The following is a 57,671-nucleotide window of genomic DNA, read 5'->3' as shown; positions in this document are numbered from 1 at the left end:
TAACTTAAGTAGATTCAAAATGAGTACATGAAACCAAGTATTACAATCATTCTCTCCTCCCCTTATATAACATTCGAATCAACTAATCCTTTTGTGGGGGTAGTTTTTTAAAGTTCATTCAATAAATTCGGAAAAACTTTGAAATATATCACAAAAATATCTATATAATACATTCCTTATGTATCTCTTCGCTTCTTTCTATCCTGTTGTACTCACGTTAAATAGAGTAGAAAATAAATTTGACTACCTCTATAAACATTTTCATTATTTTATTACTTGAATAACAAAAATAATTAGATTATAATCTAATTAGATAAAAATCAAAGTAGGTGATTTCTAAATGCAATTAAACAAAATTGTTGAATTTCATAAAGCGTTAGGTGATCTTACACGTGTTCGCATTATTGCCTTGCTCCAGCAAGGTCATTTGAGCGGACAAGAGATTGCTGGAAAGTTAGGACTTAAACCCCCAACAATTACCCACCATATGACAAAACTCCGAGAGGTTGGACTTATAAAAGAACGCCGTGATAAAAATACGATTTATTTTTCTCTTAATACAAAAATATTAGAGACGAGCGCTAAAGCTATTTTTACTGTAGGTACAGGAGGCGATTCAAATATGGAAATGTCGGTTACTGAAAAAGAACGGTCAGCTATTATCAATAATTTCTTCACAAAAGATGGAAAACTAAAAACCTATCCTGCACAGCGAAAGAAAAAGCTTGTCATACTTGCACATATGGTTAAAGGATTAGAATTCGGAAAAGTTTACCCGGAAAAGGAAATCAATGAATATTTAAAGCAATTTTATGAAGATTACGCAACATTAAGACGCGAACTCATTATGTGCCAATATATGTACCGAGAAAATAATCAATATGAATTAAACCCCATTGAGTTATGGTGGTTAAAATAAAGTGAAACTTCCCTCATCGGAAGCTTACTGCCTGTTAATACGGGATAAAGGGCGTTACTTGGCGCCCTTATTTTTTTAACCAACTAATTAGATGATTATAAAATTAGATACTTATAAAACGAGGAGAATATCTATGAATATTTCATTTGTAAATGAAGAAAAACAATATCGGAAGTTATTTCTAGCTGGCGTTGTGAATGGTATTGGGGATCGTTTTAGTTCCGTAGCTGTGCTAGCGATGCTACTACATGTAACCGGTTCAGGGTTTGGCTTAATATTAAGCTTTTCTGTTGCAAATCGACTACGAAAAAATTTACTTGTTACAGGTTTAGTATGTTTATTGCTCGAGGGGATATTTCAACTGTTATTAAGTCAAACACATTTAGTAGTTTTTGCATTGCTTATGTTTTGCGGGGTCGCATTTATGTCCGGGATTGGTAACGCTTGCTTTGATACCATTCTTATGAAGGAAATTCCTGAAAAACACCAAGGAACTATGTTTGGAATATCGGCAATGATTACAAATACTGTATTAGGAATATCTATGTTTATTTCTGGAGCGGTGCTACACTACCTTACACCACGTGCTTTAGGTGTAATTGGGGGAATTGCCTATATTCTTATTGCCATTTCTCTAATTGTAATTATTTCAACGAAAACATGTCGAAAAAGAGGTACCAATTAAGAGGTACCTCTTTTCTTATGAAGACTTTCTCCTATGTCTTCAATTAACTAAAACTATTACAAGTTATAACTAGGTTCCTCCTTTTCTGTACTTACCTTAGTCATGCTTATGCTTATGTTTATCTTTTTTACCTTTATCTTTTTTATCTTTATCTCCACTATGATCTGTGTCTTCATTTCTATTGGCTTTACTGTTGTCCTGTTCCAGATTTTGAGCTTCTGGTAAAACAGCTGCGGATGGAGCCGCCACTGGTGGAACACTGTCAGGACTAATCCCATTAATGTACAGTTCATTATTCATTTGGTATACGCTGCTCGGCTGTTGGAACCTAGATGTGTCTGTTCCAAACTCTTGAAACATTGCTTTAAAAATAAGGTGTGAGATTTTTGTTGTATCTCCAAGCATATAATTGCCTGGACCATTCTTCGCATAGCCAGTCCAAACAACCATCATGTATTGTGGTGTATAACCGGCAAACCAACTATCATTGGTCGCTTTAGATGGATAGTCGAACTCACTGAGTGTCTTTTCGTCAAAGTTTGTTGTTCCCGTTTTTCCTGCAATATCAAGACCTTGTGCATTAGCTGCTGTACCTGTTCCGTTAGAGGCATTCACTACACCACGAAGCATATCGGTAATCATATAAGCCGTATAGTCATGCATAACACGTTTACCCTTCGACTTAAAGCTTGTTTCTTTGCCGTCTGGGAAAACAACTTTTGTAACAAAATGCGGTTTTGTATACACACCATCGTTTGCAAAGGTACCATATGCTCCTGCCATCTCAATAGGAGACACAAGGTTACTTCCAATTGCGTAAGACTCATAAACCTGATTATTGGGAAACGGAATCCCAAGTGATTGCGCAAACTCTTTTGCTTTATTCAAACCAACTTTTTGTAATGTTTTCAAAGCTGGAATATTACGTGACTCTACTAGAGCATTTCGCATAGACATAGGACCTTTATAATCCGTATATGCGTTTCGAATAGGTTTTCCATTTGAGTAATGATACGGTTCGTCCACAAGTTGGTGGTACGTTGACCATTTTAAATTTTCAATCGCCGGGCCATAATCAAAGATTGGTTTAAATGTCGAACCTGGCTGGCGGTTTATATCAATAGCAAAATTATTTCCTCGGAATGTTGCTTTGTATTCATTACGGCCACTTCCAATCGCACGTACTTCACCCGTTTTCGAATCCATAAATGTGAAAGCTGCTTGGAAACGGTCATTCGGGTAACTCACAATATCTTGCGTATTCATAATTTTATCGGCATACTGCTGCGCTTTCGGGTCGAGTGTCATATAAATTTGAAGACCATCCGTACCGATATTGACATCTTTTAACTCGTCTTCAACTTCTTTTGTTGCAGCATCTAAAAACGCTTCATAAGGCATACCTTCTTGATTGGTTTTTGGAACAATTCCTTTCGTTACCGGAACTTTCATCGCATCCTGCATTTGCTGCTTCGTGATATAACCTTGTCTCTGCATAGAAGTTAAGACAAGGTTACGGCGCTTTGTCGCTGCTTCTTCGTTTTCAGGTTTGGACGGATCGTAGTTATTTGGACTTTGCGGTAGTCCTGCCAACATAGCAGCCTGCGGAAGTGTCAATTTTTTCAAATCATTCGCTTCGATACCGTAATAATTTTTGACTGCAGTAGCAACGCCATAAGAGCGGTTTCCAAGGTTAATTTTATTCAAATATATTGTCAAAATATCGTGTTTAGAGTATTTTCCTTCCAATTTATATGCCAAGTACCACTCCTGTATTTTTCTTTCTACTGTTTTTTTAGGAGACAAAAATGAGTTTTTAATAACTTGTTGTGTAATGGTACTTCCGCCCTGAGAACCGAAGTTCCCAGTCAAATTTTCGAGAATTGCTTTGCCGGTTCGTTTTATGTCTATACCATGGTGTTCATAAAAATGAGAGTCTTCTGTTGCAATAAATGCCTCTTCCAACACTTTTGGAACTTGATCATATGTGATTTTTGTTCGTTTTTCCTTTCCATATTCATAAATGAACTTTCCGTCTTTATCATAAAATTTCGTGGATAGCGGATCCACCAATTTTGAGGCCTCTATTTTGGGAGCATCTTTAATAATGTAAAAGAAAATAGCAACTCCTACTACTACTAAACTGAGGCCAATCAGCAAACAAGCAAGTAAGATTTTTTTCAACATTGATCCTTTTTCAGAGGACTTTCCACTTCCGTTTTGTTTTTTCTTTGTTTGTTTTCGTTCTTCACGAGAACGATACATTTCTGACATTTTGTTCTCCCCTACGTTTGTTTAGTTTACTTACTACCTACTAAATTATGAATATTATATTTGGCCTAGCACTTTCTCCTCTATAACACGTACATAACGTACTAAACAGGAATGTATAATTGAATCTCCCTCATCACTTTTTGCAACAAAGAACTTGTCACTTTCCACCTTTTTTAAGACTTCTTGTACAACCTCTTCCTTTTTAACACCTAATCCTTTTATTATTTTTTCTTTTTTAATATCATTATCCAAAGTGTAGCAAACAGTAAATTCCTTCAAATTGAATCTCCCTTTCTAGTACATTTTCCATTGTTTTTAATAAAAGTGAGCTTCTATTTTTACAGACCCGTATAGGTGTAAAGTTTATATACTATATGAATCCATTTTGATTTTCCGACATATAGATTGCGGCTATGCAGAAAAAAAGGAGCTTCCACTTGCTTTCTCTCTTTGTTTAAACTTCGCATGTGGTAGGAAAAGGCCCTGACCGCTTTATGCATGGCCAGATGCTCTCGCCCACCTAAAAAAGATGGTTTTATGTCGTTTTTTAATTTGGATTTATATACATACGCACTTAATTATCGCTCCATTTAGCTTTTCATAGACCTCACATAAGAAATAAACTCTCTTATCGCTTCTTTCCATCTATACTTATTTCGTAAGGAGCCTTATTTTTTAGGGGGTCATAAGAGTTTTTTCAGAAAAAACTCTTATAAAACCCCAAATAATATAGTTTATCTCCTAGATAAAAAGACGCTGGATATATATTGAGGCTGCCAAAAAAAGCACCTACTTTTAGTGAATAACCAAGATTTTATCTGTATATAGAAAATGAAAAGCAGATAATCACCTAATATAGTAGGCAGTTATCTGCTTTTTTCTTTTAATAGACTTTTTCAGTGTCCTCTATATATGAAAAAACTTTACAAACAAATGGGAAGGGAGCATGTTCTTCAATAAAACAAGCTCTTTGTTCCATACTTAGACATAACATGTAAAAAGCAAATCCCACTACTATGAAGGAGCAAGATGAATGATTATGATAAACCCTCACTTTAACAATACCAGGCAGTTCGGTGCTGCTATCACATATAGTGCTGGCCAACAAACACTTCATGCCATTCACCACGTGATGGCAACAGACCCTTTCTTTTTCCATATCGTACATCATTACGTTGTACCTCATCATATGATACCTCATGTCACTTATCCAACTGACATTTCAACAATTCCATTTGGTTCCACATACTATTTCTAAGATTAGCCTTTTACTTTCCTTTTCTTTATATAAATGAAACATCGCATACAATACTCCATTAGCGGAGCTTCATCCTAACTTAAAATTATATTTTTTATGCTCAATACTTTGCTATTAATGATGGTTTTACATCTACAAAGGTCTCTCATAGAAAAATCATTTCGTTTAGCTAACCACTTTACAAAAATACCCGTAAAGGTTAACCTTTACGGGTATTTTAATTATAGTTCTATACTTAAATATATGCTGTGTATAGTACTTATATTGAAAGTCTTTTTATATTACTTATCGATATGACAAGGCGGTGTTGATGTTGATTTTGTCTCCTTTGTTTTATTGTGGTCTATATACAGATATACACCAAGCATTAATAAAACACTCGCTACTGTGTATGTAAAGGTTTTCTTTTTCATACCATTCTCCTTACTTTATCAATCATGTAACCTACATTAACCAAACCACTTTTTCAAAGTTGGCACTCTCTTTATTACCAACCAATCAAAAGTCAAAGCCACAAGCAACGAAATGCCTACTAGCGGGAACAAAATCCCCAGCATGATAATAAGTATTACTGCTCCTTTCATTAATTTAAAGTTCTTTGGTAAAGAAGGTGCACCTAACGTACCAGATGGCTTACGTTTCCACCACATCATACAGCCTGTTACAGCAGTTCCGATTAATACAAGACAAATTACAAGATCTAATAGCTGATTAACTAACCCGAAATAACGCCCTTCATGCAGCGCAATCCCAATAGAAATTGCTTTAGCCAATATCCCATAATCTTCAAATCGCAAATTCGCTAATACCTTTCCGCTGTACTGATCAATATGCAGCGTTGCTTCCCCTTTTGGATTGTTAGGTTTAACGGATAATGTGTACACACCTTTTTCTCCTTTAGGGAATGTAATTGTGTATCCATCTTCTAATTGATTTTTTTCTGCTATTTTCATAATGTCTGCCACCATAAGAGGAGCTGTTTTATTTTCCTCAGATTCTGGAACTGGTAACTTTTCTGCTGCCCAAGGAACATCTGCTACCGCTTTAGATGGAACAGTAGACTGTGGCAAATTACCATCCCATAGTCCTGTTGGGTATCCTATTTTTGTAGCCGTTGCGATTTTATTAATATAATCTCCCCATAATCCAGACCAAGGAAGTCCTGTCAGTATAAATAGAGAAATGAACAGTGAAAACCAAAATGCTGGAACAGAGTGTAAATCTCTTAGCATTGTCCTCTTTCCTTTAGAAAACCTTGGAATCAATGTACCAAATATTGATTTTTTATTGCGCGGCCACCATAAATATAAGCCGGTAATCAGCAAAATCATGGCCCAGCAAGCAGCCATCTCGACAATCCGATCTCCCGCCTTGCCAATCATAAGCTCACCATGCATCCTTTCTACCTGGCTCATGAATTTCTCTTCTTTCTTTAAATCTCCTAAAATCTTGCCATCATGTGGGTTTACAAATACCGTCATTGGAACGTCCTTATCTACAATTCCTACTTCTGCTGAACGATCTGATACAAAGGATGGCTTGTACTTTGTAATAGAAGCATCCGGATACACTTTTTTCACTGCTTCTATTTGTTCTTCAGCAGTTAAGTTTTCTTTTGCAACTTGCACATAGAAATAATCTTTATATATAATATTTTCAATTTGCGGTTTAAATAAATAGATTATACCTGTGATTGCTAATAAGATTACAAAAGGTGCAAAAATAATACCGGCATAAAAATGCCAGCGCCATACAGCTCGATATAAAAATTGTACTTTTGAACTGTCTACCTGAGCTTCATGTCCTTCAGTAGAATGATTTACTGTTTGTTGTTTTGCAAACATATTTCATTTTCCTCCTAAATGATACTTATCCTTCCTATCTTTATAGAAACTTATAAGACTATAATTTCGATTATTAATATATCGGATATATGTGAACATTTTGTGAGAATTTTTCAAACTTATTTGTAATTCTTTTATGAAACTTCCATTTTATATATTTTATTATTTGCAAAAAACGATTGCTCTTTTCAAGCAATCGCCTTTCCTTTTACTATCTTTTTGGCAATACCAGACCTTTATACAAAAGTACTGTTGTCCAGTAATATGCAGAATAAATAAGAACAAATAAACCAATCGGCATCCAAATTTTCACATACGGATCAAGCAAAATGAATGAAAATAGATTCATGCCAACTAATACATGAGCAATTCCAACAATCCCAGGAAATAAGAAGATGAAGAATACTTCTTTATATATGCTGCGAGAAAGCACTCCTTTTCGAACACCAATTTTCCGAAGCATGGCATAGCGGCGTTTATCTCTAGATGCTCCCGTTAAAATTTTAAACATAAGTGAACTAGCCATCATCGCAAGAAAAGAAGCGCCTAGGAAAAATCCCATAAACATTGTGCCGCTCATAAAAGTATACATATACTGATACGTCGTCATTTTCGTTTGCATTGGTACTTCTTCCCCGATATTTTTTTGTGCAACTTCTTTTTGTCGTTGATCTATTTTTGTAAGAATCGGTTTATATTTTTGCAGATCATCAACACGAACTAAAAGGAGTAAATGCGTTTTCCCTTGTACTTTTTCATAATTTTCTCTGTCAGCAATACGGAGCGGCTTTCCTCCAAATTGATTGTAGCTAATTTGAAATTCATGAATGAGTGCATCTTCCCATTGCTGAGGCATGCTTGGATATTTCCTTGTTGCTGGGTTCTCGAGAGAGGTGTATATAGATTCAGAAAGTGTCTCACTTACGCGAACACGAATTGGCTCTTTACTTTTCTTCGCACTTCTGTGATCCGAGATAAGCGGTGGATGATCAAGTAAATCGTCACGCAAAAAGTAAACCGCTTCCTCATTTTCTTTATATGAATACTTCTTTTCTTCTAAAATGTTCATTTGCTTTAATTCTTTAATTTCTTCGGCATTTGGATCATGAATCGTTGCATCATACACTCGTGAAAATTCCGTTGTCATTCCAACATTTTTTTGAAACGCCATCCCAGCTGTCATCGCACCAGCACCTAGTGCAATTAACATAGAAACTGTTCCTAACACTCTCGATAAACTATTAATTCGAAAACGTAGCTGTGCAAGTGTAAAACTATTAAGTCCGGCTTCATTTCTTTTTCTATTTCTTTTTAACATCGTAACAAATAAAGGCAATAATGAACCAAATATAAAATAAGTTCCAATTGTCGTACAAATCGTTGCAACTATAAGTCCCATTTCCTTTAATTCATTCACATGAATGATCGAGTAATATCCAGTGCCTAGCATCAAAATTCCAAGCACTGTAAAAACCGTAATACGCAATTTACTTTTTTCTACCTCATCTTGCGTTTCACCTTCTCGTATAAGCTCCAATTCTGTTTTGCGCAAAAGACGAATGCTATTAATCAGCCCTGTCACTACAAAAAGAACAAAGAAGAAAAGTAACGTTGCAATTAAAGCGGGAAAATAAAACACCTCGTATCCCTTCGCTGATACACCCATACCTTTTATAAGAATCTTCCCTATTGCACTTGCTAATCCAATTCCTACTGCATTTCCAATTATTAAAGCAATCATTCCAAGCCCTAATGTTTCAATAAAAAGCAGCTGTGCAACCTTTTTCTTTTTCGCACCAAGCATCATATACATTCCTAATTCTTTTCGGCGCAGTGTAAGCAAAAAGGAATTTGCATAAAGAATGTAAAATAAGGTTATAAACGAAAGTAATACAGAACCAATCCCGAAGACAATCCGAATGCTGCTAATGATACTATTTTCTTTCGTAAATTCAGTATTTAAAGCCATCGTTTGAAACATATAAAAAATACTTATACTAACGATAAGACCAATTAACAAAACAAGATAATCTTTCATCATCTTTTGTATACTATGTATCGATAATTTCAGTAACATGTCCTCATCTCCTTATATCGCTTCCTTAGAAGAACTCATTTTTCCAAGCACATTTAAAATATCTTGATAAAATGCTGCTCTACTTCCATTGCGGTTAATTTCCTTATAAAGCAATCCGTCTTGGATAAATAAAATGCGTTCACAATAACTTGCACTAAACACATCATGCGTTACCATCATAATGCTAACTTGATGATTTTCATGTAAATCATGCATCGCTTCTAATAAACTTTTCGCATTTTTACTATCAAGTGCTCCTGTTGGTTCATCCGCAAGAATAATTGCTGGATTATGTACGAGTGCACGAGCTGCTGCTGTACGTTGCTTTTGACCACCAGAAACTGCAGTTGGATATTTCTCTAAAATTGCTTCTATCTCAAGTTTTCTCGCTACCTCTTGTACTTTTCCTTCAATATCTTTTAAAGGCACTCCTTGCAGTGACAACGGCAACGCAATATTTTCATAAATTGAAAGATTTTCAAGAAGATTAAAATCTTGAAAAATAAATCCTAACTTTTGCGCTCTGAAATCAGATAATGCATTTCCTTTCATATTTGCAATGTCTGTTCCTGCAATTTTCACCGTACCACTAGTCGCTTGATCAAGTGTCGAAATCACATTCAACAACGTCGTTTTCCCCGATCCCGATGGACCCATTATCCCAACAAACTCGCCTTCTTTTACCGATAACGTTATTCCTTTTAATACCCTTGAGTGATTTTCCTTTTTCTTTCCATATACTTTTTCTAATTGATTTACTTCTACTACAGTACTTTTCATAACTTCATCCCCTATCTCTCAGTATTTATTAGTATCTTCTCAGAAATTTTTAAGTTTCTTGTAGGTAAATTCTTAAGAATTCTTAAGATTCACGTTATAAATACAAATAAAAAATGAGCTTGGCATTATACCAAACTCATTTTTTATTATGCAATATTCTCTTTTTGTTCTATCTCATAATCAATCTCGAGAAACTTCACACCAAACAGCCACATTTGATGATGTGCTATTAACGTTGCTGTAGCCTTCTCTCTTATCGTAAATGTTTCTTCGAGCGGCAAGCGCATTGTAAAGAAACGGTTATGTAAATATATCCCCTCATCCCCTCTTGCATTATTCCTTAATCGACTCGTAATGATAAGATTATTTTTATCATTACGCAATTTTAATATCCCCGTCATATTTGCATACGGTAATGGCAATGCAATATTCATGTATATTTCATCGTTATATTCATGCTGAGAGTAGAGCGCGACAAAGATTGTTTCATTCAGTTCATTTTTCCGAACCCACGCTCTAACGTCATTTCTACCATCTTTTTCATCTTTTATAGCAAGAATCGTTCCTTCCATCCTCTCTAAGCGATTTCCCATCCCTAAATGAATTTGTTGTACACGTCGGCTTATTTTTTCATATAGAAAAGCAAATGGCCAAAACCAACGTGACCAGTGAATAGTTGCTTTTAATTCATATTTTTTCGTGTTCTCATAAAAATCAATAATACATGGCGATACATTCTCTGTATTAAACTGTTTACTATCAAAATCTATCACTTTATTTATAAGACCTTTATATTCCTTCTCCTCTATTAAGCTATTTTCTAATAAAACATTTTCTCCTATTTTCATCTTACCTTTTATACGACTCATCGGTTTTCCATAACGAATATATGTCGGTGCAGCTTTTTCAATCATCCAGCCAATACAACCAGGTAATGCTACGCCCACTCCATTCACAACTCCATGAATCCACACCATTTGGGCAATCGTAATCGTCATGACTTGCTTAAAGTTTCCATATGAATAGAAAAGTGAGAAAAGAATAGTTACCATAAGTGTACTAGACGAGATGATAAGAAGAACCTTCGCACTCTTAGAAGTGAACTTTGTTTTCCATACAAAAATCCCGTAAATATACAGGGAAATAAGATAGAGTAACACTGCAAAAAATTCAAACGTTCTTGAATACGTAATCCCAATTGCAACTGTCATTGGTGAAATAATTATAATGAACAAAGCGGTTGTATATAACTTACTTTTCTTTTGTTGTTTTCTTCCTAATAAACCTGCAAACAAAGGAAGTAGAAAAGCAGAGTAATGAAAATGAGCCGCTGTGAGTAAAACAATATCTGAACTAAACTGCATAATTGGTATATTTGCTACAGAGGCAAGGAACCAAAATCCACCTAAAAATAAATATATAAATCCACTATCAATCGCAGTTTCTTCTAATGGTTTCCATCCTCTTTCTAATAGTCGGCATACTCCAAACAGCGCGACAATACCAGTATATATAAACCAAATTATCGCAAATAGAAAATAGTCTGTTACAAAAGCAAGCATTGCACTTATTGCTGCAACCGGATAAAAAAATACTGCAAGCTTATAACAAAATAGTTCGTCTCCATTTCTTTTTTTCTTATCTACAATAGAAAACGCCATTGGGATAAATATAAGAATAGACAATAATATAATCGATTCAACAGGGTGTAATTTGGGCCATTCTAATATAAGAAAAATGACATAGCACATGAAGCCAATCATTATATTTCGCATAGATTTGTATCCCTTTCTGTAAACGTCCCCTTATAGGAGAAAAGTGGTCCTAATAATGGATTTTGTACTTGTACATGTATCCGATAACACTCTAATTCATCATCATAACTTTCTATAATCTTTGCCTGTCCATATAAAAACTTTGGCAATGGAATCTTCACCCCACATAAGTAGAACCATTGTTTTTTAGATAAAATATGCATCGCTCCTTTTGGATCAACATGAAACGCAAGCGTCGATACAAGCAAATGTGGCTCACCAAAATAATCGACAATTTCATTTTGTTTATCATTTAAATACATAACAGCATGAAAATAACGCTTTTTTTCACCGAACAAAAACATTCGATTCCATCTTACAAATATCTCTCCTTTCCTGTCTTTCTCTGCTTTATTTTGGATAATAAATGGTACTTCTGTCCCTCTTTCTGAAAAGAACATCCGGAATTTCGCTGCTACTTTTAAAAACATTCTTACAGCAGCAGAACCTTCTGTAATTTCATCCATTTTCCCTTCTCCTGTAAAACCAAGTTCTTCTGTAATCGCATACCGTTTTTGTAATTTTGGATGTAACCGATGATAGGATTCTCCTAATAATGTTTCGTAAATGGAAGGCATTTTTCTACTCCTTTCTACTTCTCTTACAATTCCTCGCTTGCGGTAAGTCATTACTATTCATATAACCAATTATTGAGAATCCAATTAATATGATGTTTAACGTAATCGGATTAAAAGGTTGTATAAAACTAGCGATATTTGTAAATCCCGCCGCAACTGTCAATATTATTATTATGAAAGCATGAAGAAAAAATAATTTCTGTTTTTGGAAAGGTAACAACCAGATCACCCCAAACACAATTTCCAAAAATCCAACCATTTTAATCATTGCAGTAGCATAATTCTCTGAGCCAATAAGTTTAGAAAGCATCTGCACCTCCTCTGGATGAGTATATATAATTTTCGGAATAAGACCTTGATAGATCCACACAAAAGATAGCAAAAAGCAAATGAGGTAATATGTAATAGCTCTTTTTAATAATAAACGCGGATGAAATCCTTTTTCTAACCACAATTTCAAGGCATCAAAACTCCAAGCTGTTGCCCACCCTAATAACGGTCGAAATATATATGAATCTATAAATCTTCCTATACCTCCAAACCTCGTTTCATAATCATACTGCGTTTCAAAGCGAATCTTATTCTCATTCGGTGTATACTTCCAATAGCCTCTCCCTACTGAAATTAACGAAAGCTTACTATCTGTCCAAAATTTCAGTGACGAAATGCGTTCCCCGCCTTCTTTTTGTAATTCTCCTATTGATTCTCCTTCTCCAGCAATTTCAAGTCCGAAACCAATTTTTGTTTTATATAAAAAACGCTGTGGTTCTCCTTCGTTCTTCTCTAAATACGATATTTCTGTAAACCGTGTATCCCATTCGGTATGTATCTTTGGATCTTGTGTATATTTCCAAAGTTCATCCATTGTAGTTTCTATTGCTGTTTTTACATAAATAGGATTTTGTTTTTTCATTCTCACCCCTCCACTCCAATTACGTGTAAAATATTGTTAGAACTACTTCTTTTAACCACATTTTATACCATTTTTATTTTTTTCTATATTAGTTTAAATTTTCGAAATAATTATAACCTACTTGATTTCTCCCAACATTTTGATTACTATGAAACAAATGTTACAAACAACTTCATACAACCAATTACTCTCGCCTAACGACGTGAGATAGAGGTCGCAACTTTTATGAGTATTCTATAGGAGACACAGAGATTGTCAGTGAATATAGATGAAAGGAAAAGTTGCCGAAATGTACATGTGTCTCTGAACATATACATTGGGGCTGATTTCGAATAGAAACAGAACTGTCATATATACAGCGGTGTATATATGAAGAGCTATCTACAAAAAAGAGAGATCATGTTTTTATGATCATCTTCTTTTTTGGCGGTTTTTTTATTAGCTCCGTTTTCTGTTTCCTTTTTTCCTGTAACAGCACCATCCTCGCCTATTTGAGATGGTGTTTTTTATTTACTTTTTACAGGAGTAAAAGGGATCTATATTCCCCATCTTATGTTTAACAACATTTTCCCCTAATTTATTTATCAACATTAACTTGAAAGAGGGCATTTATCATGAAAATTATTGTTCAAAAATTTGGAGGGACATCAGTCGGAAATATCGAACGGATTCAACATGTTGCCGATTTAATCATTGAAGAATATGAAAGAGGACACGGAATTGTAGCGGTCGTTTCTGCAATGGGACATAGTACAGATGAGCTAGTATCTTTAGCTTCTAGTATTACAAATCAACCTAGTAAACGTGAAATGGACATGTTACTTACAACAGGTGAGCAAATTACAATTTCTTTATTAACAATGGCTTTACAAACGAAAGGGTATGAGGCAATTTCACTCACAGGCTGGCAAGCTGGTATTACAACAGAATCCGTACACGGCAATGCAAGAATTACCGACATAAATACAGAGCGTATTCAATCCTATGTACAAAAAGGAACAATCGTCGTTGTAGCCGGTTTCCAAGGATTAAGCAGAGAACAAGAAATCACAACACTTGGCCGCGGTGGTTCTGATACAACTGCAGTTGCATTAGCTGCAGCATTACAAGCAAAAAAATGTGATATTTATACTGATGTAACAGGTGTTTACACAACTGATCCTCGCGTTGTAAACGACGCTTACAAGTTAGATGAAATTTCCTATGATGAAATGTTAGAACTTGCTAATCTTGGTGCTGGCGTACTTCACCCAAGAGCAGTCGAATTCGCAAAAAATCATAACGTGATGTTAGAAGTTCGCTCAAGTATGGTACAAGAAAATGGAACAATTGTAAGAGGAGAGTGCGCCATGGAACAACAATCAATCGTAAAAGGCATTGCATTTGAAGATAATATTACACGTGTAACAATGAAAGGCTTACAACCAGGAAAACTTTCCGCAGTCTTCTCTACATTAGCAAGTGCTCATATTAATGTAGATATTATCATTCAAAGTATTACAAATGAAGGAACTGTACATTTATCCTTTTCTATCCATTCAAATGACTTAAAAGAAACATTAGTGGTTTTAGAAGAAAATCGTGAATCTATGCAATATGAATCTGTAGAGTATGAAAACCATTTAGCAAAAGTATCAATCGTTGGATCGGGTATGGTATCTAATCCAGGTGTCGCTGCGAAAATGTTCTCTACATTACAAGAAGAAGATATTCACATTAAAATGGTAAGTACATCGGAAATTAAAGTATCTGTCGTAATCGACCGCCTTCATTTAGTAAAAGGTGTTGAAGCACTTCATGAATCATTTATGGCAAAAATCGAACCTTTTTTATCAGTAAACTAAAAAACGAGGAACCCATCTCGGAAAAGCAGATACTTTTCGGAGATAGGTTCCTTCTTACTTATCCAACGATATATCGGCGGAAATGATGCATTTATCGGCGATTCGACACAAAAATGATCTAGCCGCTGCAGCTGTCTTTTAGAACAAGTGAATGTTTTGCTTTTTGCACTCTTCACGCATCTCATCTGGCCACACTGAAGACTGCACTTCACCGATATGTGCTTTACGTAAAAAGTACATACACATTCTTGATTGCCCAATGCCGCCGCCAAGTGTTAACGGCAGTACATCTTCTAAAATTCCTTTATGGAAATCGTACTCACGTTTGAAATCTTCTCCTGCTATTGTTAATTGTTCATCAAGAGATTTGCTGTCAACGCGAATACCCATCGATGATAATTCAAATGAAGATTGCAATACTGGATGCCAGAATAAAATATCTCCGTTCAATTTCCAATCATCATAGTCACTTGCACGCCCATCATGTTTTTCACCAGAACGCAACTCTCCGCCAATTCCGCTAATAAAAACGGCACCGTGTTCTTTTGCAATTGCATGTTCACGATCTTTTGGCGTTAATTCTGGATATTTATCCTCAAGCTCTTGTGATGTGATAAATACGATATCTTCCGGTAAATATTTGCCAAGAAACGGGTATTTTTCAAACAAATAGCCTTCTAAATCTTTGAATATTCCGTAAATTACTTGTACTGTTTCTTGTAAATAATCTACTGTACGCCATTCTTTTTGAATCATTTTCTCCCAATCCCATTGATCAACGTAAATGGAATGCGTTGCATCTAATTCTTCATCACGGCGAATTGCGTTCATGTTTGTATATAAACCTTCACCAGCTTCATATCCATATTCGTGCAGCGCGAATCGTTTCCATTTCGCTAGTGAATGTACAATTTCTAACTCTTCTCCTGAATGCAGCATATCAAATTCAATTGGACGCTCCACACCGTTTAAATGATCGTTTAATCCTGATTTTTTCGTTACAAATAATGGTGCAGATACACGGAATAATCCAAGACGTTTTGATAATTGCTCTTCAAAAAATGTTTTAACTTCCTTAATTGCGATTTGTGTTTCTCTTACTGTCATTAATGTTTGGTACATGATGTTTTCCTCCTAAAATGTTTTGATGTAATGAGGGAAGAAACCATTAAAAAAAGCCCTTCTTTCCCAAAAAAACTGGGACGAAAGGCTTTGGTTCCGCGGTACCACCCAAATTAGCAACAGAGGTTGCTCACTTACCAGTACGGAGATTAGAGATAACTCGATACTGTTCTTCTTGTAACGGCGAAGTTCCCGGCTAAGTCTACTTTCCTAAAAAGGATTTCGGTTAGCGACTCCAGGAGGTTCTTCATAACAGGCTTCGTATCAGGCTCACACCATCCCTGACTCGCTTGGACTACGTCCTATTACTACTCTTCCTTTCACAGTCATTTTACTGTCACATCTCTGAAACATTTTATTAATGTTTATTCTATACAAAAAAAGAAGAAAGTCAACAAAAAGTTTTAAAATATTTTTCAATTCTTTATTTTGCGTATTTACAAAATAAAGTGTGTCACACTTCAACAAATTATACTGTCTTATTAGTACAGATAAAATGTAAGGAGGATCTTCATGGGGAATTTAACAAATAAAGCTCCTGAATGGTTATATGTATTTGTATTTTGCATTGCTGGGATCAGCGTCGTTTCTCAAGGATTCATCATGATTCCAATTGAAAGTCAACTTATATTCTATTTTCAAATTCCTAAAAATGTTTTCTATCTCTCAAGTAGCATTTTTTCAATTTTCTACGCCATTGGATTCTTAATTTTTGCTCCTCTTTCCAAACGCTTTGGAAAGAAAAATTTATTAGTTCTCGGACTATTCGCTTTGTCCTTTTGCACGCTGACTATTAGCTTTTGCAAAATATACAACTTATTTTTGTTCCTTAGAGCTTTGCAAGGATTAGTAGCAGCTACATTTACACCTTTAGCACTTGCATATGCATTCGAATTGTTTATTCCAAAACGTCAAGGCTATATTATCGGTATCTTAAGTACAGCCTTCACAATGTCTAGCATATTAGGACAAATACTCAGTAATTGGTTTATATCTCAATACGCTTTTCCTACTCTTTTTTATATTTTCGCTTTCATTCATCTTATATGTGGAGTAACTTTATATTTTATTCTGCCCACATCTACCAAAAGTGATCGTCCATTATCTATCGCATACTGGTTTGATATGTTTACATTATTTCGAAATCGCTACATTACAATTTGTCTTGTGATTACCTTTACGCAATTTCTTTCATTCGTTGCCATTTATAGTTCTTTGCATCACTTATTAACCCAAATGTATCACCTTACAAATCATGAAATTTTGCTATTTCAATGTCTTGGCATAATCGGAATGTCTATTTCTCCTTTTATGAATAATTTTATTACACATACTAGAGCCCCCAAAATGATTACATTCGGACTTATTATCATGTGCACAGGAGTACTTTTGTTTTTGAAATTGGATCGTATTTATTTTCTCGCAACCACTACAATCGTATTTGGGGCAGGTATTTCGATCGTATTACCTTCGATCATTTTTCATATTGGACGAATAAGCGAGGAAAGAAAAGGAGACGCAATGGCGCTTTATACATTTACTTTATTTTTAGGCTCAAGCATCGGTCCATATATCGGAACAAAGATGATATTTAAATATGTCGTGCTTATTATTTTCTCTGTCCTATTCTTGACTATCCTAATATCACTTTCTTTACGAAAGAAGCAAAGTTATTTCTACGAAAATATACAAGTTAATCAAAATGATTAACTTGTAACAATATAAATAAGAGCTGTTCTAAATGTCATGACATTTAGAACAGCTCTATATTTCAATCTTAATTTTAATATCTGGAGATACGTTTGAGCTTATCTGGATTTACGACATAAAAAATCTGCTCAATTTGATTGGTATCTTGCTTCCAAGCGAAACTGAAAACACCAACTACTTCTTCACCTTTTACTATGAGAACACCTGGTTGATTATTTACCAATACTGCTTGTGCTTTTTTCCCGGCAAAGAATTTCGTAGCAATAGCAGATAGCAAACTTAGAACACGTTTTTTACTAATAATTTGATTAATTGCTGTAGCGACGTTCCCTCCTCCATCTGCAATAAACGTTACATCGCTAGTAAGAATAGCTGAAATTTCTTGAACGTTGCCTTTCGATAAAGCTGAAATAAACTTATTAATCTGCTCTTGTTGAATTTTGTATGATATAGAATTTTCATCATAAGACATATTCATTTTCTTCTTCGCACGGCTAAACACTTTACGGCAATTCATCTCCGTGATATCGAGTAAGTCAGCTATTTCACTATGTTTTAAATCTAAAGCTTCTTTTAGAACATAAACCGCTCGCTCTACGGCCGAGAGCTTTTCCATAAGAACAACAAAAGTATAATATAGTTGATCATCTTGAATGATTTTCTCCGAAGGATCCCATTTCATGTCCTGTACAATCGGTTCTGGCAACCAAGTACCAACATAAGTTTCTCTTTTTTTTCGACTTGATTGTAATTCATTTATACAACGATTTACAACCATTCTACTTACATACGACTTTATATTGTTAATATCAGTTAAATGAACCTCGCTCATCTGTAGCTTTAAAAATGTATCTTGAACAATATCTTCAGCGTCACTTACCGATCCAAGCATTTTATATGCAATAGCAATAAAGTAAGATTTGTATGCTATATATAATTCATTTATGTCTAAATGATTTTCTTCCACCTTACCCTCCTCGAAGCTAACTCACCCAATTTTTAGCATGATATACAATCACAAATACCCTAAAAAGATTTTCTAGGGTATACCTATGTAAATTTCTCAAAAAGCATTTTTAAAAAATAACATTTATAACAAAAATATTAGCTATATGAATTCATTTTGATTTTCCGACATTATAGATTGCTGCTATGCAGAAAAAAAGGAGCTTCCACTCGCTTTCTCCCTTTGTTTTCACTTCGCATGTGGCAGGAAAAGGAACTGACCGCTTCTATGCATGGACAGATGCTCTCGCCCACCTATAAAAAGATGGTTTTATGTCGGTTTTTTAATTCGTATTTATATAGATAAATCTATTTTTTCTTACTGCGCGTGGTAGGAAAGGGGTCTAACCGTCCCAATACATGGCTAGACGCTCTCGCCCACCTAACAATTTGTATTTATAATTGATTCTACAAATGATTTTGAAACCCTTTAGACCAAGAAGAATGAATGGGCTCCCACCCATATTCTTTTCGGGCTTTTGTATTGGAAGCGCCGCGTTCCCCTCGATTACTACCAGTTTGAGAAGAAGGTTGAGGTGCACCGATTGCAGAAGCATAAACTGGTAACCAATCCTGTCCCTGTGCAGGATAATCATCGACAATGTTGACCGGACCAGATGGCCATTCTAGTGCGAGTAATGCAGCTCTAGCTGCATCGTCTACATGTAAAAAAGAAACGATACCATCCGTTGCGGCCATTTCTTGTCGTCGTACTTGTTCAGCGATCATTCCATCTGTTGCATACCAAGTTCCCGGGCCATAAAGCGTTCCGTAACGAAGTATAACAAACTCTGGCATTTGAGACACTTTTTCTTCTAACGCCATAATACCTTCTATCGTTGTTTTTCGCGGAAACGGAGCAGTAATATCTAACAGTTCTTCCTCTGTAGCTGGAACCTCTCCAGGTTCATACGCCCACGAAATACTTTGTGCAATGATTCGTCTAACTCCCGCTGATTTTGCAGCATCTACAAGATTTTCTGTCCCCTCAATTCGCATTTTTGCATTATCTACCGAGCTTCCCCCACTTAACGATGTAAGTTGATGAATCACTACATCTGGCTGACTGTTTTGCAATGCAGTGAATACAGCATCTCGATCAAATGCATCTGCCACCACTGGCTTTGCACCCATTTTTGTAATTGTACTTGCCTGCGGTTCATCACGAATCATCCCGAACACTTCGTGACCCTCTTGTACTAACAAAGGAATTAAAGAACGACCGATTACACTAGTTGCCCCGGCAAGAAAAATTTTCATTTCTATTCCTCCTATATATGTTTCAACTTTTTCATCTAGTTTTTCAGACTGCTATTTTGCTGTTCATATATAAGACAAATTGAGTTTATAAATCGTGACATAGATAGAAAAAAATTTACTGCAATAAAGAATCCTTTATGAATACACTAGATTTTACAACTTATTTACGATTGCTTCTACGATATTTTCAACCGTCATCTCCCCATCAATTACATAGTCAACATTAGGTTTCACACTTTTCTCCATCTCTAAGTATGCCTCTCTCCCAGCTTGCAAGTATACCTCACATTCGAAAAGAACCTCATCAATAGTATGTAAAGGATTACGAATAAATCTTCTCGCCATTGCTATATCTAATGGCGTATCAATATAAAATGAAATGTCTATCACATCTTTCATCTCATTATTAAGGTACGAAAATGGATAGTCCAAAATAATGTAATCTACAACTGAATCATTTAATACTGATAGAATATCTGTCATTATGGGACTAACATTCCACTCATTATAATCTGCACCTTTTTCCATCCATGCACAAATGTCACTTGGCCCCTCTAAATTATAATCATCAAAATGAAAAGTCTTGGCGTTATTCAGTCTATTAGCTAACTCCTTCGTAACGGTTGTCTTACCGCCGCCAGATACAGCTGAAATAGATATTACTGTTGTTTTTCCCCCCATATTACTCCTCCATGAAATAATAGAATTTTAATCTCTTTCCTATCCCTTTACTCTAAAATAATCTTTTGCTGGAGTCTATAGTTACAATGTATTCAAGATTTAACACCTTTTACATAACACATTACTATCAGCAAAAATTAAAAGATTTCTATTAACGGGATAAACCTGATAATTTTGCGCATTACTGTCCATGTTATGATATACTATTATATCCTGCTGTTCATTTTTATGAGCAACTGTCGGAAAGGAAAAAGTCATAAATCAGAATTTTACTTCAAAGATTTATTGACTACTGTGGAAACAGATTTGCTATACAATAATAACGGAGTGATTATATTATATGAGTAAAGCTAAAGGTAAAGGCGGAACAGGTAGAGGAACAGGCAGTAAGGGCTGGAACCGATGGAAAGCCAGTGCCAACAAAAAAAAGAGTGCCAAACCTTATACAAGCAAAGGTGTTAAAAAAGCAGGTGGCGCAAAGACAAACAGTAATACAGGTGACAAATCCGAAAGATAGGGACTGCTATTTCCGTTTGATATCTTTCGTGTAAGTGTAAGATAGATGTTGTGTGGGTTTATTTTGCGGAGAAAAGCAAAGATTTAAAACAACAAAACAAGTGGTTACTCATTTTTAAAAGACAACTTTTTAAAATTCATTAATACGATAATCTATATTATGAAAAAATGGGCGTATATAAAACAGTAAAAATGATATACAAAAAGATGTTTGCCACAAATAAGCAAACATCTTTTTCTTTTACCGCTCTTTATCTACTTAATCATCTTCAGTCAATCGCTTCGCTTCAAAATACAACACTTGAATAAATTTCTTCGTATTAATTCGTGTATGACCAGTCGTTGCTAATGATTCGTTTGTTAACTCTGTCATTCGTTTACGCACAATTGTGAAATCAAAAAATTTCGGAGCATAGCTTTCAAATTTCGGATTCGAAAAATCTGTTAAACCAAGAGATGCTAAGTGATTGAGCGATTGATAAATTGCTCGGCGCACCCTTTGTTCTGAAGCTTTTCTCTCTTTATCAATTTCTCCTTCTGAAGCCATTTCACCTAACTTTTTGACAGTAATATATTGAAAAATATCTTTTAATACTGGAAATCCATGTTCAAAGGTTTCTTTCTTATCATATTGATACAAAAATTCAAGCATACTTAGTAAATCTTTACTACCGTTCTCCCCAGCAATCCCTAGTTCTGCTAATAAAAAACGGCCAGAATCAGCAAATTTTTTCTCTTCTAGCCCTGATTCTATTCGCCCTTTTGGTTGTTCCCATTGAAATACATTGTTTAATGATTTTTGAATATCTTGAATAGACCGTTCCAAACGAATACGCTCTATCACTTTTCGTACAACGGATACAACTTCAATTTTATTAAGAGGTTTCGTAATATAATATTCAACACCAAGAGAGTATGCTTCACCGATTAATTGTTTTGATTCTACTTGAGAAATCATAACCACTTTTCCCGCAAACGACGGAACGATGTGCCGAACCGTTTCAATTCCATCACGAATTGGCATTAATAAGTCAATAAATAATATATCTACTTTTTTAAAATTTAACCGATCCCCTTCTACGAAAGCCCCATCTTCTTCTTCTCCAACTACTTCTCCAAGGTCTTCATCTTCAATAATTTGCGCTAACATAGAACGAAATACTTCGTCATCATCTACGATATAATAAAACATAGACTCATCCTTCCTTAATCAGGCTAGATTCCGGCAGCCGTACAATAAACTTGCAGCCTCTTTCAGCGTCTCTGTCTTGTAGTATAACTTCTCCCCCGAGTTCCGTCACCATCTCTTTTATATAAGATAGGCCGATTCCTGTTGACGGCGTTCCTAATTGATCGTATTTTGAAGTGAAACCAGGCTTAAATATTAACTCCTTATATTTCTCTGAAATGCCCGGGCCATCGTCTATTACTTCAAACGTAACAACTGCTCCTTGCTTCTTAACATAAATTGCAATTGTACCAACACGTTCAATCGCTTCTACAGCATTCGCAACTAAATTATTTAAAATCGACAGTACGGTATATACATGGTACTGTGTATGTTCTCCTTCCACTTGTTTAGAAAATTCAATTTCCTTGTGTAATAACTGCGCATATTTCTCGTTAATTCTTATAATCATTTCTGCTAGTTCATTTCCATTTACATATTCTGAAAGATCTTTATCTAAAAGAAGTTTAGATAACCCAGCAAAAATTCTTTGATTATCTTTTTTTATTTCATGAACTTCTCCTGCAATTTTCAGCACATTCTTACTGTACGCTGCCATATCATTCTCAGCGCTTCCTGCCCGCTGTATATTCCGATATAACTGGTACGCTTCTTGTGTAATCCTTTCTGCATCTTGCAGCGTTTTCTTCAAATGAACAGATTCTACATACAAATTAGAAAGATGCATAAACATTTTTTCATTTTCTTTCCGGACCTGTGCTTCTTTTAATTTCGTCTCATATAAATTCATCATATTTAAAAAACCGAGCGCAAAAAAACTACGAAAAATAGCAATAATAATAATTTTATTAACTTCTGAAACTGTAATCATCGTGCTTAGTACAAAAATATGATAAAAAGTAAGTTCTGCCATACTTGAAAGAATTTCAATCGTAATACCAAAACATCCGATAATAAATGGCTTTTGATGAAATCGATTTACTCTGCACACTGAAAAAAGACTTCCATATACGAAATAATAAAAGAAAACTGGATAACGCATACAAAAGGAGTCTGAGAAATGAAAAGAACTTTGTAACATCCAATCAAGGCCAATTCGAAATGTTACGACAGATGCCCCAACAAGGATTCCCACAATAGCGGCTGGAACTTTCCTTAACAATAATAGTAAAAAGAAGAAAATGGGTGTTCCAAAGCTAACACGAAATGTATCATTAAATGGATGAAAGTTCAGTTCTCCAGCTATCGGAACAATCAAAATTAACATAATTAAAAGTGAAATATCTTTCTTCCACAATTGATGCCAGTTCAAACACGTCACTTCCCATTATTTAGTATCGAAACATAATAAGGAAAGCCCGCTTATTATATAAACGGGCTCTATTCCTATACTGTTACTTTTTCAACTGCTTTTATTTGACGATAAACAGGTTGCCACATTGCATCTTTAACAGCCTTCTTGATATCGTTATCACTTAATACTTTACGAGCAACACCTTCAGCAACGGCTGCTTTTGCTACTTCAACAGCAACGATTTCTGAAATATTACGCAGTTCCTCTACTTCTGGAAGAATTGGTGCACCTGGTTGACTTGTATCAACCATACTTGCTACCGCTTCTGCCGCCGCCGCAAACATGCCATCTGTCATTACACGAGCACGAACAACATTTGTACCAAGACCAAGGCCTGGGAAGATAAGCGCATTGTTAGATTGTCCAATTACATAAGTAACTCCATTATATGTAACTGGTTCGAATGGACTACCAGTTGCAACAAGTGCTCGCCCTTCTGTCCAAGAAATTAAGTCGGCTGGCTTCGCTTCCGCAAGAGGTGTTGGATTAGACATTGGTAAAATAATTGGTCGTTCCGCATGTGCTGCCATCTCTTTTACAATTTCTTCTGTAAAGGCACCAGCAACTGTTGATGTCCCAATTAAAATAGTTGGTTGTACATGTTTTACAACCTCAGCAAGACCAATCGTTTCCGCTTGATTCCATTGTTCGACTTCAGACCTCTCACGTGCATAAGGACGTTGGAAATCAAGAAGATCATCCATATTATCAGTAAGTAAACCATTGCGGTCAATACACCAAAAACGGCGGTTCGCTTCTTCTTCTGATAAACCTAAGCGCACCATCGCATCACGTACTTGATCTGCAATTCCAATTCCAGCAGTACCTGCACCAAATACAACAACACGATGTTCACATAACGGAACACCAGAAGCTTGCACAGCTGATAACACCGCTGCTAGTGAAACAGCGCCCGTTCCTTGAATATCATCGTTAAATGTACATACGTTATCACGATATTTATCTAAAATTTTGCGTGCATTACGTGTACTAAAATCTTCCCAATGCAGCAATGCATTCGGAAACTTGTTACATACAGCTTTTACAAACAAATCAATAAATGTATCATACGCTTCTCCCGTTACACGTGGATGACGATTTCCGATATAAAACGGATTATTTAATAAATCTTCATTGTTTGTACCAACATCTAAAATAACCGGTAATACACGACTTGGATCAATACCAACTGCTGCTGTGTAAACAGCTAGTTTTCCGATAGCAATATTAATACCACCTACGCCCCAGTCTCCAATTCCTAAAATACCTTCACCGTCTGTTACAACGACTAAATCAATATTTTCGGCAGTTGCACCAATGTGAGAAAATACTTCCTCAATACCATTTGGATCATTAACTGATAAATACACACCACGTGGTTTACGATACTCATGACTATATCTTTGAATCGCCACACCAACAGTTGGCGTGTAAACAATCGGAAGCATTTCACGCAAATGATCTGTAAGTAAACGATAAAATAATACTTCATTGCGATCATGCAGTGCTGTTAAGTATACGTTTTTTAATAAGTCTTCTGGCTGTGAACAAAATTGTTCATATGCACGGCGTGCTTGTTCATCCAATGTTAATACAGCTGGTGGTAATAATCCTTTCAGCCCTAATTCTTCTCTTTCTTCTGTTGTGAAAGCAACGCCCTTATTTAAAAGTGGTGTTGCTAGTACTTCTGCTCCTCGTAATGTCGTTTCTAAAGTTCCATCCGAGGAAACTGTAAATTTACTCATAACATCCCTACCCTTATATATATAACATTTCTATATTGTAAACAAAAAAAAGGGGAAAGTCCCCTTTTTTTAATTTTTCTTTAAAAGTGATGCTCCCGCAATTCCAGGATGCGTCATTTCAAACGGATCTAATATTAAATCTAATTCTTCTTGTGTTAATACACCATTTTTCAAACAAAGCTCTCTAACAGATTGGCCAGTTGCAATTGCTTCTTTTGCAACGCGAGCTGCTGCTTCGTATCCGATATGTGGATTCACAGCTGTAATAACACCAACGCTTTGCTCAACATATTCTTTTAAGTGCGCTTCATTTGCTTCAATTCCTTTTAAGCAATTATCTGTGAAAGCACGGAAGCCGTTATTCATAATACTGATTGATTGAAGTAAGTTGAATACTAGCACTGGTTCCATTACATTCAGTTCTAATTGTCCTGCTTCTGAAGCAAGGCAAATTGTATGGTCATTTCCAATTACTTGGAACGCAATTTGGTTAATTACTTCTGGCATTACAGGGTTTACTTTCCCTGGCATAATAGAAGAACCAGGTTGACGAGCTGGTAGCATAATTTCACCTAACCCAACGCGCGGACCAGATGCCATTAAGCGCAAGTCATTCGCAATTTTCGACATATTCATCATACATACTTTTAGTGCAGCTGATACTTCTGTATATGCATCTGTATTTTGCGTTGCATCTACTAAATCCTCTGCTCCAACAAGAGGCAATTTACTAATCGCCGCTAAATGTTTTACTACAGCCTCAATGTACTGCGGATCTGCATTTAATCCTGTACCAACAGCTGTCGCTCCCATATTTACTTCATATAAATGTTGACGGGATCTCTCGATACGTTTCATATCACGTCCAAGTACGCGAGCATACGCTTTAAATTCTTGTCCAAGACGAATTGGTACAGCATCTTGTAAATGCGTACGTCCCATTTTAATGACATGATCAAATTGTTCTGCTTTTAATTCAAAGATATCACGCATATATCCCATTGTTTGTAATAAATCTTCTAACAAATTTAATGTTGCAATATGAATTGCAGTTGGGAATGCATCATTTGTTGATTGTGCCATATTCACATGACTATTTGGACTAATATATTGATAGTCGCCTTTTTCCATTCCTAATAATTCAAGAGCACGATTGGCAATCACTTCATTTGCATTCATATTCATAGAAGTTCCAGCTCCGCCTTGAATCGGATCAACGATAAAATGCTCGTGCCATTTCCCCTCAAGGATCTCTTCTGCCGCCTCTGCAATTGCTGAACCTTTTTTTAGTTCTAATCGTCCAACTTCTGCATTGGCAAGTGCCGCCGCTTTTTTTACAATCGCAAATGCTTTAATTAACCCTTCATGGATTTTATAACCTGTAATCGGAAAGTTTTCAACCGCACGCATCGTTTGAACACCATAATACGCATGCATTGGTACTTCTTTCTCGCCTAAAAAATCTCTTTCAATTCGCACATCTTTTGTAGTTTCAGTTACTGTTGCCATATATGTTCACTCCTCAACTTATTTTGTCCCGTATTCATATACAACCATTCTCCTACCTCAATTTTTACAAGAAATAAAAAATGAAGCGGGAGATATACTACTTGTGAAGAATCAATTTATTTCACTAATAATCAGCGAGAAATTCATACTCTCTCACTGATTAAACTTTTCATTTATGCTGCTTTTGTTTGATTTACAGTTTCTACATACTGTTTTGCTTTTTCTTGATCAAATTCGCCTTCCCATTTCGACATGACAATCGCTGCTAATGCGTTCCCTAATACATTGACAGACGAACGAATCATATCTAGAATACGGTCAATACCAGCAATTAAAGCAATTCCTTCTAATGGCAGTCCCATCGAACCTAATGTTGCCAATACAACAACAAAGGAAGCACCAGGAACACCAGCCATTCCTTTAGACGTTAACATTAATACAAATAACAATGTAACTTGCTCTGTTAGTGACATGTGTATGCCGTACATCTGCGCTACAAATAGTGACGCTAACGCTTGATAAATAGCTGACCCAGTTAAGTTAAATGTATAACCAGTAGGTATTACGAAAGAAGCTACGGCTTTCGGACAACCGAACTCTTCCATTTTTCTCATAATATTTGGTAAAACAGCTTCTGAACTTGCTGTTGTAAAAGAAAGAATTAATTCTTCTTTTAAAACTTTCATTAAAGTGAAAATGTTTACTCCCACCATTTTTGCATTTATACCTAGTACCACAATAACAAATAATACAACCGTTACATAAACTGCAACCACTAATTTCCCTAACGGAAGCAGTGTACCCACTCCAAATTTTGCAACCGTAACAGCAATTAGTGCAAATACACCAACCGGAGCAAATTTCATGACTTGATTTGTCACCCAAAACATTGCTTCTAATACACCTTCAAAGAAATTAAAGACTGGCTTTCCTTTTTCTCCGATTGCAGCAACTCCTAAACCGAATAACACTGAGAAGAAAATAATCGGTAATAAGTCCCCTTGTGTAATAGATTCAAATACGTTTTTTGGTACAATATGAACAATTGTTTCTGCAAAACCTTTTTTCTCCGTTGCATCAGCTGTTGCTTTGTACGCTGAAATGTCACTTTGCTGTAAATGGCTCATATCAACGCCCGTTCCTGGATGGAACACATTTGCTGCTACTAAGCCCATTAAAATGGCAATCGTCGTGATAATTTCAAAATAGAGTATAGTTTTTCCGCCTAATTTACCGAGCTTCTTCATGTCGCCCACACCTGCTACCGCTACAATAAGTGCAGATATAACAATTGGAACGACGATCATTTTAATTAAATGAATAAAAATGTCTCCAAGCGGTGTAATATAGGAAATAGCTGTTTTATTCCCATAAAAGATTGCCCCTGCTACAATCCCTAAAATAAGTGCTAGAAAAATTTGTGTAGCTAATCCGAATTTTTTCATGTATTTTCATCCCCTTCATGCGAACGCTTTCAATTTGTATGTATAAAAGCTTAATCACATGATAAAGGTGAACCTACAAAATCAGACAAAAACCTACAAGTTTGTCACAAAACTTTCAAATTTTTTTCTTAAAATGTTCATTGATGCTCTTCTTTATTATACAATCGAAATATAAATTGATAAAACATCAGATTATTTCGTATAATCTAAAAAGAAAAACCATTAAATACAACGACTGGCTCTTCTAGATTATTATTCATTACAACTACATCCGCATACTCCTTTGGTGCATGCTCTTCTATGTACATACGACAAGCCGCATGATATCGCTGTATAAACATATCCTCAGCTTTCTCTTTACTTCCAAAAGCTTTTGCTTCTCTCTTGGAACCACGTTCTCTAGCAATCTGAAAATCTGTTTCCACATATACTTTATAGTCAAATAAATGTTTCAGTTCTTCTTTAAATAAAAAGGTTCCATCTACTATACATATCGTATCTTCTGAAGCCAATATTGGTTCAGAGCGAATATACAGATCGCTCTCTAAATCGTGTGATTGTATCTCATAACGCTTTGTCCCATTCGGTCCTAATGGGATTAATAGTCGTTCAGAAATAGCTTTATAATCATGAGCATCTTCATAATAGCCTTTCGCCGATTCCTTCCCTTGTGCATATCGAATTGCTCTTGGATTGTGGAAGTAATCAATGCTCGTTCGAATTACTTTTCTTCCTTGATTTTCAACTTCTTTCGCTAATTCATTAGCAAATGTTGTTTTCCCTGAAGCTGTAATACCACTAACACCCACTCTTACAGGATGATTTAATGTAAGCGCACATATATGCTCCGCTATTTCACGAATAACAGTTTGACGTTTCACTTCAATTCCCTCCCATGGAATCCATCCACATACTTCCTTGTCTTTATGAAAAATAATTCTTCCCTGCCAGTTTAGTTTATCACCCAAAGTATATATTGTAAAAATATGTATTCACTTCTTGAGCTATTAATATAAATAAAAAAGAACTGCAGTATCATACCGCAGTTTCTCTCATTCATATTTCTATAAATAATAATTAAACATCCCTACTATCTTTTCCTTACACTTCTCTAAAAAGGACAAATTGTTTAAAAATGATAACGTCATTTCTTTCGAATCTTGAATATCTTGCGCTAACGCTTGATTTAATTGTTGTAAAATAGGACCGCCTTTTATATAGAAGTTCATCTCATCATTGATATAAAAGCTACGTGGGGTAAAATTTGCTGTTCCTATAACAATTGTTTCATTATCAAACACCATAGCTTTCCCATGAAACATCCCTTTTTTATATCCATATACAGAAATGCCATCCTCGACTGCTTGACGAATATATGGATAGGCAGCTTCTTTTATAAAAGGAACATCTGGCTTATAAGACCACAGTATTTTAATGGAAACACCGCGTTGCCTCGCTTGAATTAAAGCATTCATAAGTTTTTCATCTTTTGGTATAAAATACGGAGTAGCAATCACAATAGATTGTTTTGCCTGCTTTATTAATTCAATATACTTTTGGATCAGATCATGGCCATTATAACTAGTTAATGTATGTAACGTTTTCCCGGGGACATTCTGCTTTGAATTACTTGTTATCGCTTCAGAAGTATCACGTTTCCAGTCTGAGGCAAACTGTTCTTCTAAATCATTCACCCCTTCTCCTGTTATTCGTATATGATAATCTCGCCAATATCCAAATTTCTTGTTTTTTCCTAAATACTCATCTCCTATGTTAAAACCACCACTATATCCTATTTTCCCATCAATTGTTGTAATTCGGCGGTGATTTCGATGATGTAGCGAATAAAAAAAGAATGGCAATTCAGCTTTTCTACTATATGTAAAATGAACACCACTTGCTTGTAATTCATTTTTCATTTTTCTTTTGAAAGACAAATCATTAATCCGATCGATTGATAGGTATACTTGTACACCCTCTTTTGCTTTTTCTTTCAACAGGTTTAAAAAAGTATTGCTGCTTTTATCATCTGAAATGATAAAGAAATAAGTGAAAATTGAATGTTTCGCCTCTTTTAAATCAGAAAATAGCTGCTGATACAAAGATTGCCCCTCAACATATAATTGGAAATCACTATGGTGTAATGCATATTCTTTCGTTTGATTTTTTTCCGCTTCTATTTTTCTTCCCAGTGTAACATCAACATGCATGCAAACAAGCAGTAAAACGAATATAGCAATGATAATAGAAATAATTCGAAGTATTTTTTTCACCATTTCAATTTCCTTCCGCACAAAATAATTGTTTCTACATAGTATTTCAGCAGAAGTTATTTTTAATGCTCGTTTACAGGTCGTTTCATGTTATTTTTTACTATTATATATACATACGGGAGGAACAGATGAAAAGTCTTAACGTAAAAACACCTATCGTCTTTATTCCCGGCCTTTTCGGTTCTATGAATAATAGTATTATTCCTGGTACAGATGATTGGAATTTTGGAACGTCATCATTTGTATACGAGCCTTTCGTTATAATGTTAGAAAATATAGGATATGAGAGAAATAAAAATTTATTTATTGCTTTTTATGATTGGCGACAAAAAATAAAAGAATCTGCTCAAAATTATTTAACAAAAACCATTACTTTAGCTAAACAAGTGACCCAATCCAATAAAGTAAATTTGATTTGTCACATAGTATGGGCGGCCTTGTTGCTCGTGCTTATGTTCAAAGTAATATGTATCACAATGATGTCGATCAATTAATCATATTGTGTACGCCAAATGCGGGATCACCCTCAAATTATAGCTACTGGACCGGCGGAATACTTCCTTTACATATTTCATCCAAAATAAATATCGTTTATTTGTATATGGAGCAGTATATTAACTACTTAAGCCATATGTATAAAATGAATAAAGTCGAAGCCGTTCATACTTACTTTAAAGGGTTACAAGATACTATCCCTTGTAAATATTATGGGAATTATTTATTTATAAAAAACGGGTCAGTTCTAGAATTCATACCTTACAACAAAATGAAAACACAAAATCACTTTCTCGATGAATTAAACGAAAATAGAAACGTGATTCAAAAAAGAAATATTCATACTACACTAATCTCAGGTGATGGAGAAGAAACGATTAAATATTTACAAGTAGTTCCATCTCATTCTAAAGAAAAATGGATAGATGGAAAGGTAGTAGGAGACATAACTACCAAATTTGGTGGTGGAAATGTTACTACAAATAGTGTGTTTCTTTTAGACGGGGACAACTACATTGTGCAAGGAACACACAATGTAGTCTTGTATAAATGCATACCTATATTACAAAGGATTCTTTAGTTAGCCTACGAAAAAAAGGGGGGTAGCGTCAAACTAAGAAGTTCTGTTATTGTGGAGAAAACCTAAAATAATATAATAAGCTAAATAACATTTGAATTCACAAGTTAAATCACAGAGTAACTCACACGCAAACAAGCTCAAGGTTTAGTGCTCTGAGCTTGTTTTTTTAGGAGGGCTTCTTAAATTAAGCACTCCGTTAGCACAATAAAATTAGTAAGAATTTTAGTCATTATATATCATACTTTTTAAGAAATCTATTTTTCTAATATCTTTATTATTATTTTTATCTGCTCGATAACTATCCTTAGATGAAGACTCGTAAACACATAAATATTGCTCAGGATTTAGTAAATAATACTTTATGTCTCCATTTTTATGTATTTCTAAATCCTCTAATTGTACTCCTGCAAAATTTGGTAAAGTGTCAATAATACCGAACTCAACTGATAATCCCTCTTTAGAGAACTCATGTTCATGCAAATCAATTAGGCTATATTCCATTGAAGTCATGACTTTCATAATATCATTCCAGTTATGTATAGATAGTTCAGATGGCACTTCCCACCCTCTTTTATCACCAGGTACATGAACATCTAAGTCTTGGGCATCCCAACTCTTTCCTGTAATGACTTCTAAACCTACTGAACCCATTAACAATGGAATAATGTCAATATCATTTAGTTTTTTTGCAATTTTAATAAACTCATCAAACTTGTGATTATCCATTTGTCCCTCCACTTTTTTTAACTTTACCGAACTACGTTCAACAAACCTGTCCGTTAACTGAACAATGACAATTTTGCTTCTTTTTATATTTTAACATAAATTACCTATTTTTGTTTATTTTTCACATTTCAAATAACACCCTGAATTGCACCCAAAATAACGAAGTGACAATAACTGTTGTCATCCTGCTAATCGGTATGCTGTTTTACTTGTTAACTCGATAACGAAAGCAGATAGAACCTTTACATATCAATAAAAAAACGAGTATAAAACCGTTACGATTTCACACTCGATTTCGAATGCTAATTCTAGTGTTTCTCCACGTTATCTGAACTACTTAGCGTCAAATCGCCCTCTTTTTGACATTTTTATTAAATAAAATTCCTAGCATCGTTATTACGCCCAAATTTATAAATAGCAATTAAGAAGAAGGAAAGGGCAAATGCGAATAAGATTAAAATGTTTAAATATAGGTCTGCAAACTGCGTTCCTTGTTGTATTTTCGTAATTGTGTCTAATAGCCAACGCTGCGGAAGAAATTCAGCAATTTTTTGTACTGATGCTGGCATAATATCAAATGGAAAGAAGCATCCTGCAAGCAAACATGTCGGTGTAATAATAATATTTTGCATTGCATTTGCTGAAGCTGAATTTTTCGCTAAAGATACAATCGCTAACGATAAACCAATTGCGATTAAGCCAAATATCATCAATACTCCAATCATAGCAATTAACGGTATATTTGGATCAATATGAAATACATTGGTCATAAACAGTACCGTTACAATGATTTGAACCAGCATGACAACCATATTCACAGCAACGTTAGATAATATATATTTTCTTCCATCTATCGGTGTCGACAATAATCTAAAATACGTTCTATTTTCTTTTTCTTTCAAAATGAGTCCTGAAAAGTTCACAGCTGAAAATAGCATAAACATCATGAGATAGCCAACTGTTTGATTCGTCATATCTCTATTTTTCGAAGTATCCTTAAGCGTATGAGCTGTTAACTTGAACGAATTTTTTTGATAGCCTACATACATCTGATCAAACTTACTTTGATCATTTTGTGCTACTTTACTTATTGCCGTTATATTATCAATATAATTATACAAATAAGATTTGATAAAACTTGTGATTTGCTCACCTTTAATGGAGGAGACTTCAATATGACTCGGTTTACCGTCACGAACACTTTGCGAAAAACCAGAATCTAACGTAATCACTGCATCAAGTTTTTTCGAGGCAAGGTTCTCTTCGATTTCTGATGATTGAATTTTACTTACTTTTACATGGTCTAATCCTTCTATAAATTTCACCGTATCATTTGCTATATACTGATTTTCATGATTTACAACCCCAATACGTAATGTCCCCTGCCCTACGTTTCCATAAATCAGAAATGAAAGTAATGCTCCTGCTATTGGCAATCCAATAATAAGAAGTAAACTAATTTTATTTTTCAAAAGTACAGATAATGTTTTTCGTATGAGCCATAAAATATCTTTCATATTATAGCCCCTCCCGTCTACGTAATGCGATAATCGCAATCAATAAAAACAGTGCTGAAATTCCAAGATTTAATGAAATTACCGGAAATGCTGCTCCTAAATCATTCGCATAAATAATTTTCATAATCGCTGTATTTGCCCATGTTAATGGCGACATGTTTGTAATCATATTTTCTTCGACTACAAAATATGCTCCGCCAAAAAATGAAGCTAACTGTACAACAACCATAATAACCGCTCTAGCTGCCTCACCTGTTTTCATAATATATCCCATTCCTAACCCAAAGCTAATCGCAAGTAATACTTCTGTCAGTAGAATAAGAAACACTATGCCAAGATGGTCGCCCCAATTTGCCTGATATACAAACTTACTAAAGAAAATAACAGGAAGTAAACAAAGTCCATTTGTGACAAGACTACCTAATATTTTCCCTATGAAAATCTCCGCTTTACTAACAGGCGCTGCAATTAAACGCTCTCCTGTTTTGCGTACTCGCTCTTCTCGAATCAGAGGACTTGCTCCCATCGCTGCGTACAAAGCAATCATTGTCGTCACCACAACCGAATAATAATCCATAGAACTTGGCTTTTTAGCAGCTTGTAAAGATGTCTCTTGTATATAATCATTATGATTTCCACTTGAAATTACTGTACTCACTTTCCCAGGATCTACTTTTGCGACTTCAACTGCTACGTTGTACTTATCGACAAATGTAGTAAGCATCCCCTGGGCAATACTTCCTTCAATGCTATTTCGATCACTCTCATATAATTTCACACCATCTTGATTCATTTCTACATAGCCAGCATATTTATTTTGTTTCACTTCTTCTTTTCCATCTACATCGGCTGAAACCTTTTTAAAGCGAATTCCCGATTTACTTGTTTCTTTTATAAACGCTTCAAATGACTGCGAGAATTTACTATCTGCTTCATCTTTATATAATACTTGTATATTTTTAATAGAGAGACTGTCACCATTAAATGCATTTGTTAAAGCCGTTCCCAAGATGAGCATAAGCACCACTGGGAATGCTAACATAAAAACTAATGTTCTTAAATCCCGAAATTCTTTTTTCATTTGCGTGATAGCAATATTGAAGATGTTCAAGCGGTGAACCTCCTTTTCTATTTACTATTGATCTCGTAATTTTCTTCCTGTCAACGTCAGAAATACTGTTTCAAGGTTTGGTGCCTGTTCCTCTAATGATCGTATTTCTACATCGTGACTAATAAAATATTGAATAATTTTATTTAAATTATTCACTCCAGTATCAGAATTCACTTTAATGACGTTTTCTTCTATTTGAACAGCCTTAACACCACTAATTTCCTTCAGTTGGTTTACATCCATATTTTCAATTGCTTTTACTTCAATCCAAATATCTTTCGTATCAGTAATGATTGCTTTTAACTGTTCTTTCGTTCCTTCTGCAATAATCTTTCCATGATCGACAATCGCAATTTTCGTACAAATCTCTTCTACTTCCTCCATATAGTGACTTGTATAAATGATTGTGCTCCCCATTTCATTTAACTTTCGAACAGACTGGAGAATGTAGTTTCTTGACTGCGGATCAATTCCTACTGTCGGCTCATCCATAATAATTAGCTTCGGACGATGCGCAATTGCACAAGCAATGTTAAGTCTTCGCTTCATTCCACCAGAGAAATTTTTCGGGTAGCTTTTATGTTTATCACTAAGTCCTACAAACTGAAGGGCATCTTCTACTCTCGCTTTTAATTCCGTTCCTCTTAACCCATATAATCCTGCAAAAAACTTTACATTTTCATAGGCTGTTAATTCCTCGTAAATTGCTATGTCTTGCGGGACAATACCGATGTTCATTTTTGCAAAACGGTTATGCTGTTTTACATTTTTGCCCAGTATACAAATCTCGCCTTCGTTACTTCGTAATAATCCAGCAATCATATTAATTGTTGTACTTTTACCAGCACCATTTGAGCCTAAAAACCCAAATATTTCGCCTTGTTTAATAGCTAAAGACATATTATCTACTGCGATGAAATCACCAAATTTTTTCGTTAAGTTTTTGATTTCTAATGCGTTCATCATTTCACCCCTGTTTCAGTTTCTCTACTGTTATTATAAGTAAAAAGAATGAACCTGCTCAGTGCATAAGTTCATTCTTTTTACATGAGAATATTCACTTTTTTCACATGAAATCATTCATCTCACTTAATCTTTATTACATTGGCAATAGCATTGTTACAGAAAAACCATTTGTACCATCTACAATTATCGTCCCATTAATAGAAGCTGTACGCTCTTCCATGCCGATAATGCCGAGCCCCTTTTTCACTTGCGGTACACCATTCCCATTGTCTTTCACTTGCACCTTCACAACAGTATTAAGCACATGAATATCAATTGAAATAGCTGTGGCCTCAGCATATTTCATAGCATTCGTTAACGCTTCCATTACATTTTCTCCAATGATTTTCCATTGTATTGGGGAAATAGCATCCAAATTCCCCTTATGTACAAATAAAATTTTCATATCATGTTTCGCCGCAAATTCATCTATGAATAATTTCATACGATGAATACCAATTTGTTCAGTTGGTGGTTTCATATTTTTCAACGTAATTCTAATACTCTCAATTCCGTCCTGAGAAATACGAATGGCGTTTTGAAGCAACTCTGCCGATTTCTTCTTATCAGAATCCATCAATTTTTTCGCAGCTTCCATTTGAATTAACGCAGATGTCATAGAATGACCAATTTTATCATGAATTTCTTGGGATAATCGATTTCGTTCTTCTAGTTTAAATGTGTATTCCGATTGTCTGATGTATGCTTTATTTTCATTCAAGTTTTTTGTGAGCCTTTGCAAATCTTTTCGCATCATGTCATTTTCTGCTTCGAGTTTACATAACCTTTCCGTATATAGCTTGGCCATTGTAAAAACAACAAAACTAAATACAGCGATTAAACCGTATGTCATACGTATATTTTCATGGGCAAACATAACTGGAAGAAGCATAATAAAAAGAAGCATCTCTCTTTTCTGTATGTAATAAGAAGTATATTCATATAAATTCAGCGGTAAAAATAAAAGTAATAACGGATGAATTTGTTCATACGAAACAGCTATAGTCACAATTGATATAAATATAATCACTTTTTTCACTGCATCTATTTTGAAAATATAGATCGTAACATTTATACAAAGATACAAAAGTAACGTAAATACAATCCATGGCAAATTTGTAACATTAGAATGGACATAACTAAACACGATGTAAAGGAAAACGATAAGCTTACTAATAATCATCCAAAAATTCATTTTTTTATTCCACAGTTCCTGTTAAATAATAAATTGCAATTTGCGTACGATGCCCAAGCCCTGTTTTATTCAGAACTGACGTAATATAGTTCGCAATCGTCCCTTCTGATATAAAAAGCTGTTTTGAAATCTCTTTATTCGAAAAGCCTTTCGCAATCAGAGCAATAATACTAAGCTCTCTTTCTGTGAAAAGACTCTTATCTATTTTTGATCCTTCTTCTTTATTGCCTTGTAAGTTAGATTTAATTTTATCAAGAACTACATCTTGCATCACAGTATTGCCGTGATGAACACTTTTTATTGCATCTCGAATTCGCTCTGGATCATTATTTTTTAATAGATAACCTTTTGCCCCATTTTTCACTGCATCTAAAATGTATTCATCATCATCAAATGTCGTTAAAATAAGCGGCTTTGTTTTTGTTTGTTCGCAAATTAATTTCGTCGCTTCCACGCCATTCATATTTGGCATACGTACATCTAAAAGTGCAATATCTACATCATGTTTTTGGCAATAATCCAAAGCCTCTTGTCCATCATTAACTGTTTCTAACACTTCAAATTCTTCGTATGTACTTAAAATGATTTTCATGCCTTCTCTTATAAAAGAATTATCATCAGCGATTATCACTTTTATTTTCATAGCTGTAAGTAAGTGTTACCTTACTTACATTCACACCCTTTCAATATACAATTTTACTATTCTTCATTACCTATTTCTTTAACGTATTTCCGAAAGAAGCCTCTATCTTCAAGCGCATAACAGACAATATCCACCTGGCACTGTTATTCCTTACATGTTAACCGATCATTTAGATTTAAAAGATTTTATAAACAAATTAACTGTCCTATTTGATTACATTCTTCTGCAAACCATATTGCTCCATCTGGTCCTATTTCACCGGTTACAGTCATTCTTCCTATTCTATTTCCCTTATGTTCCGTAAACCAAAGAGCTCTATCAACACCGACCGTAATTCCATATGGCCCTAATTCAGCCATAGGAAGACGATATTCATTAATTTTTATTTGCATTGAACTCACCCCTTTTTGATTGATGCATGTACTTATTATATGAAAACAAACATTGTAAATATTTCCGTGAATGCAATTCCTTTCCCTTCATTATTTAGAAGAAAAACTACAAAAAATTCCATCCCAACAAAATGTTGAACTAAAACTCAAAAAAACCTTTCACCGCTACATTTAAAGCTATGAAAGGTTTTCATTTTTATCTTTTATTAGTATAGAGATGATATATTTTCCCGCATTATTATTCAAATATTTTCATTATATAAGCACTTTTAACCCTTCCAAAACTAACCCAATCATAAAGCCGCAAACAGCACCATTTACACGAATCCACTGCAAATCTTTCCCTACATTATTTTCAATCATTTCAATTAGCGTTTGATCATCTAGCTTATCAAGATTTTCTTGTACAAGTTTCCCAATTTTAGAATGATTGTTTTCGACAAGGGTTACAATTTGTTTTTGTAGCCAATCATCTATTTTTTGAATCATTACTGGATCTTCTTTTACTTGACTCATTTGCGCCTTTAAAAATGAAAGAAGGTATTTATCTATAAACTCTTCTTTTTTTACAAAAGCAACTGCTCTTTCCTGTACTTGAGCTAACAATTCTATTATTTTTTCATTTGCTTTCCAATTTGCAATCAAACTTTCTTTCCAATTCTCCAATTCCTGTAATACCGCTTCATTTTCCTTGACTTGAATAATTTCCTGACGAATCTTCATTAATATAAGTTGTCTTGTGCTATTATCAGGATTTTGTAAACTACTAATATTACTAATTACAAACTTCTGCAAAATGTTTCCGATTTTTTCTTCATCGACAATATTCATAAAAGATTTAAGCGTAAACTGTAAAAATCCATCTACTTTTATATTTTCCATCGCTTTCATGCCTAAACTTCCGAGCTGATAACGTGCTTCTTCTTGAAGTGTCCACTCTTTTGCTTTCACTAACATATAATCAAGTGTTTTTTCATCATATTCTTGTACGACTAATTGATCAATAAGGACCTGCAGTATATTTCCTGTGTTAATCGTATGCAAATACGTTTTTAATTCTTTTTCAATGACAGTCGCTAATTTTTCAGTATTCATTTGAAGGATTGCTTTTTCAGCAATTGTAACAATGCCTTTTTTCACGCTATCCGATTGCATTTCTCCTTCCGCGATTTGTAAAACGACTTGTGCTAACTGCATCTCTTTTACTTTATTTGTTATACTTTCTTTTGTCAGCCAATCATTTTCCAGTGTGGAAACAAGTCCTTTCGTAATTCGTTTCCGATTTTTTGGCAGTAGCGCTGTATGCGGAATTGGGATTCCCATCGGATGACGAAACAGCGCCGTAACTGCAAACCAATCGGCAAGCCCACCTACTAAACCCGCTTCAAATCCACCTTGTATAATTCCACCTGCTATCGTTCCTTGAAATGGGAGTGTTGCGGCAAACCCAACTCCCATCACTCCAAGGGAAATTCCCGCTATATATTTTGATTGTAATGACATTTCAATTGCACATCCTTCTTTATGTAAAATAAGCTTTTCAATCTATAATTAAATCCTTTAACAAAAGCATATATCTATACTATAATGAATGCCATTAAAAACCACAAAGAATTCATTATAAAAACGAGAGGCCTTTGCACCTCTCGCTTTTATAATTTTATGATATTGTTAAAAATTCGGCAATCGGTCCAAGCACAAGCACCGGTAAAAATGTTAAAGCACCTACTATAAATATTGTACCAAGTAAAATCCCGCCAAACAAACGACTGTCGGTATGGAACGTACCAATCGTTTCAGGTACAATTTTTTTCTTTTTAAGTCCAACTGCAACAGCAAGCATCGTAATGATACTAAAATAACGACCAATATACATAACGAGACCTGTTGAAATATTCCAAAACGGTGTATTATCATTTAATCCTTCAAACCCAGAGCCATTATTCATCGCAGACGATGTATATTCATATATAACTTGTGTTAAACCATGAAAACCAGGATTCGAAATGCTATCTGTTCCGAAATGTGTTGAAAAAGCAATTGCTGCAGCGCCAAGAATAAGTAATGGCTGAGACACAATGGTAATAGCGATTAATTTCATTTCTTTACCTTCTAATTTTTTATTCAAAAACTCCGGTGTACGTCCTACCATTAATCCTGCCAAAAATACGGCAATCATCGCATACATGATAATGTTCATGAACCCAACTCCAATCCCGCCAAATACAGTTCCTAAAAGCATATTTATAAGCGGAACCATTCCTCCAATTGGTGTTAACGTATCATGTGTAGTATTCACGCCACCTGTCCCCGAAGCGCTTGTAACAGTTGCATATAAAGCAGAAGATATAACGCCAAGACGCATTTCTTTCCCTTCCATATTTCCTTGTGAACTTTCTATACCAATTTGATTTAATAACGGATTTCCTTTCAATTCAGATAAGGCAAGTGTAGAAAACCCAGCGATAAACAAAATAAACATCGATACAAAAAACATTCTTCCTTGTTTCCGATTTCCAACCATCCGTCCGTATACAAACGGAAATGCCATTGGAATTAACATTTGCAGCATCATTTGCAGCACATTACTAATCATATTTGGGTTTTCAAAAGGATGTGCGGAAACTGTTCCAAAGAAACCGCCGCCATTATCTCCAAGTTCTTTAATAGCTAGTAAAGACGCTACTGGCCCGCGTGGAATGACCTGTTCCGTCCCTTCTAACGTTTTTGCGATAATTGTAGAATCTAATGTTTGCGGTGTTCCTAATGCTAGAAAAATGAGCGACGCTACAAATGAAATTGGTAACAATATCCTTACAATAGATTGAACAAAATCAACAAAGAAGTTCCCAATTTTTTTACCTGCTAGCACACGAATAAACGTAATCCCAATCGACAGTGAAGTTGCAGGTGCTGCAAACATCATAAACGTTATCCCAGCCATTTGAGAGAAATAAGATAAATTACTTTCGCCCCCATAATGTTGTAGATTCGCATTTGTCATAAACGTAATGGCTGTATGAAATGCTAACGTTGGCTCCATTCCAGGAAAATGACTTGGATTTAACGGTAACATCCCCTGTAATCGAAATATAGAATATACAACAAGTATAAAAAATAGATTCGTTATAATTAAACAAAACAAATATCGCTTCCAGCTTTGACTATATCCTTTAATGCCCGCGATTTTAAACAAAATTTTTTCTAGTGGCCCAAATATCTTTTGAAATGGTTCCTTTTGCTGAAAAGCATTGTATATATAATCTCCCATTGGTTTCGCAACAACTACAAATAGACAAATTGTAATTAGACTTGTAAGCCAGTTCACTCTTTTCCTCTCCTCTGCTACCTCTATATTTCCCTACAAAATATAGAAATAAGTTTTATTTCAAAAATTTACCATAAAGAGAATAAAAGAAAACACTAGGCCGCACCTAGTGTTTTTTACACACAAGTCCCCCTCTCAAAACGCTGACGAGGTTAGCTGTCGGATTCGGACCTTGAGAGTAGCCCTACCTAAAAAGGATTCACCCCGAGTGACAAAGCACAAAATTGGTTCCCCCGCTCCTATTGGATTAAGCGATATTCGGCTGTAAATTTTTCCATTTGTCTGTTAATATACTCTTCTAAACTCTTATTGTAAAGAGAGAAAATGCGAAAAAAAGAAAACTTCCCTTAATGAAAGTTTTCCTTCCACATACTAGTCTCAATAAACCGCCACTACAAAAATAAATGCGATATACAAACAAAGTGGACTGTATAACCACGTATCAAACACGGAAAATTTTGTTCCCTTTACTTTTTTAAAGAATCCAACGTACTTCATATCACCAACTGCACGTAACAAGAAAATCCCAGCTAAAGCCATACATCCCCATTTTGTATAACGACTCGGATTCCAGAACCCCAAGTATCCACTTTGCGCTAATAGAATCATAGCAAAACATAAAATGGCAAGTGCCACTGCAAAAGTCCCTATTTTCCGCGGAACAAAAGCATATTCGCCGATGTCTTTTTTCATCGGAAGAACAACCTTACTCCCCCATGATCCACCACATGCCCAGTACATATGAATGAGACTGATGAACACAAGTATGCTCGCACCTAAAATGATGAAAAATGCTGCCATTGTATTCCCTCCTTATACATATGAAAAACCATTTTTCTTCTTCATAGTTTCTCTAATTTTTAGGAACTCCCTTGCAAATATAACCCAATATAAGGAAATCTTCAGCTTATAACTTACGGATAGGACTCATAACCGCAATAAAAACTTCCACCATCTTTGCAGCTGACGCCAATGCAAACACTGCAACTGGATTATAGCTAGAGATTATCCCACCTATTAAAGCTCCTAATGGCATAGCAAGACGAGTAAGTACTCGCGAGAAGCCTAGAACCCTTCCCTGTATTTCGGTAGGCACTGTTTCTTGCCGGATTGATGCTACGATCGTGTTCCAAGCTATATTACAAGTCATCACAACACCAAGGGCAATACCGGGTGCTAGCCAATATTTACTCCAGATTGCACATGTTAACCCAATTGCACCTATACCTAGAAGAACAGGGATAAGAATGCCACGCCGAAAGTGCCTTTCGAGTGGAACTGCAATAATACTTCCTATAAGTCCTCCAACTCCAATTAAGGTGTAATTATAACCGCTTTGCTCAGCAGATAGATGTAATGTTGAAAGCATATAATACATGAACACGCCCAGTACAGCACTCGCACCAAAGTTACCAACCGAAGCTTGAAGAGATAAAGCAAGGTTAAGCCGATTATTCGTCAGCCATTCCAGTCCCTCTTTTAGATCTCTCGCTATGCTTTGTAATACATTGCCTTCTTTAACGCCGACCTTATTTCTCCCTAATTCAGGTAAGAGTAATACTGCGATTACAGTAGCTGCAAAGGAAAAGACATTTAACCAAAGCGCGTTAAACCCTCCAATTATGGCGATTATCATACCTGCTAATGTTGGACCTACTAAACTAGCAATTTGATTAACCATTTGATATGCCGAGTTCGCTTTTGTTAACTTTTGACCTGCAATAAACGGAATTGCTGTAACAGTAACTACATCAAATAACATAGATAAGACAGCTAGAATAAAAGAAATAACGTATAGATGCCAGATTTGGAGCACCTCCAAAAAATGGAGGACTGGAATTAGTCCAACCAAGAACATACTTCCTAAATCAGCTATCCACATCAACCTTCGTCGATTCCAACGGTCTACTATTACACCAACGATAGGACCAAATAAAACAATTGGTAATACACTAGTAGCAAAAAGCGAACTCATAACTACTGCCGAACCAGTCAACTCATAAGCAATCCAAGGAATCGCAAATGTATAAAGAGCGTCACCGAGCCGAGAAATAAGTATACTAGAAACAAAAACCATATAGGAACTAGGTAAATGTGTAACTTTTGATAACCAATTGTGACTATTTTCTTTCGTTGGCAACGATGAGTTGAACCTTGTGTCTTTTTTAAGGGTCAATCCTAGTCCTCCTTTCTGTATATAAATGTTATAACTTATTTAAATTTCGCTATTCAGACAGGAATTGCGAAATATTTCTGAATCTTACAAATCATATTCTTAGTTTAACATAATTTTGAGTGAATCCTCTTACTTCAAAGATAGTGTAACCAGACAGCATATGATAAAAAAATTTTGGAATATAAAACTACTATTTTTTTGCGAAAAAAGGAGTCCTTCCCTAAATCAACGAATTTGTTAATTACAACTTAAAACATAAGATGACTGAAGGTGACTAGATGGTAATTTATATCGCGTTATTACGAGGTATTAACGTAAGTGGACATAATAAAATTAAGATGGCTGAACTAAGAAGTACCCTCGAAACACTAGGCCTTAGCCAAGTGCAAACGTATATTCAAACTGGCAATGTCCTTTTCAAATCGGATGAAAGCAAAGAGCAGCTACGCCTCCGAATTGAGGATGCAATCAGAACCAATTTTGGCATTTCAATCATCGTTATCTTAAGAACAGCTGATGAACTGGAGCGAATCATTGTAGAATGCCCATATGCAGATGTCCCTTTAGCTGAAGGAGAAAGCATTCATGTTTCCGTGTTGACAGAAGCACCGCCACAGAAGGTAGTCGATCGATTGGCGAGCAGTGAACGTAATAACGACGAATACTATATCCATGGACGTGAAATTTACTTCTTGTTTCGGCAAAGCATTTTGAATTCCAAGTTGGCAAACGGTATGCAAAGTCTTGGGAATACAGCAACAACGCGTAACTGGAATACAATCAATAAAGTTGCGGCGTTAGCAAAAGCAATGCAAGTTTGATTGTATTGTATGGATCAAAACCCTATAGGCGAGCTATAGGGTCTAGATTATTCTTGACATATAATACTCATTAACAAATTCTTCCCCAATGATAAGAGAATGACGTTTTATTCCTTCAATTTCAAATCCTGATTTTTTATACAAGGCTATTTCCGCATCTGCTATTTTAATTTTTCGAATTTGTACATTTTCCATTTTCAACATAAATTCCTTTCTCTAAATTAGTAAACTTCTCCACTAAACCGATATGTAGGACACCCTCCTATATTCGTTTTCACTCGAAATACTCCACCAGCGTTTGCATCTGCAGTATCCATTTTGGCCGTAGTAATGTATAACTCGTTTAAGTCATTTCCGCCAAATGTACAAGAAGTTACATATAAAGCAGGGATAGGAATACTTAGCAACTGTTCTCCAGTCATAGGATTCCACCTCGATACTTTAGAACCACCCCAATGGGCAATCCACAACATTCCTTCTTCATCAATTGTCATTCCATCAGGAAGTCCGTCTTCTTTTCGTATGAAAACAACATCTCGTGGATTTTCAATATTTCCTGTGTAAATATCATAATCAAAACGAACTACTTTTCTTGTCGGTGTATCTATGAAATACATATACTTATGGTCTGGTGACCACGCTAATCCATTAGAAGTACTTACATGTTCTACTTTCTTTTTTACAGTTAAATCGGTATTTAAACAGTAAAGAGCTCCCTTTCCATCAATACCAACACCTTCTGTGGTCCCTGCCCAAAACCGACCTGCCGGATCACATTTCCCATCGTTAAAACGATTTTCTTGTAAATGGCTTTCAGGATCACAAATATCTCGTAGTTCTTCCGTATCCGGATTTAAAAAATAAAATCCATTCTCTAGAGCAAGAATCATTTCACCACATTCACTTGGAGCAATTGATCCTACCATCTGTTCAAGACAGATTTCCTTATCTTCATTTGTAATAGGATTATAGATATGAACCTTCTTCCCCAATATATCGACCCAATACAATAGCTGCTTTTTACTATCCCAACAAGGCCCTTCTCCAAGAGTAGCCTTCGCATCAATGACTAGTTCTAATTCACCTAACAAATTAATCCCTCCACATTAAAGAATATTCTGTCTTTTTATAATAACATGTAATAGTTTTATATTTTTATTAATGGCAAACATTATTGCGGATTTGAAAACACACTATACCCATTTCAAGAATACGATCAACTTATAAGAACGGGTACCGATGTGAAATAATTTCTTTAATTTGTTGAGTATTGAACATAAATCCATCTCCTTTTTATATTTTCACAAGCGGACATTTAATTACCATTATTTTCATTTTTAATTATTGACATATATTAGCACTTACTACTAATATTAAGTTATATAAGCAAGTACAAAACGGTAAAGGAGGAAAAATAAATGAGTTCAAAAACACGAATTACAGCTATTGGTACCTATGTACCTGAAAAGAAGTTAACAAACTTTGAGCTTGAGCAAATGGTTGAAACAAATAATGAGTGGATTATTCAAAGAACAGGAATTCATGAACGTAGAATAACTCGTCCTGATGAATTCACCAGTGATTTATGTGTATCTGCAGTAAAAGATTTGATGCACCGATATAATAAAAAAGTCGAAGATGTAGATATGATTATTGTGGCAACTAGCACGCCAGATTTTCCATTCCCATCTGTCTCCAGTATAATTCAGGACAAATTTAATATCTCCCAAACAGGTGCTATAGATTTAAGTGCAGCGTGTGCAGGATTTGTTTACGCATTGCATACAGCACACAGTTTAATTTCTTCTGGGCTCCACAAAAAGGTACTTGTTATCGGGGCAGATACAATCTCGAAAATTACCGATTATACCGATAGAAGTACATGTATTTTGTTTGGTGATGGTGCTGGTGCAGTATTAGTTGAAAGGGATGAACAATCAAGCAGCTTCATTGGATTTCACCTAGGAAGTGATGGAAGAGGAGCACAACATGTATATCAACCTGGACTATCGAAAAAAGTCAATGGGATTGAGTTAATCGATACTCAATATCTTGTACAAAATGGTAGAGAAGTTTTTCGATGGGTTGTAAGGAATGTTCCTGATAATATAAGACAGCTTCTAGAAAAAACGCAAACGAGTTTAGATCAAGTTGATTGGTTTATACCCCATAGCGCTAACTTAAGGCTGATAGAACCGATTTGCGAAAAATTAGAATACCCATTGGAGAAAACCCTTTATAGCTTAATCAACTTTGGAAATACCTCTGCTGCAACAATTCCTTTAGCTCTTGATCTTGGAATCCGTCATAGAAAAGTCAAGAATGGGGATCGAGTTCTTTTGTATGGTTTTGGATCTGGTTTGGTTCACGCTGGACAACTTTTAGAAATAAATTTTGACCAACTAATTAATGCTCCAACCCCGTTGTGATAGATTTTTTCGTAATGATGAACAAAGAAATGAATTTGATTTTAAAAACTGGTTGCCAATCGACAACTCAGTTTTTCTTATCTTCAATTATCGGGCGCGATAATTGAAGATAACGTTTTTTTGGTAAAACAAAAGTTTGAAGGTACGAACTAAGGATTATTTATATAATATGAGAAAGGCTGTGAAGTTATTTGAGAGGTTATAAAGCAATGCTATTTGATTTAGATGATACCTTACTTAATAGAGATAAGGCAGTAGATAACATGTTTTTAATTATTTTAGAAAAGTGTTATGAGGATGTTAAACATTCAGTAAAAAATGAAATGTTACAGAAATTCAAAGAATACGATAAAAAAAGCTACGGCTATGGTGATAAAACAACCGTTTTAGAATCATTTTTCGATGAATTCCCACCAAAATATAGATTGCCACGCCATTACATTCAAGATTTTTGGAATAATAATTTCCCTCATTGTTTTTCTATAAACCAAAATACTATAAATATCGTAAATACTCTAAAGATGCATGTTAAAGTTGCGATTATAACAAACGGCCTAACTCAGAGACAAAAATCTAAAATAATTAACACGAATTTAGATAGTTGTTTTGATATAATCATTATTTCTGAAGAAGTGGGATTTAGTAAACCTGACAAACGCATATTTGAATTAGCATTAAATAAGCTTAATGTGCAACCAGAAGACGTATTATTCGTTGGAGACGACATAGAAAAGGATATCGGTGGTTGTCAGAATGCAAATATAAAGGGCATTTGGTTCAATCCCCATATGATCGAGAATGATACCGAAATAAAACCATATGCCGAGATCCATTCTTTTGATAGATTATTAAGTTATTTCCCACAAACGAGCGCGATTGCGGAGTAATACAAGAAAATGTGCAAGCTTTATATTAAAGAGCCAAAACTCCCCTTCAGACCGCTTATCTGAAGGGGAGTCCTTATCTACGTCATTGATTCTAACTTATAAGACGCGTAATTCGCTTCTTCTTCCATGACAACCTATAATATCCGTATTGCAAAAGTAAACTCACAATAAACGCAGCTGGATATCCAACCCATATTCCTTTTATCCCAAGACTCGTATGATATGACAGGAAATAAGCAACTGGAACTTCCACAAGCCAAATCGCTATAACCGCAAAAATAGTCGGCCACAATACAGTTCCGCTCGCCCTCATTGTTGCCCCAATAACTTGCGCATGACCGAAAATTAAGTAACTCCATAACGTAATCATAATAAGACTATGTGCAATATCAATCGTATTTTGACTCGTTAAAAAGAGTGCTAAAATTTCTTTTGAGAACAAATAAATAAAAGAGATTAATATTCCACCAATTACATAGTTCATAACAAGTCCTGCCCTGATTACTTTTTGCAGGCGATCGAATTGATTTGCTCCAATGGATTGCGCTGCAAAGATGGAAACGGTAATCCCAAGGCTCACTGCTGGCATCTGTACATAACTTGCCACTTGATTTACTACTCCATATGCTGCAGTTGCATCTGATCCAAAGCGATTTACAAAGGAAATAACGGCAATCTCTGATAATGAAACAAGTATCATATTAATACTTGCTGGAATACCAAGACGTAATAATAATTTTAACAACTCCCCATCCATGCGAAGATACTTTCGAACCGTTGCATCAAATTGCAATGGATGTTTGGTTTTTCTTAAATAAACTAACAGAATAATAAATGTAACAATTGTTGATATAACAGAAGCATATGCTGCGCCGTACACACCGAGTTTCGGCAGGCCGAACCACCCAAATATAAGAATAGGTAAGAATGCCATATTTAGTCCTGTACTCACAATTAAAAAATAAAATGGTGTTTTTGAATCCCCTGCTCCGCGCATAAATGTTGTATATGCAAAATACAAAAATAGCACTGGCATAGAAATAAATAAAATTCGTGCATAATGAACACTTATATCAATAATATTTTCCGGCGTACCGACTAGTCGCATAATATCCATTGCAAACATACTACCCACTACCGCTAATATCGCTCCAAGTACAAACGTAAATGTCAACGTTGTACCAATAATGGCCTTTAAGCGGTCTTCATTACGAGCCCCAAAAGCCTGACCAATTAAAATCGAGCTACCAGAACCAATCCCAATTACAAATGAAATGAGTAGAAAAAACAACGGAAAGAAAGCGGAAATAGCAGCTAATTCATTAATACCAAGCCACCGCCCTACTACTACCATACCAAACAACTGTCCAAGTGACTGCAATACATTACTTAACAGTAAAGGAATAAGAAACATAGCCATAGAACGCCATATCGGTTTATTTTCTGTTCCTTCTTCAGTTATTTTCAAGTTTCATAACCCCTTTTATTGAGAAATGTTGCGATTATATCCTCGCTCTCCAAACGGCTGCAATTTCTCTAACCACTTCTCTTCTAATTTCTTTAATTCTTCTTTTTCATTAAAATATCCCGTTTCTTTCTTTTTCAGCACTTCTAATATTTCAAATTCAAAAACATCTGCCCCGTATTCCTTCCAATCATCTTGCAATGCCTTATTCGTATGAGAACCCATATTAAGTAAAAGCTGTCTTCCACTCATCGTTTTGAAATTTCTTGTACTCTCTACATACACTTTTTCGTTCTTTATATTTCTAATACAATAAATCCCTCCTTCTATTTCTGTTTCTTTATACAGTTGTTTTAATTCTTTTTTTCTATTCAATTTCCTTTCTCCTTTCATTTTATCTATATATATCTTTTAGCCATCTAAGTCACTGCTATGCAGAATTCAACATGTATGCTACTTGCTTGCTCCATTTGTTTTAACCTGGCATGTGGTAGAAAAAGGCCCTGACCGCTTCTATGCATGGCCAGATGCTCTCGCCCATCTAAAAAGAAAGATGTTTTTTATATCGATTTTTTAATTTGTATTTATCTACATTGTTTTCTATAATTTCACCCAGTACTGACTTCCATCAGATGTTCTGCCTATGAAACCATATTCAATTAAATACCTTCTTAACGTGACATAATCAGGAAATACACGTTCTAAAATCTCATTAACTTCTTTTTCTGTATATTTTTGATCGCTATCAAACTTTTTCACTAAATGTTTCAAAATAATGAGCTTTCGCTTTTGTTTCTTCGGAAATTTAGAAAGCGGTCCGTCTAATCCTTCTGTAAAATGTAATTTTAAAACTTCTTCATTCTCCTCTTCGGTAATGTCATACCGATGATCAAGCATCGTAGCTGTACGATGAATCGGGAGAAATTTAGGTTGATTCGTCGCTTTTTCTTCTGACAGCTCCATAAGCGCAAGAAACACTTTTGCTTGTTTCATCTTCTCCCTTAATGTAAAACGATGATTTCGAATTGTTGAAGTGCTTCCACCGTCCATTTCCTGTACAATCTCTTTATCGTTTAAACCCATATGAAAGAACTGGACCATCTTCTTCTGCAAATCTGTTAAACCAGTTAATTTCTTATCCAACCCTAATAAATAGTCGAACATAGAAATATGTTCGTTTGCGATATGAAGTTGTGTAAATTTCTCTGCTTCATAGAAAACGTTCTGTTCTTGATAAATAATACCTTTCATAAATTTTTCTCCACAAGCTAAACAAATGTATTCTTCAGTGTCCTTCTCAAATACATATCCTTTTTTCAATTCCTCAACCGTGGCATTCCAAAACCATTCTGAAATATCATTCATGCTAAACAATCCCCTAAAAAGTTTATTTTAAAAACAGACAAATTATGATTTGGTTTATTTTTATTTATAATAACATAGTGAAAATAAACATTTCAACGTTCTGTTTATCTATTTTCAAACAAAATTAAATAACGTTTGTATCTTTAGGATTTTACATCCCTCCAATAAACCAAAATTTTTATCAACGAAGAATCCCTGTCCATCGGTAGTGCAATAAACAAATGCAAATTTTGTTTACAAATGTATATCAAAAATAAAATAACAAATAGGACTAGTCACCATACTAGTCCTATTTCTCATTAGTTCTATTAAAATTTTTTTCTTAATTAACTTGAGGATAATAACAGCAACTATTGTAGATAAAAAGACGAAGAATAATTGAAGATAGTCTTAATGAAATGATTGATTGAAGCTGTCTAAAGTTAACACTGCAACGCATGTCCTTATTTCACCAAAAAGATTTTATGCTTTTGGTTTCATCCCTGCCGATGCAATTGTAACAAGTGCAGTGTTTTCTCTTCTTTACTCCCTTTATGTTCAATACGCTTTGTCACGATCCCATCTTTCATAAACAAAATACAATCTCCTATCTCCGCTGCCACGTCCATCATATGTGTGGAAAAAATAACAATTGTCCCATTTTTCTTGATGTCTTGTAAAACTTCAACGAATGCATTAACCCAAAATGGATCCAAACCATTTGTTGGTTCATCTAATAATAATAGTTTCGGTTTCCCTAACAACGCTTGTCCAAATACTAAGCGTTGCCGCATTCCCTTTGATAAATGTTTTACAAGTTCATTCCTCTTTTCAATTAGACCGATTTTTTCTAAAATTTCCTGTATTTGTTGTCGACTGACCTTTCGTAACACACCATAAAAAGTAAGAAATTCATGTACAGTCATCATTTCCTGTGCATGGAAGTCATCTGGCATATATCCAATTTGCGACACGTATGCATTCCTATTTTCATGGAGAGCAATACCATTCAAGACGATCGTACCTTCTGTCGGTTTTGAAATACCTGCCAATATATGAAGAAGTGTACTTTTTCCCGCACCGTTCCCGCCGCATAGTACGATGCATGTTCCCCCGTCTACTTGAAGTGAAAAGTGAGAAAGTGCTTGTTTTTTCTTATATTCTTTTGAAACCTCTTTAACTTGTAAAAGTGTCATTGCATTTTTCTCCTTTCTAGCTTCCATGCAGAAAGAGTAAAACCAAAAGCCATATAGATCAGTGTATATAAAATGAGAACTCCCCACGCCGCCTCAGATTGTAAGAAAGTAATAAGAGTATCGTATGCTTGTCCAAATATCGCACCGCCGCCTAATTGAACAACAAATACGATGCGAAGCAATTCAGCAGGATTAATCAACAAAGCTATTTTTAGAAGCACAGCAATCATCGGATACGGAACAAGGCTAAGAACAGCGATAAGTGCAGTAGGCCAAATCATAATTAAGAAAAACCAAACCCCAACAGATATTGTTAGCGCCTGCCATCTTGTTATGACAAAAGAACCGATCACAACACCGATTATTAGAAAGAAAAGCATTAATACTACCCCGAATACATAAAGAGCCAGCACCCATTTCATAGATAATGCACTTCCACTAATAAGGCCGATTATAAGACTTATACCATAACTAAGTGTAAAAATAATGAGCTGCGCTGTAAATTGTCCGAACGCTTTTCCTATTACGTAAGCAACACTAGAAATGGGATATGTACTTAATAACCGCCACTGGCCGTTTTCCATTTCATTCGCAACAGAAAAAGAACTGATAATAAGCATAAATAACGGTATAATATACAACACTAAATTCGCCATTGTACCTGTTATATTTGTATATCCTGTTATAGTAGGTGTATTTCGCTCTAGTAAAAATAGCAAAGACAGAACGCTCGTCCAAAGAATTACAAATGTATAAGATGAACGTTGTCTTATCGTGATCCGCCACTCAGATTGCCAAATGTGCCACATAATATCCCTCTTTCCACAAAAAAGGACAACCGGAGCGGTTGTCCTTTTTTATTAATGAGAATGATTCATATCCTTTTTCTTTGCATTCTCTTCTTTTATTTTCATCATCATATCCATGTTTTTGTTCCATTCATGCTTTTCTAAATCTTTTGCTGCTAACACTTCGCCTTTATTTTTAGAAACAAAGCTGTCCGCATCTTTTTTATCTTTGAAAGAAATCACATTATAAGCCATCGGTGTTTTAATCTCTTTGTCATAAACATAAGTCGCTTTTTCTACTTCAACCCACTCTTTTGTATTGTAATCACGTACAAATTTTGCTTGTAACTTTTCATTCTTGTTTTTATTCATCCATTTGTACATACAACCAAGATCATCAAATTTTAATGATTTACCGTTTTCAAGAATTACTTCTGTTCCGAATTGATCGTTCGTCACAAGCATATTACAATTGGCACATTTATCATTTTTCTCGTCAATTGCGACTGGCTTAACTTCCTTTTTTCCGCAGCCAACTACCGTCAATAAAAGAGCTGCAACTATTGTAATAAATAAACCTTTCCATTTCATCTTCTTTTCCTCCCAATTTTAAATAAAGTGATACTTATTGCTAACATACTCACACTGATTATTCCGATTTGCATCTTAAATGAGGATTTGTTTTCTTCCTTCTTTCCTCTCATTGTCATCATAGGCTCATAATCAGTTAAAACTTGATTTTCAGGACTTTTCAACAATGTTTGGAGTACAATCATACCAGGTGCTTGGAAAAACAACTGATATTCAGGGACTTCATTTGTTAGTGTTAGAAAAAACGGATCTGCTCTATGTGGAATGCTACTAATACCATTTCCCTTTGTATCCAGCTTCAAGGATGCGTCCCAATAATTATGTATAATTTTGTTTTCAGTGCTGTTTATCGCTTGAGACTCATTTACATTTCCAACAAAGACATTGTTAGACACATTATTTTCATTCGCATTTTTAAATTGCATGCCAATAAAGTTCCCGTTTACTTCATTATCTGAAATACGGTTGTTATTCGCATTTTCCACATACATCCCAACACGATTATAAGAAATTCGATTTCCAATCGTTTCCGTGTTCTCTGCATCATACAACAATAAACCCTGTGCGTTGACATTACGATTATTGAAAGTTAACCCGTTCCTTTCAATTTTCGTTTCTTTTGTTCCCATCACCATGGCACCTGTAATATTGTTGTGTGACTTGTTATCCTGTACGGTTATATGATTAGAAAACATAATGTGTATACCATAACGAGAATTTCCGATAGCATTACGAGTTATTCGATTAAAATGACTATTTTCTATATAAATGCCATCTCTTACTTTATCAATCTCGACTCCTTGAATCATATTGTTATTTGATTCCCATAAATCAATTCCGTTTCCTTTAGAGTTCCCTTTAATAGAACCACCTTCTACAACCGTACCACTAGTCTCGTTAAATTTAATCCCGAACTGCTTTGTGTAGATTTGAAGATTTTTCAACCTATGATTCTTACCTGTAACACGAATAGCTTCGGTATCTTTCTCACTACTGCATTGTTCTACCTTTATATGCTTTAAGGTGACAGATTGTCCTTTTACCGTAATAACGGGTTCTTTACGACAAGAACGAACAGTAACTTCTCCCATCCCTTCCAAAGTAACAGGTTTTGAAAGAACGATTGCTTCATCATAATTACCACTCGGTATTTTGACGATTCCATATTCAGGAGCAGCGTCAATTTGAGATTGCAACGTATCCTGTGCATAGGTATGGAATGAACAACTTAAAAAAATGATACAAAAGAGAAAAAAAACTCGAGTTATTTTCATATAGCAATCTCCTCAAATATCAGTCGACCTACATGAAGGATAACAAACAATTGTGTGGAATTTGTGAAGTAATTTTGTATTTTTTGACAAAAAAAGATATTTTTAAATATAAATTCATTTTACTTTTTCAACATATAAGTCACTTGTATAAAGAACAAAACGTAGCCTGCACTCACTTTCTCCTTTTGTTTTAAGCCTGGCATGTGGCAGAAATAGGAACTGACCGCATCTATGTATGGCCAGATGCTCTCTCTCATCTCAAAAGAAAAAGATTTTTGTGGCGGTTTTTCACTTTGTATTTATACATGATTCCTCTATAGACTAAAAAAATAGGAGGCTATACTAATGATTAAAAAAGAAATGTTGCAAAATGGAGTCAAGCAAGTTTTTTACGAAGAAGAATGGTACCCACCGATATCAGAAGCATTAAAGAATCTTACCGCTGCACAAGCATGTTGGCAACCAGAAGGAAAGGCCAGTAATACGATTTAGGAAAATGTAAACCATTTACTAACCTTTAAGGAGCGCTTACTTTCCCGCTTACATCAAGATGACACATTTGTTGCTCCACAAAATAATGATGACACGCTTGTCCAAGGTGGACCTAATGATGATGATGCTTGGCAACAAACAGTGAAGCGAACACTTCAAGTACATGATGCCTTACAATCTTCATTAACATCCCTTCAAGAAGCAGAACTGGATCAACCAAGTCCTTCTCTACCAGTTTGGCAACAATATCTGAATATCCTTTTGCACGATGCTTATCATACAGGACAAATTGTACAACTTCGCAAACTCCAAGGTTCATGGCCAGCTCAGCGTTCATATTTATAAACGATGATTAAAATTGCTTGAGTTTCACACCCAACAAAACAATTGAAAGTAGCTAACTGTTACATCAAATAAAAACCTTGCTTTGGGGTAATAGGCCCAGATTGTAAAAGGCTATTCCATCACCTCTTCAAAGCGTAACTACAATAAGGACAAGCCAGTTTTAGCTTGTCCTTGTTCTATGCCGCCCCGCGAATTCAAACGGCAATCACACAAAGCCGCTATTCGCCTTAGATCTATCACCCCTGCCACAACACAGGCTTTGTCACCATGAACCATAACATCGCCATTAAAAGAACAATGTAAATCCAAATCGAACGCCGCAACAATTGAATCAAGGCGTCCTTGTCTTGGCCCGTTTCGCTGAATTTCCGAATGGTCGGCGAAAAGGCGCGGGCCAGGAAAAATAATGAACTCGCCATGAGAATAAGGGTCATCACTATCCAAGGGGTTTTCCAAGTCCAAGGGCCCGCCAATACAAGCAGAACCCCGGATGCAACCAGCACATGCCCGGCATGTTTGGCCAGTCTGACCGAAAATCGGAATACATCCAGATAAGCCTGCTGCGCGCGGGCCTCTGAAGCCCGCAGTTTTTTGATAAGCGGAAGCAATACAAAAAACGGGCCGATGGATAAGATTACACTGAAAATATGTACATACAGAAGCAGTCGATACAACATGTCCATCCTTATATCACATTAACCTACGATGGGACGGAACTCATGAACCCAAACTCTCATATTTGGTAGCCACGGCATGCCAGGGTGAAGAGACAGGATAGATTGCTTGTATTCCTCCACATTCGCATAGCCTTCTTGACGGGCATGCTCATCAGTCAATTCGCCAAGTGACTGCGAATAGACCTTCTCCACAACATAACGGTGACCTTGAAGCTCCATCACTTCCCCGACATCCGCATATCTCCCGTTGCGGCGAGTAGCCGTTTTCTGTCCTGCAAGCACTTTTTCAATGTCCTCCTGAATCGTGATGAGACGTTCAATCGTACATATTTTTGGCGGTAAAGCGTTCGTTTCATTTTGGTTTGTCATCTGGGTCACTCTCCTTTTTTCATTTAAACATAAGCCCACTTTATCATATAAAAAAATTATTCTATATAGCAAGTTTCTACTTAATAGGGATAACAAACTTTCATACAATGTTTATACGATAAACACCAATAATAGGAAAAAGCAGCGCTTGGTTTTGGTGCAAAAACCTCAAGATAATTGCAATTAATCTCTGAATCTTGGACATATTGATACTAGTACTCTAAAAAAGGAATATAATCGGTATGGAAAATCAAAATTTGTTCAAATGGAAGTATTATCTACCTGGTATTATTTTACTAACCGTGTGATGGTACCTACACGGTACAACCTCAGTTTTCGTGATTTGGTGGAAATGATGGAGGAACGAGTTAACAATACATTTAAGTGAAAGATTGTGTGATAAGCTTATTTTACTAAACGGAGTCACAACACATCACTATCAAGCTAATATTTTGGAGTATCCCCAAAATGGAAGTTTCACTTTATCTCTCCATAGTTGTCTACGAAAATTCAGTTCATTTTTTCATTTTGGGGAACAAGAGATTTCTTAAGTTGATGGATATGCGGCTAGACCCCAAATAGTAAAAAGGCTTGATTTCTTGTGAAGGAATCAAGCCTTTTTTATGTATTATTCAATCGCAACGATAAATGAATGCTTATTACTAAAGAAGAAGTCTCCATGTCAAAGGAATGAGAACTAAATGACTGATAAATATAAACCAAGAATATTTTGCTACTAATTTTCCTTCCATAAACTCCACTCCTTATGTAAATCTTATAATTTAAGAAAATATTATCAAACTTTATTTAAAAGTTGCATTTGGCTATCCCCTTGATCGTGAGTATTTAGAATTAAGTGATGCTGAAAAGAAAGAATATAATGGTCATTTGGTTAATGAAATGGAAGTAGAATAAAAAAAAGAACCTGGATTTAATCTGTACCCTTTGTAAAGGACATTTTGAAAAAAAGTTATGCAACATCAAGAAGATGATTTCTGAATTCAACAGGGGTCATCTTCTTTAAATTCCA

The 57,671-nt window shown here is 35.2% G+C and carries 51 protein-coding genes, 3 pseudogenes, 2 riboswitches and 1 other annotated feature; of the genes and pseudogenes, 12 read left to right on the top strand and 42 right to left on the bottom strand.

All coding sequences use genetic code 11. The annotated features are described in order from the left end of the window. Nucleotides 1-340: 340 nt before the first annotated feature. Both Q9306_RS13590 and Q9306_RS13585 read left to right on the top strand, forming a co-directional pair. Nucleotides 341-919 carry a DUF2087 domain-containing protein gene (locus tag Q9306_RS13590; protein ID WP_306199242.1) on the top strand — a complete coding sequence of 193 codons (579 nt, stop codon included), beginning with the start codon at nt 341-343 and terminating at the stop codon, nt 917-919. 133 nt (nt 920-1,052) lie between these two features. Continuing rightward, entirely contained in the window at nt 1,053-1,604 is a 552-nt protein-coding gene (locus Q9306_RS13585) for an MFS transporter (RefSeq protein ID WP_306199240.1), read from the top strand. Nucleotides 1,605-1,700: 96 nt separating this feature from the next. Here Q9306_RS13585 and Q9306_RS13580 read toward each other — a convergent pair whose 3' ends face one another. Beyond that, entirely contained in the window at nt 1,701-3,878 is a 2,178-nt protein-coding gene (locus Q9306_RS13580) for a transglycosylase domain-containing protein (protein ID WP_306199238.1), read from the bottom strand. 54 nt (nt 3,879-3,932) lie between these two features. Next, nucleotides 3,933-4,157 carry a hypothetical protein gene (locus Q9306_RS13575; protein WP_306199236.1) on the bottom strand — a complete coding sequence of 75 codons (225 nt, stop codon included), beginning with the start codon at nt 4,155-4,157 and terminating at the stop codon, nt 3,933-3,935. Nucleotides 4,158-4,911: 754 nt separating this feature from the next. Between Q9306_RS13575 and Q9306_RS13570 the strand changes: the two genes are divergently transcribed. Then, entirely contained in the window at nt 4,912-5,136 is a 225-nt protein-coding gene (locus Q9306_RS13570; protein WP_306199234.1) for a hypothetical protein, read from the top strand. A 281-nt stretch (nt 5,137-5,417) separates the two neighbouring features. On the opposite strand, the gene Q9306_RS13565 is transcribed toward Q9306_RS13570, so the two are convergent. From Q9306_RS13565 to Q9306_RS13535, 7 genes are all read right to left on the bottom strand, one after another. Beyond that, entirely contained in the window at nt 5,418-5,549 is a 132-nt protein-coding gene (locus tag Q9306_RS13565; RefSeq protein WP_306199232.1) for a hypothetical protein, read from the bottom strand. A gap of 36 nt (nt 5,550-5,585) precedes the next feature. Further along, nucleotides 5,586-6,980 carry a PepSY-associated TM helix domain-containing protein gene (locus Q9306_RS13560; protein ID WP_306199230.1) on the bottom strand — a complete coding sequence of 465 codons (1,395 nt, stop codon included), beginning with the start codon at nt 6,978-6,980 and terminating at the stop codon, nt 5,586-5,588. A gap of 211 nt (nt 6,981-7,191) precedes the next feature. Then, nucleotides 7,192-9,057, bottom strand: coding sequence for an ABC transporter permease (locus Q9306_RS13555; protein ID WP_306199228.1), 1,866 nt, complete (start codon nt 9,055-9,057; stop codon nt 7,192-7,194). Nucleotides 9,058-9,069: 12 nt separating this feature from the next. Continuing rightward, entirely contained in the window at nt 9,070-9,837 is a 768-nt protein-coding gene (locus Q9306_RS13550) for an ABC transporter ATP-binding protein (RefSeq protein WP_306199226.1), read from the bottom strand. A gap of 146 nt (nt 9,838-9,983) precedes the next feature. Beyond that, nucleotides 9,984-11,612, bottom strand: a complete 1,629-nt coding sequence (locus tag Q9306_RS13545; RefSeq protein WP_306199224.1) for a YndJ family protein — start codon at nt 11,610-11,612, stop codon at nt 9,984-9,986. Next, a complete protein-coding gene (locus Q9306_RS13540; protein ID WP_306199222.1) occupies nt 11,600-12,229 on the bottom strand; it encodes a DUF4166 domain-containing protein in 630 nt (209 codons plus the stop codon). The genes Q9306_RS13545 and Q9306_RS13540 overlap by 13 nt, the downstream gene beginning before the upstream one ends. Before the next feature lie 4 nt (nt 12,230-12,233). Further along, on the bottom strand, nt 12,234-13,142 hold the full coding sequence (locus tag Q9306_RS13535; protein ID WP_306199221.1) for a DoxX-like family protein: 909 nt from the start codon (nt 13,140-13,142) through the stop codon (nt 12,234-12,236). A 200-nt stretch (nt 13,143-13,342) separates the two neighbouring features. Continuing rightward, a riboswitch (Lysine riboswitch) is annotated at nt 13,343-13,530 on the top strand. 226 nt (nt 13,531-13,756) lie between these two features. On the opposite strand from Q9306_RS13535, the gene Q9306_RS13530 reads away from it, so the two are divergent. Next, nucleotides 13,757-14,986, top strand: a complete 1,230-nt coding sequence (locus Q9306_RS13530; protein WP_306199220.1) for an aspartate kinase — start codon at nt 13,757-13,759, stop codon at nt 14,984-14,986. Between the two features lie 138 nt (nt 14,987-15,124). On the opposite strand, the gene asnA is transcribed toward Q9306_RS13530, so the two are convergent. Beyond that, complete coding sequence (asnA, locus tag Q9306_RS13525; protein WP_306199219.1) at nt 15,125-16,108, bottom strand: aspartate--ammonia ligase; 984 nt, start codon at nt 16,106-16,108, stop codon at nt 15,125-15,127. Between the two features lie 73 nt (nt 16,109-16,181). Continuing rightward, nucleotides 16,182-16,441 (bottom strand) — a binding site (T-box leader). Nucleotides 16,442-16,621: 180 nt separating this feature from the next. On the opposite strand from asnA, the gene Q9306_RS13520 reads away from it, so the two are divergent. Beyond that, nucleotides 16,622-17,818, top strand: coding sequence for an MFS transporter (locus Q9306_RS13520; protein WP_306199217.1), 1,197 nt, complete (start codon nt 16,622-16,624; stop codon nt 17,816-17,818). Between the two features lie 73 nt (nt 17,819-17,891). On the opposite strand, the gene Q9306_RS13515 is transcribed toward Q9306_RS13520, so the two are convergent. The 3 genes from Q9306_RS13515 to Q9306_RS13505 all read right to left on the bottom strand — a co-directional run bounded on the left by Q9306_RS13515 (nt 17,892) and on the right by Q9306_RS13505 (nt 20,764). Next, nucleotides 17,892-18,785, bottom strand: coding sequence for a sigma-70 family RNA polymerase sigma factor (locus tag Q9306_RS13515; RefSeq protein ID WP_306199215.1), 894 nt, complete (start codon nt 18,783-18,785; stop codon nt 17,892-17,894). Between the two features lie 446 nt (nt 18,786-19,231). Next, nucleotides 19,232-20,083 (bottom strand): NAD-dependent epimerase/dehydratase family protein, encoded by an 852-nt coding sequence (locus Q9306_RS13510; protein ID WP_306199213.1) that lies wholly within the window; start codon nt 20,081-20,083, stop codon nt 19,232-19,234. A gap of 153 nt (nt 20,084-20,236) precedes the next feature. Continuing rightward, entirely contained in the window at nt 20,237-20,764 is a 528-nt protein-coding gene (locus Q9306_RS13505) for a nucleoside/nucleotide kinase family protein (RefSeq protein ID WP_306199211.1), read from the bottom strand. Between the two features lie 340 nt (nt 20,765-21,104). Here Q9306_RS13505 and Q9306_RS13500 point away from each other — a divergent pair, with 340 nt between their 5' ends. Next, a complete protein-coding gene (locus tag Q9306_RS13500; RefSeq protein WP_020060606.1) occupies nt 21,105-21,281 on the top strand; it encodes a DUF3934 family protein in 177 nt (58 codons plus the stop codon). 258 nt (nt 21,282-21,539) lie between these two features. Here the strand turns inward: Q9306_RS13500 and Q9306_RS13495 are convergent, their stop codons facing one another. The 7 genes from Q9306_RS13495 to cls all read right to left on the bottom strand — a co-directional run bounded on the left by Q9306_RS13495 (nt 21,540) and on the right by cls (nt 30,798). Beyond that, on the bottom strand, nt 21,540-22,472 hold the full coding sequence (locus Q9306_RS13495; RefSeq protein WP_306199209.1) for a response regulator: 933 nt from the start codon (nt 22,470-22,472) through the stop codon (nt 21,540-21,542). 4 nt (nt 22,473-22,476) lie between these two features. Then, nucleotides 22,477-23,781, bottom strand: coding sequence for an ATP-binding protein (locus Q9306_RS13490; protein ID WP_306199207.1), 1,305 nt, complete (start codon nt 23,779-23,781; stop codon nt 22,477-22,479). Nucleotides 23,782-23,855: 74 nt separating this feature from the next. After that, nucleotides 23,856-25,589, bottom strand: a complete 1,734-nt coding sequence (gene malS, locus Q9306_RS13485) for an oxaloacetate-decarboxylating malate dehydrogenase (RefSeq protein ID WP_306199296.1) — start codon at nt 25,587-25,589, stop codon at nt 23,856-23,858. Nucleotides 25,590-25,637: 48 nt separating this feature from the next. Continuing rightward, complete coding sequence (gene aspA / locus Q9306_RS13480; RefSeq protein ID WP_306199205.1) at nt 25,638-27,077, bottom strand: aspartate ammonia-lyase; 1,440 nt, start codon at nt 27,075-27,077, stop codon at nt 25,638-25,640. 173 nt (nt 27,078-27,250) lie between these two features. Next, nucleotides 27,251-28,522, bottom strand: a complete 1,272-nt coding sequence (locus Q9306_RS13475) for a cation:dicarboxylate symporter family transporter (protein ID WP_306199203.1) — start codon at nt 28,520-28,522, stop codon at nt 27,251-27,253. 206 nt (nt 28,523-28,728) lie between these two features. Next, nucleotides 28,729-29,403: a nucleoside/nucleotide kinase family protein gene (locus Q9306_RS13470; protein WP_306199201.1), complete on the bottom strand. Its 675-nt coding sequence runs from the start codon at nt 29,401-29,403 to the stop codon at nt 28,729-28,731. A 183-nt stretch (nt 29,404-29,586) separates the two neighbouring features. Further along, nucleotides 29,587-30,798, bottom strand: coding sequence for a cardiolipin synthase (gene cls, locus Q9306_RS13465; protein ID WP_306199199.1), 1,212 nt, complete (start codon nt 30,796-30,798; stop codon nt 29,587-29,589). A 125-nt stretch (nt 30,799-30,923) separates the two neighbouring features. Between cls and Q9306_RS13460 the strand changes: the two are divergent. Next, nucleotides 30,924-31,870, top strand: a pseudogene (locus tag Q9306_RS13460) (lipase/acyltransferase domain-containing protein). Nucleotides 31,871-32,092: 222 nt separating this feature from the next. Here the strand turns inward: Q9306_RS13460 and Q9306_RS13455 are convergent. From Q9306_RS13455 to Q9306_RS13405, 11 genes are all read right to left on the bottom strand, one after another. Further along, the gene (locus tag Q9306_RS13455; RefSeq protein ID WP_306199197.1) at nt 32,093-32,596 is read right to left on the bottom strand and encodes a phosphoribosylanthranilate isomerase; all 504 of its coding nucleotides are present in this window, start codon (nt 32,594-32,596) and stop codon (nt 32,093-32,095) included. A gap of 371 nt (nt 32,597-32,967) precedes the next feature. Beyond that, nucleotides 32,968-34,113 carry an ABC transporter permease gene (locus Q9306_RS13450; protein ID WP_306199195.1) on the bottom strand — a complete coding sequence of 382 codons (1,146 nt, stop codon included), beginning with the start codon at nt 34,111-34,113 and terminating at the stop codon, nt 32,968-32,970. 1 nt (nt 34,114) lies between these two features. After that, nucleotides 34,115-35,224, bottom strand: coding sequence for an ABC transporter permease (locus Q9306_RS13445; protein WP_306199193.1), 1,110 nt, complete (start codon nt 35,222-35,224; stop codon nt 34,115-34,117). Nucleotides 35,225-35,248: 24 nt separating this feature from the next. Beyond that, nucleotides 35,249-36,187 carry an ABC transporter ATP-binding protein gene (locus Q9306_RS13440; RefSeq protein ID WP_306199191.1) on the bottom strand — a complete coding sequence of 313 codons (939 nt, stop codon included), beginning with the start codon at nt 36,185-36,187 and terminating at the stop codon, nt 35,249-35,251. 136 nt (nt 36,188-36,323) lie between these two features. After that, nucleotides 36,324-37,424 (bottom strand): sensor histidine kinase, encoded by a 1,101-nt coding sequence (locus Q9306_RS13435; protein ID WP_306199189.1) that lies wholly within the window; start codon nt 37,422-37,424, stop codon nt 36,324-36,326. A 4-nt stretch (nt 37,425-37,428) separates the two neighbouring features. Continuing rightward, the gene (locus tag Q9306_RS13430) at nt 37,429-38,067 is read right to left on the bottom strand and encodes a response regulator transcription factor (RefSeq protein WP_306199187.1); all 639 of its coding nucleotides are present in this window, start codon (nt 38,065-38,067) and stop codon (nt 37,429-37,431) included. Between the two features lie 185 nt (nt 38,068-38,252). Further along, on the bottom strand, nt 38,253-38,459 hold the full coding sequence (locus Q9306_RS13425) for a virginiamycin B lyase family protein (RefSeq protein ID WP_306199185.1): 207 nt from the start codon (nt 38,457-38,459) through the stop codon (nt 38,253-38,255). 255 nt (nt 38,460-38,714) lie between these two features. Beyond that, on the bottom strand, nt 38,715-39,962 hold the full coding sequence (locus Q9306_RS13420) for a DUF445 domain-containing protein (protein ID WP_306199183.1): 1,248 nt from the start codon (nt 39,960-39,962) through the stop codon (nt 38,715-38,717). Between the two features lie 157 nt (nt 39,963-40,119). After that, the gene (gene kdpA / locus Q9306_RS13415) at nt 40,120-41,787 is read right to left on the bottom strand and encodes a potassium-transporting ATPase subunit KdpA (protein ID WP_306199181.1); all 1,668 of its coding nucleotides are present in this window, start codon (nt 41,785-41,787) and stop codon (nt 40,120-40,122) included. Nucleotides 41,788-41,914: 127 nt separating this feature from the next. After that, nucleotides 41,915-42,051: riboswitch (cyclic di-AMP (ydaO/yuaA leader) on the bottom strand. Nucleotides 42,052-42,165: 114 nt separating this feature from the next. Beyond that, entirely contained in the window at nt 42,166-42,588 is a 423-nt protein-coding gene (locus Q9306_RS13410; protein ID WP_306199179.1) for a DUF3995 domain-containing protein, read from the bottom strand. Nucleotides 42,589-42,694: 106 nt separating this feature from the next. Then, complete coding sequence (locus Q9306_RS13405) at nt 42,695-43,864, bottom strand: MFS transporter (protein ID WP_306199294.1); 1,170 nt, start codon at nt 43,862-43,864, stop codon at nt 42,695-42,697. Between the two features lie 377 nt (nt 43,865-44,241). On the opposite strand from Q9306_RS13405, the gene Q9306_RS13400 reads away from it, so the two are divergent. Beyond that, entirely contained in the window at nt 44,242-44,784 is a 543-nt protein-coding gene (locus Q9306_RS13400) for a DUF1697 domain-containing protein (protein ID WP_306199177.1), read from the top strand. Nucleotides 44,785-44,826: 42 nt separating this feature from the next. Here Q9306_RS13400 and Q9306_RS13395 read toward each other — a convergent pair whose 3' ends face one another. Continuing rightward, entirely contained in the window at nt 44,827-44,979 is a 153-nt protein-coding gene (locus tag Q9306_RS13395) for a GNAT family protein (RefSeq protein WP_306199175.1), read from the bottom strand. 26 nt (nt 44,980-45,005) lie between these two features. Further along, nucleotides 45,006-45,875, bottom strand: coding sequence for an SMP-30/gluconolactonase/LRE family protein (locus Q9306_RS13390; protein WP_306199173.1), 870 nt, complete (start codon nt 45,873-45,875; stop codon nt 45,006-45,008). A 327-nt stretch (nt 45,876-46,202) separates the two neighbouring features. On the opposite strand from Q9306_RS13390, the gene Q9306_RS13385 reads away from it, so the two are divergent. Next, entirely contained in the window at nt 46,203-47,213 is a 1,011-nt protein-coding gene (locus tag Q9306_RS13385; RefSeq protein WP_306199172.1) for a ketoacyl-ACP synthase III, read from the top strand. Nucleotides 47,214-47,422: 209 nt separating this feature from the next. Then, a complete protein-coding gene (locus Q9306_RS13380) occupies nt 47,423-48,100 on the top strand; it encodes an HAD family hydrolase (protein WP_306199170.1) in 678 nt (225 codons plus the stop codon). A 91-nt stretch (nt 48,101-48,191) separates the two neighbouring features. Here the strand turns inward: Q9306_RS13380 and Q9306_RS13375 are convergent, their stop codons facing one another. The 7 genes from Q9306_RS13375 to Q9306_RS13345 form a co-directional block, all read right to left on the bottom strand. After that, nucleotides 48,192-49,520, bottom strand: coding sequence for an MATE family efflux transporter (locus Q9306_RS13375; protein WP_306199290.1), 1,329 nt, complete (start codon nt 49,518-49,520; stop codon nt 48,192-48,194). 63 nt (nt 49,521-49,583) lie between these two features. Next, on the bottom strand, nt 49,584-49,940 hold the full coding sequence (locus Q9306_RS13370; RefSeq protein ID WP_306199168.1) for a GIY-YIG nuclease family protein: 357 nt from the start codon (nt 49,938-49,940) through the stop codon (nt 49,584-49,586). 225 nt (nt 49,941-50,165) lie between these two features. Next, nucleotides 50,166-50,930 carry a DUF2087 domain-containing protein gene (locus tag Q9306_RS13365; RefSeq protein WP_306199166.1) on the bottom strand — a complete coding sequence of 255 codons (765 nt, stop codon included), beginning with the start codon at nt 50,928-50,930 and terminating at the stop codon, nt 50,166-50,168. 476 nt (nt 50,931-51,406) lie between these two features. After that, a complete protein-coding gene (locus Q9306_RS13360) occupies nt 51,407-52,105 on the bottom strand; it encodes an ABC transporter ATP-binding protein (protein ID WP_306199164.1) in 699 nt (232 codons plus the stop codon). Continuing rightward, the gene (locus tag Q9306_RS13355) at nt 52,102-52,914 is read right to left on the bottom strand and encodes an ABC transporter permease (RefSeq protein WP_306199162.1); all 813 of its coding nucleotides are present in this window, start codon (nt 52,912-52,914) and stop codon (nt 52,102-52,104) included. Before Q9306_RS13355 ends, Q9306_RS13360 begins: the two co-directional genes overlap by 4 nt. Before the next feature lie 51 nt (nt 52,915-52,965). Then, nucleotides 52,966-53,484, bottom strand: coding sequence for a nitrous oxide reductase accessory protein NosL (locus tag Q9306_RS13350; protein ID WP_098918257.1), 519 nt, complete (start codon nt 53,482-53,484; stop codon nt 52,966-52,968). Continuing rightward, on the bottom strand, nt 53,481-54,758 hold the full coding sequence (locus Q9306_RS13345; protein ID WP_306199160.1) for a right-handed parallel beta-helix repeat-containing protein: 1,278 nt from the start codon (nt 54,756-54,758) through the stop codon (nt 53,481-53,483). Before Q9306_RS13345 ends, Q9306_RS13350 begins: the two co-directional genes overlap by 4 nt. Nucleotides 54,759-55,103: 345 nt before the next feature. Between Q9306_RS13345 and Q9306_RS13340 the strand changes: the two are divergent. Further along, nucleotides 55,104-55,595 (top strand): annotated as a pseudogene (locus Q9306_RS13340) (DinB family protein). A gap of 236 nt (nt 55,596-55,831) precedes the next feature. Here the strand turns inward: Q9306_RS13340 and Q9306_RS13335 are convergent. Beyond that, complete coding sequence (locus tag Q9306_RS13335; RefSeq protein WP_306199288.1) at nt 55,832-56,272, bottom strand: DUF2269 family protein; 441 nt, start codon at nt 56,270-56,272, stop codon at nt 55,832-55,834. A gap of 18 nt (nt 56,273-56,290) precedes the next feature. Next, nucleotides 56,291-56,641 (bottom strand): ASCH domain-containing protein, encoded by a 351-nt coding sequence (locus tag Q9306_RS13330; protein ID WP_306199158.1) that lies wholly within the window; start codon nt 56,639-56,641, stop codon nt 56,291-56,293. Between the two features lie 242 nt (nt 56,642-56,883). Here Q9306_RS13330 and Q9306_RS13325 point away from each other — a divergent pair. Beyond that, a pseudogene (locus tag Q9306_RS13325) lies at nt 56,884-57,008 on the top strand (IS6 family transposase); the annotation flags it as partial. Between the last annotated feature and the right edge of the window lie 663 nt (nt 57,009-57,671).

It is taken from the genome of Bacillus multifaciens, assembly GCF_030756675.1.
Lineage (GTDB): Bacteria > Bacillota > Bacilli > Bacillales > Bacillaceae_G > Bacillus_A > Bacillus_A multifaciens.
The sequence above is the reverse complement of the archived record's forward strand: the minus strand, read 5'-3'. Positions and strand labels throughout refer to the sequence as shown.

Coding starts and splice junctions, on each gene's coding strand:
- Q9306_RS13590 (WP_306199242.1), top strand. CDS start 341: ATGCAATTAAACAAAATTGTTGAATTTCATAAAGCGTTAGGTGATCTT.
- Q9306_RS13585 (WP_306199240.1), top strand. CDS start 1,053: ATGAATATTTCATTTGTAAATGAAGAAAAACAATATCGGAAGTTATTT.
- Q9306_RS13580 (WP_306199238.1), bottom strand. CDS start 3,878: ATGTCAGAAATGTATCGTTCTCGTGAAGAACGAAAACAAACAAAGAAA.
- Q9306_RS13570 (WP_306199234.1), top strand. CDS start 4,912: ATGATTATGATAAACCCTCACTTTAACAATACCAGGCAGTTCGGTGCT.
- Q9306_RS13565 (WP_306199232.1), bottom strand. CDS start 5,549: ATGAAAAAGAAAACCTTTACATACACAGTAGCGAGTGTTTTATTAATG.
- Q9306_RS13560 (WP_306199230.1), bottom strand. CDS start 6,980: ATGTTTGCAAAACAACAAACAGTAAATCATTCTACTGAAGGACATGAA.
- Q9306_RS13555 (WP_306199228.1), bottom strand. CDS start 9,057: ATGTTACTGAAATTATCGATACATAGTATACAAAAGATGATGAAAGAT.
- Q9306_RS13550 (WP_306199226.1), bottom strand. CDS start 9,837: ATGAAAAGTACTGTAGTAGAAGTAAATCAATTAGAAAAAGTATATGGA.
- Q9306_RS13545 (WP_306199224.1), bottom strand. CDS start 11,612: ATGCGAAATATAATGATTGGCTTCATGTGCTATGTCATTTTTCTTATA.
- Q9306_RS13540 (WP_306199222.1), bottom strand. CDS start 12,229: ATGCCTTCCATTTACGAAACATTATTAGGAGAATCCTATCATCGGTTA.
- Q9306_RS13535 (WP_306199221.1), bottom strand. CDS start 13,142: ATGAAAAAACAAAATCCTATTTATGTAAAAACAGCAATAGAAACTACA.
- Q9306_RS13530 (WP_306199220.1), top strand. CDS start 13,757: ATGAAAATTATTGTTCAAAAATTTGGAGGGACATCAGTCGGAAATATC.
- asnA (WP_306199219.1), bottom strand. CDS start 16,108: ATGTACCAAACATTAATGACAGTAAGAGAAACACAAATCGCAATTAAG.
- Q9306_RS13520 (WP_306199217.1), top strand. CDS start 16,622: ATGGGGAATTTAACAAATAAAGCTCCTGAATGGTTATATGTATTTGTA.
- Q9306_RS13510 (WP_306199213.1), bottom strand. CDS start 20,083: ATGAAAATTTTTCTTGCCGGGGCAACTAGTGTAATCGGTCGTTCTTTA.
- Q9306_RS13505 (WP_306199211.1), bottom strand. CDS start 20,764: ATGGGGGGAAAAACAACAGTAATATCTATTTCAGCTGTATCTGGCGGC.
- Q9306_RS13500 (WP_020060606.1), top strand. CDS start 21,105: ATGAGTAAAGCTAAAGGTAAAGGCGGAACAGGTAGAGGAACAGGCAGT.
- Q9306_RS13495 (WP_306199209.1), bottom strand. CDS start 22,472: ATGTTTTATTATATCGTAGATGATGACGAAGTATTTCGTTCTATGTTA.
- aspA (WP_306199205.1), bottom strand. CDS start 27,077: ATGGCAACAGTAACTGAAACTACAAAAGATGTGCGAATTGAAAGAGAT.
- Q9306_RS13475 (WP_306199203.1), bottom strand. CDS start 28,522: ATGAAAAAATTCGGATTAGCTACACAAATTTTTCTAGCACTTATTTTA.
- cls (WP_306199199.1), bottom strand. CDS start 30,798: ATGGTGAAAAAAATACTTCGAATTATTTCTATTATCATTGCTATATTC.
- Q9306_RS13455 (WP_306199197.1), bottom strand. CDS start 32,596: ATGGATAATCACAAGTTTGATGAGTTTATTAAAATTGCAAAAAAACTA.
- Q9306_RS13450 (WP_306199195.1), bottom strand. CDS start 34,113: ATGAAAGATATTTTATGGCTCATACGAAAAACATTATCTGTACTTTTG.
- Q9306_RS13440 (WP_306199191.1), bottom strand. CDS start 36,187: ATGAACGCATTAGAAATCAAAAACTTAACGAAAAAATTTGGTGATTTC.
- Q9306_RS13435 (WP_306199189.1), bottom strand. CDS start 37,424: ATGAATTTTTGGATGATTATTAGTAAGCTTATCGTTTTCCTTTACATC.
- Q9306_RS13430 (WP_306199187.1), bottom strand. CDS start 38,067: ATGAAAATAAAAGTGATAATCGCTGATGATAATTCTTTTATAAGAGAA.
- Q9306_RS13425 (WP_306199185.1), bottom strand. CDS start 38,459: ATGCAAATAAAAATTAATGAATATCGTCTTCCTATGGCTGAATTAGGG.
- Q9306_RS13420 (WP_306199183.1), bottom strand. CDS start 39,962: ATGTCATTACAATCAAAATATATAGCGGGAATTTCCCTTGGAGTGATG.
- Q9306_RS13410 (WP_306199179.1), bottom strand. CDS start 42,588: ATGGCAGCATTTTTCATCATTTTAGGTGCGAGCATACTTGTGTTCATC.
- Q9306_RS13405 (WP_306199294.1), bottom strand. CDS start 43,864: ATGGTTTTTGTTTCTAGTATACTTATTTCTCGGCTCGGTGACGCTCTT.
- Q9306_RS13400 (WP_306199177.1), top strand. CDS start 44,242: ATGGTAATTTATATCGCGTTATTACGAGGTATTAACGTAAGTGGACAT.
- Q9306_RS13395 (WP_306199175.1), bottom strand. CDS start 44,979: ATGGAAAATGTACAAATTCGAAAAATTAAAATAGCAGATGCGGAAATA.
- Q9306_RS13385 (WP_306199172.1), top strand. CDS start 46,203: ATGAGTTCAAAAACACGAATTACAGCTATTGGTACCTATGTACCTGAA.
- Q9306_RS13380 (WP_306199170.1), top strand. CDS start 47,423: ATGCTATTTGATTTAGATGATACCTTACTTAATAGAGATAAGGCAGTA.
- Q9306_RS13375 (WP_306199290.1), bottom strand. CDS start 49,520: ATGGCTATGTTTCTTATTCCTTTACTGTTAAGTAATGTATTGCAGTCA.
- Q9306_RS13365 (WP_306199166.1), bottom strand. CDS start 50,930: ATGAATGATATTTCAGAATGGTTTTGGAATGCCACGGTTGAGGAATTG.
- Q9306_RS13360 (WP_306199164.1), bottom strand. CDS start 52,105: ATGACACTTTTACAAGTTAAAGAGGTTTCAAAAGAATATAAGAAAAAA.
- Q9306_RS13355 (WP_306199162.1), bottom strand. CDS start 52,914: ATGTGGCACATTTGGCAATCTGAGTGGCGGATCACGATAAGACAACGT.
- Q9306_RS13350 (WP_098918257.1), bottom strand. CDS start 53,484: ATGAAATGGAAAGGTTTATTTATTACAATAGTTGCAGCTCTTTTATTG.
- Q9306_RS13345 (WP_306199160.1), bottom strand. CDS start 54,758: ATGAAAATAACTCGAGTTTTTTTTCTCTTTTGTATCATTTTTTTAAGT.
- Q9306_RS13335 (WP_306199288.1), bottom strand. CDS start 56,272: ATGTTGTATCGACTGCTTCTGTATGTACATATTTTCAGTGTAATCTTA.
- Q9306_RS13330 (WP_306199158.1), bottom strand. CDS start 56,641: ATGACAAACCAAAATGAAACGAACGCTTTACCGCCAAAAATATGTACG.